This window comes from Pseudomonas sp. UBA1879, from assembly GCF_002338065.1.
GTDB lineage: Bacteria > Pseudomonadota > Gammaproteobacteria > Pseudomonadales > Pseudomonadaceae > Aquipseudomonas.
In genome coordinates this window covers 193,873-248,540 of the sequence record NZ_DDHJ01000018.1, presented here as the reverse complement: position 1 = coordinate 248,540, position 54,668 = coordinate 193,873, and the positions used below count along the sequence as shown (strand labels likewise).

Below are 54,668 nucleotides of genomic sequence, written 5' to 3'. Positions count from 1 at the left end.
CTTGAACGATTTGAGGAAGCGGGTGTTCGGCACGTGCGGACCGCGGCACATGTCGACGTATTCCTCGTGGTAGTAGAGACCCATGGCCTTTTCATTGGGCATGTCCTCAACCAGGCGCAGCTTGTAATCCTCGCCGCGGGCCTTGAAGACTTCAATGACTTCAGCACGCGGGGTGACTTTCTTGATGACGTCGTAATCCTTCTCGATCAGCTGTTGCATGCGCTGCTCAATGGCGGCGAGATCGTCAGGGGTGAATGGCCGCTCGTAGGCGATATCGTAATAGAAACCATCATCGATGACCGGACCGATGACCATCTTCGCGGTCGGGTACAACTGCTTGACAGCGTGACCAACGAGGTGTGCGCAGGAGTGGCGAATGATCTCGACGCCTTCCTGATCCTTGGGGGTGATGATTTGCAGGCTCGCGTCGGCGTCGATCAGATCGCTGGCATCGACCAACTGACCGTTGACCTTGCCGGCAACGGTGGCTTTGGCCAGGCCTGCGCCAATGGACGCGGCGACTTCGGCTACGGAAACCGGGTGATCGAAAGAACGTTGACTGCCGTCGGGAAGAGTAATAGTTGGCATGGCGCCTCCTCTCCTAGTGGTGACCCCTACCAAAGGTCACGTGGGTTGGGATAGAGCCAGTACGCGATTCGGCGGTGTACCTGCCTCACAGTGGCAGGAGCCCAAGGGCCAACCATTCAACCGAACCAGAGTGACTGGAATGTACAAAATGACAGGTCCGCAACGGACGAAACCTGACCCGCGAGACGCGAGCGAATCTGCAGGACGCGCATGCTATCACAGCCCACCCGCTCTACGTCAGGCCGACCGCGACGGATTATGGCGAAAACACGTCCACTGACAGAGTGGGAATCGTCCGAACTGAACTGCGATATCCCGCTGTCGTCAGATAATTTGACACCCCCGTTAAAGGCCCTTGGCAATGGGGCCGATAGACAAGAAGGAAACCATCATGACATTTCTACGTGTTGCCGCCCTCCTCGCACCCATGGCGCTGGCTCTCCCGTTCAGCGCTCATGCCGCCATGGATGCGAACACCAAGACCACCTATATGAATGAATGCGCTGCCGCAGCAACTCAAAACAATCCCGGCATGGATACCAATGCAGTCAAGGCGCACTGCGAGTGTGGCGCACAGCAGATCAACAAGAATTTTTCGGACAAGGAAATTGCATCGCTGAATGACACAACGACGCCTCCGAGTACCGAAATGACCGCTCGACTGCAAAAAGCCGTGAGTGAGAACTGCCTCAAGGGCAAAAAATAAAAAATTTACATTCGGCAGCCATGGGTCAGAGGCATCGGGTGGACGATGCCATGCGCAACCTTCTGAAGCCCTCGTCGTTCGCGGGCTTCAGCCACTTCGAAGGCATGGGGAGACTCCGATTGAGCGCCGATGAACCGGCTGATCCCACGCGAATTCTTCCTATATATTTGCGGCATTGACGCAAAGTTCTAACCGAAAAAGTCCAGCATCCACACAATTCGACTATGATAGCCCCCGTGTGCCCAGTTGGCCTGAGCAGCACAGCACTACTGAATATTATGTTTCTGGAGATACACCATGTCTAATCGCCAAACCGGCACCGTAAAATGGTTCAACGATGAAAAAGGCTTCGGCTTTATCACTCCACAGGGTGGCGGTGACGACCTGTTCGTACACTTCAAGGCTATCGAATCCGACGGTTTCAAAAGCCTGAAAGAAGGCCAGACTGTCTCTTTCGTGGCTGAGAAAGGCCAAAAGGGCATGCAAGCCGCTCAGGTTCGCCCGGAGTAATCCGAGCGCGCTGAAAAAACCCGTCGCTGACGGGTTTTTTTATGCCTGCGAATAACGCGATCAGCCGCAGTTCACGCGGGTGACGATGGCGGCTTGATCAGTAGTGAGGTTCAGGCGATCCGATCGGTACTCGAGTGTCACCATGTCGTTGGGGCCGAGGACCCTGGCCGTCTGCGCGCCGGCCTTGACCCGTGCTTGGTCCAGCAAGGCAGGTGAAGCGGGCTTGCCTAGCGCGAATTGAGCCCCAGCAGCATCACAACGGGATTGGCTCGTGTCAGCGGTCGTCGCACCCTGTACAGGTGAAGACGGCTCGGAGGTACTGCTGCATCCCGCCAGCAGCGCGGCTGCCAGAATCAGTCCCGACGATGCATATTTCCAGCGCATAACAGCTCCTTACGTTTAACGAAAAATCACCCCTCTGCGACAGCGTCCGTACTGCTTGGTTTCCCAAACGTGGTGTGTGAGACGCCATAAGCCGATGCCAGGATGCGCTGGAGTCTGCCCGAGCCCGAGGCGTTGTGGTCAAACAAATCGTGACAAAACGTTAGGCTTTTGTAGGTCATTCATTGCGCCGACCCAGCGTCCGGCCGGCGTTGCAGGTCGCATGACCTCTCGCGAGAGTCACTGCGAGGGCGCCGCGCGCTGAGCCAGGAGGTGATGTGACCAGCGCTGATGATTGCGACCATCGCACTCGATAGCAGCGAACACTGGGCACCGGTAGCTGCCCAGGGCGTTGGGAAACGGACACTCTTGCGCTACCCCACCAGGCTGCGGTGCAGCGCGTAGGCCGGATTATTGAAGCCGCGCGAGACGCTGCGTCAGGAGGTCGAAAAAGCCTTGTGCATCACCGTTTTCAACCCAAAAGACGTTTTTAGGTTGTTGCAGCGTGTCGTACCAGTCGGCGACGGTCTGGCCGAAGCCAGGCCCCTCCCGGCTGTCAATCGACACATTGATCTGCCTGCCGCTGAACAGCTCTGGCTTCAACAACCATGCAATCACGCTGGCGTCGTGTACCGGGCCGCCTGGCAAACCGTAGTGCACCATGTCAGCTTTGACGTATTCATTGAGGATGTTGCTGACCAGTTTGCCCGCCAGATTGTGAAGCCCCTCTAGGCGTTGGATTCGCTCGTCGCTGGTAAGGATCTTATGCGTGACGTCCAGAGGCAGATAGGTCAACTTGACGCCGCTGGCCAGCACGACTTTGGCAGCGTCTGGGTCGGCATAAAGATTGAATTCGGCCACTGGGGTGATATTGCCGCCGTTGAAGTGCGCGCCCCCCATGACCACCACTTCCTTGATGCCTTGGGTGATGTCGGGCGCCTGAATCAACGCCAATGCCAGGTTGGTCTGTGGCCCCAACATGGCAATGGTGATGCTGTGGGGTGCAGCCTTGCTCAGGGTCTCGATCAAATACTGCACCGCATTGCCGTCGGCCAGGCCTTTCTTCGGCTCGTGGACTTCAACCCCCTGCAGCCCTTCCTTGCCATGGATGTTTTCGGCATAGATCGGCGGTCGCACCAGCGGCCGGCCTGCCCCGGCATACACCGGCACCTCTTCGCGCCCTGCCCACTCGCGGGCCAGACGCGCGTTGCGCGAGGTCTTGTCGATTCGTACGTTGCCCGCGACGGTCGTGATCGCACGGATGTGCAGCTCATCCGGCGAGGCGAGCGCTAGCAGCAATGCCACCACGTCGTCTGCCCCGGGATCGGTGTCGATGATGAGGTCGCGCTTTTCAGCGGCCTGTGCCGCAGCTGAGAAAATGGCCAACAGTGCGGTACTCCTGATCAATCGGAGGAGAAAGTGACGGCAAAAGTGCATAGGAAACTCCCTGTTTCATGGATGCGACGCAATCCGGGCGATCAGAAGACCACGCCCGCGATCAACGCTACGTTGGTGTAAGGCTGACATTCACCGGTGCGCACGATGGCCCGCGCGCTACGGCTTAACTGTTTCAATGCTTCGTGGGTCATAAGACGCTGCTCGCCCAAGCTGCCAGCGGCATTGAGCTGATCCAGGACCAGGAGAGCTGGCGGCTGTTTTTCACGTATTTCGTGGGCGATGATGTGGCTTTCGACCTGCATTTCCGCCAGCACGGTGTTCAACACGCTGACAAAATCCGGAACGCCGTGGGTCACCGCCAGATCGATGAGTTCGACCCCGGCAGGGACGGGCATGCCGGCATCGACGATCATCAGCACATCCCCATGCCCCAAGGATGCAACCACGCGGGACAAGGCAATGTTGAGCAGAGGTGTTTTTTTCATGGCTGATAACCCAGAACGTCTTGGACCGTGGGGATGGACGGTTGAGCGCCGGAGCGCGTGACGGACAACGCCGCAGCGGTCTGTCCGAAAAGGATTGCATCGGATTCGGATTTTCCGCCTGCTAGCGCAGCTGCGAACCCCCCAACGAACGTGTCGCCAGCCGCCGTAGTGTCGACGGGACTCACCTTCGGCGCCGGGAAGTGCTGGGAGCGGGCTTGGGTGGCAAACAGCGCGCCCTGCTCGCCCAAGGTGACGATGACCTTGCCAACACCCGCTTTCATCAGTGCCGAGGCAGCGGCATCGGCGGTGGCGACGCTCTCCACCGGCAACCCGGTCAGCGCGCTCGCTTCGCTTTCATTCGGGATGAGGTAGTCGATCCAGCCGTACCATTCGGCAGGCAGGGGTCCACTTGCAGGCGCCGGGTTGAGGATGACCGTCTTGCCCAGCTCTCGACCGCGCCTGAGCACGTGCCCCACTGTCGCCATCGGAATTTCCAGCTGACAGATGATGACGTCGGCCTGGCGCAACAAGGCGTCGAAGCCGTCGACCACTGCTGACGTCACATGACCATTGCCACCGGCGACGATGACGATCGCATTCTGACTGCTGTCATCGACCACAATCAGCGCGACGCCGCTGGACTCGCGCTCGATGCGACTCACAGCCTGACAGTCAATACCTTCAGCCAGCAGCGCTCCACGCAGCTGCTCGCCATACGCGTCGTCACCCACGCAACCGATCATGGCGACGCTGGCACCGAGGCGCGCCGCCGCCACGGCCTGATTCGCACCTTTGCCACCTGGCACCGTGACAAAAGAGCGCCCAGTCAGGGTTTCGCCCGCTTTCGGCAGGCGTGGCGCGCGGGTGACCAGGTCCATGTTGAGACTGCCCACTATCACTATTTTTGCTTGCATGACGTTTGTACTCTTCCATCCGGACCCATCGGGTGCGGCTCAGCGAAACTCGTTGAATGCGGTTGCGGGCGGTGCGGTGGATTCGCGTAGCACGAGGCTGGGCGCGACGATCATCCGCTGCACTGGGCTGTCGCTGCGCGTTGAAATCCGTCGCAGCAGCACTTCGGCCGCCTGCTCGCCCAATTGCAGAATCGATTGTCCGACCGTGGTCAGCGCCGGGTAAACGTACTGGCTCATCTGAATGTCGTCGAAGCCCATGATCGACAAATCCGCCGGAACGCGCACATTACGCTCGGCCGCCGCGCGCAATGCGCCAATGCCGACCATATCGTTGGCGGCGAAAATCGCTGTGGGTCGATCACCGTCCAGCAATTGACTGGCCGCCTGATAACCGCTGGGGGCGGTGAAATCACTTTCTACTACCCAGGCGTCGGGCACCGCGACGCCGACTTCCAGCATCGCACGGTGATACCCGGCCAGACGCATCTTCGCTACGCTGGTTTGCACCGGACCGCAGATACACGCGATATGACGGTGTCCCAGTTGCAGCAGATGCGAAGTGGCAAGGTAAGCACCCAGCTCATGATCAATCCGCACCAGATCAGCGTTGACGTGCTCAAGATCACGGTCGACGATCACCATGGGCGTCCGTACCGAAGACAGACTATCGACGAGGCTGTCGCCCCCACCGACAGACGACACAATCAAGCCGTCCACGCGCTTTTCGAGCAACACACGGAGGTAATTGCGTTGCTTTTCGAGGTTGTCATCGGAGTTGCAAAGGATGACGCAAAAGCCATTGCGCTCACAGTAGTCCTCGATCCCTCTCGCCAACTCCGCAAAATAGGGGTTGATGCCATTGGGAATCAGCAGCCCGATGGTCGCCGTGGACTTGGCTTTTAGCGAACGCGCGACGGCACTGGGCACGTAGTCCAGCTGCGCAATCGCAGCCTCGACTTTCTTGCGCACTTCGTCACTGACTGGTCGCGTTCGGTTTACGACATGGGACACGGTCGTGTAGGAAATGCCTGCGATGGCAGCGACATCTTTGATGGTGGCCATATCAGCCGCGCCGCTGAGCGCGATGGCTGCGATAGGTGTCGAGCACCACCGCCACGACAATCACCGCGCCGGTAATGATTCGTTTGGTGGGCTCGGTGGCGCCTATTTGCGCCAGGCCTGCAGCGAGTACCGAGATGATCAGCACACCGAAAAACGTGCTGATTACCGATCCCCGCCCGCCCATGAGGCTCGTACCGCCTATGACCACTGCGGCGATGACCTGAAGCTCCAGGCCTGACCCGGCATTCGGATCAGCCGCTTCAAGACGGGAGATCTGGAACAAAGCAGCGACGCCCGCCAACAACCCCATGAGGGAGAAGACCAGAATCTTGTAGGGCTTTGGATTGATCCCTGCCAGACGCACGGCTTCTTCGTTGGTGCCAATGCCGATCAGGTAGCGGCCGAATACTGTCCGGGTCAGCACGGCCTGGGCCGCAAAGATCACGATCAACGCGATGACGAAGGATGGAGAAATGCCAAACGCAAATGGATTCGACAGCCAGGCATAGGAATCCCCGATGTATGCCGTTCGGGAATCCGTCAACTGGTACGCCACACCCCGGGCCATCTCGAGCACACCCAGCGAAACAATGAACGATGGAATGCGCCAGGCCACGGTAATCGAGCCAGTCAGAGTACCGGCCACCGTCGCGCAGGCCATGCCCAACAACGCCGACGGCAACACGCTCCAGCCCCAGCCGAGCATGGCCACACTCACCGCTGATGCAGCCAGTGCCAACACGGAGCCCACGGACAAGTCGATGCCGCCAATGATCAGAATGAACGTCATGCCAACGGCCAGCACCATCAGGTCCGGAATCTGGTTCGCCAGCGTGCTGAAGGTTTCGTAGGACAGGAAGTGATCGCTGAGCAATGAGAACAGCACGATCATCGCCAGCAAGGCGCCCGCCAGACCGAGGTAGGTCCCGAGGCCGAAATAGTTGCCAGTGCGCTTGCCCGGCGAAGGCAGCGCGGCAGAGGTAGTCGAGGTTTTCATCAGTCGTTCCTGGGCGCGGCTTCGGACAGCAGCGCATCACGTTTTTGATAGCCAGCAAAGGCTGCGGCGAGCAGTTCGTCCTGGGTCCAGCTGTTCCTGTCGAAGGTATCGATCAACCGACCGGCAGACAGCACGCCGATACGGTCACAGATCAGCATCAGCTCGCGCAGGTCGCTGGACACCACCACCAGCGCTCTGCCCTGACGGGTCAATTCGCCAAGCAGCGCGTAGATGTCGAACTTGGCGCCGACGTCAATACCGCGCGTGGGCTCATCGAACAGCATCACCTGACAGTCACGTTCCAGCCAGCGACCGATGACGACCTTCTGCTGATTGCCGCCCGACAACTCCGACACCAACTGCGTGGGGCTCGAGCTGCGAATGCGCATAGCCTCAACCTGACGCCTGGCGAGCGCCATTTCCGCGTTGCCGTTGACCACGCCTGCGGCGGAAATCGCCTCCATGTTCCCCAGCGCGATGTTGGCGCTGATGGACTGCGACAGCAGCAGGCCTTCGCCTTTACGGTCCTCGGTGATCAGCGCAATGCCATGGCTGACGGCATCCACTGGCGAGCTGACCCGCACCGTTTGCAGCGGGCTACCCACCTGGATACTGCCGCTGTCAGCCGTGTCGGCGCCGTAGATCAGGCGCAGCAGTTCGGTTCGCCCGGCGCCGATCAATCCGGAGATGCCGAAGATTTCCCCCGCCCGCACGTCAAAGGACACGTCCCGTACTTTGTCGGCGCGAGTCAAGCCTTTCACCGACAAAGCCACGCTGCCAATCTTGCGCTCGCCAAGGTCGATGTGCTCGCCCAATTCACGGCCCACCATCAGCGTGACCAACTGCTCACTGTTGTAATTGGCCATGGCGTCAACACACACCAGCTTGCCGTCGCGCAACACTGCAATGCGTTGAGCAACACGCGCCAGCTCTTCCAGGCGGTGAGAGATGTAAATGATGGAAACGCCGCGATCCTGCAGCCGCGTGATCTGTTCGAACAGCATTTCCACTTCGCGGGCCGTCAGCATGGCGGTCGGTTCGTCGAGGATCAGCACATGACAATCGCCGATCAAGTTGCGCGCGATTTCGACCATCTGCTGGTGACCGATGCCCAGCTCGCCCACCAGCGTATCGGGGTCAATGGCTTCGAGCCCCACTTGAGCCATGGCCTGGATGGCAGCCTCACGCAGCTTTTTGCGGTGGATGAAACCGGCGCGGCTGGGCAGGTTATCGAGAAACAGGTTTTCGGCGACTGACAGGGTCGGCAGCAGATTCAGTTCTTGCATGACCATGCGTACGCCCAGCTTTTCAGCCTGAGTACGACTGGCGGGCGCATACGGCCGGCCTTGGAACAGCATGTCGCCGGTGGTTGGGGTGACCAGTCCACCGATGATTTTTGACAGGGTACTTTTGCCCGCACCATTTTCACCGGTCAGCGCCAGCACTTCGCCGCGCATGAGCGTCAGGTCAATGTCACCGAGGACAGGTTGGGCGTAGGTTTTGCCGATGTTACTGACGGACAGAACAGCGGCCTGAGCAGACGCTGACATAACGCTCTCCACGCGCCTGCTCCCGTAGGAAGCAGGCGGTATGTACGGACGATTGAGGAACGGGGCTTATTGCGGCTTGGTAACCAGCTCGACCGGGGTCTCGATCACACCGTCTTTAATGTCGAGTTTGTCGCCCTTGATCATCTTCAGCGCGGTATCGATGCCGAACACTGCCTGACGGGCCGCGAACTGGTCAGCGGTTGCGAGCACACGACCGTCCTTGAGCATCGGTTTGATGGCATTGATGTTGTCGTAACCCACGACCTGGACTTTGCCCGCCTTGCCCGCCGCGCGAACGGCCGACACGGCTCCCAGCGCCATGCTGTCATTACCGGCCAGCAGTGCTTTCAGGTTCGGGTATTCGTTGAGCATGGCCGAGGCGACGGCGTTGCCTTTGTCGATTTCCCAGTTACCGGACTGTGTCGAGACGATTTTCATCTGCGCGGCGTCCATTGCATCCTTGAAACCGGCGGTGCGTTGCTGCGCGTTGGTGGTGGTCGGCACGCCCTCAATGATGCCGACCTGGTCACCCGCGGTCAGCTGTTTGGCGAGGTAGTCCCCCACCAGCTTGGCACCTTTGCGGTTGTTCGGGCCCACGAATGGCACTTCGATGCCTTTGCTTTTCAAAACGTCGGCATCAAGCTGGTTGTCGATGTTGACGACCTTGATGCCTGCTTTCATCGCCTTGTCGATCACCGAGGCCAACGCCTTGGAGTCAGCAGGGGCGATGACGAGCGCGTCAACTTTCTTGACGATCATCTGGTTGACGATATCGATCTGCGCGGCGGTATCGGACTCGTTTTTGATGCCGTTGGAGATCAGGTCGAAGTCACTGGAATGCTGTTTCTGGTATTGCTTCGCCCCGTCCTCCATGGTCAGAAAGAATTCGTTGGCGAGGGATTTCATCACCAGCGCGACCGTGGGCTTTTTGGCGTCGTCGGCGTAGGCGGATGAGAGAGGTAGGATTACCGCACTGGCGGTGAGCATGGCAACAGCGAGAAGACGTGCAGCGAATGGCAGCTTCATGGAATCACTCCGACATTATGATTATTTTATCGGCACCGCTTGCAGACTCAGGCCAGAATTAACCCTTAGCAAACGTTTGCGTGGATGAAACTATGGGAATACCTGCGGAATTTGTCAACAGCTACACACTCACCTTTCATCTTTTCGGAAGCATCCTACGTCCAAGGGGTGCGCTATACCCGCATGCTCGGCGTATGTCGGACAGCACGAACGTGCTCTACGCCGTACTAAATGATGATTTTAGTCAGCTTCGACGCGCGACCCTGCGCTAAGATAGCGGCGATCTGACATCGGAGGCCGTGCCCCCCCGAGGGCAGTAATACCGAACAATTGATGGAGCGCAAATGACAGACCCGGCCACACAGAACATCCCTGCGGAGGACGGAAACGACCCTGCTTCGGAATTCATTCAGTCGATGATTTCAGCATTACCTGGTGCGAGTGCCGTGGGCAAAAGTCGCGCAGCACATCTGCAGTGGTATGAATCGCTATCTGAAGAGAACCAAATGCACGTCCGCGACAAGCTTCGGGAGGAGATTGCCAAGGTGCGGGAACAATTCGGCAAACGCTCGAATGTGTTCTCCGCACAGTCTGTACGCCTCCGGGATCACGGCTGAGCCGCGACCCTCTGAGCGGTTTTAGACTGATCGTCTACAACCTCAACGCGTGCCGTACAGGCTTATTCGACCTAGATCAGTCCTCCTTTTTCACCGTCGCCACTTCGTCCGCGCGCACCTTTACCGTCTTGCCCGAGATGTCTTTGAATTCATAGAACCCGTCTGCGGTCTTGGTCTTGGGTGCGTCTTGGGTGATGTATTGCGTACCGTTTTGCAGCGTGACCACGGTGGCCGTCGAACACCCGGCCAATATCGCACAACACACGATTGCCATGGGCAGGCCGAAGCTTCTGATCTTCATGGAGATTCCTCTTTCTTCCTGTCATCGCGAACTGATTCGCCGATAGAGAATCTGATCGACGCGATAGCTTTTGGTTCGCAAGACGGAAACTGATAGGACAAATCAATCCGCGCGGTCATAGCAGAGATTCTTCTTACCGCGAGTTGCGAAACGTCCCACAGTGAAATACTGTATGCACATACAGCTAACAAGGGATCAAGTCCGTGTCTACCACCGTCGCTTCAGCACCCGCCCCTTACGAACGCCTGGCCATACGCGTACAGAAAATCATCAACTCGCCTACTGCGCAAAAGTCCCGCGCTGCGTTGATCTTTCGAATGGCTGACGAACTCGAAGAGGACTGGAATCAATTGCTAGAGGAGATTGCCGAAAACGATAACGTGACCCTTGCCTGGCGCGATGACGGTGGCGTGCAGATTTTCTGGACCGTGCCCAAGGAAGATTGATCCACCCGCAGATATACGTCGCGAAAAAATACTAGCCGCTTCGCCAGGCGAGCCACGACCGTGCCTCGTTTTCCGTCTTTTCATTTCGTAGTTGGATTCAATGCTTAGAGTTTTCCTGTTAGCCCTGTTGGCTGCTATCTCCCTGCAAAACGCATTTGCCGACATCAACATCGGCACCTGGAATCTGGAACACCTGAGCGTGCGTCCCAACAAGGATTTCCAGAGCATCGCGAAAGTCGCCAAAAACGTTGATTTCCTTGCTGTGCAGGAACTCATGAGTGAAGAGGCATTGAACACGCTTGCCACGGAACTGACCCGGCAGACAGGCAAGCACTGGAGCTTCATGGCTTCGCATGCGGTAGGTCGATCAACCTACAAGGAAATGTACGGTTTCGTGTGGCGTGATGACCTCGTGGCCTATGAAGACGGCGCCGTGACCTACCTTGATCGCGGCGACACGTTCGAACGCGAGCCGTATTCCGCCCGCTTCAGGTCGCTCAAGGACGACACGACTTTTGTGGTGGCCACGGTGCATGTCCTATATGGCAAGAATCAAGCGGACCGTGCTTCTGAAATTAACGCGCTCTCCAGCTACTGGACCTGGCTGAAAGACACGTACCCGGGCAACAACCAGATCATGCTGATGGGCGACTTCAACACCCCGCCAAATGCTCCGGCGTGGAGCCTTCTGGACGCAACCGCGCGACCACTGGTGCTGAACGATGCGTCGACGTTGTCCACCACGGACGGCAAGTTCGCCAACCTGTACGACAACGTGTTCGTGAGCAAGCAATCTGCAATCAAGGCGAACGACGTTAAGGTCTTCAAATACCCGGCCTATTTGGGAATGACCAATACCAAAGCACGTAACAGCGTTTCGGACCATGCACCGATCTTCTTCCGGGCGAGTTTTGCCGAGGGTCGCCTAGCGGTGGCGTCAGCATCGCGAGCCTCGCCAGCCTCGGCTGTGCCTAACCCGATGCGGCCTGCAACGACAGCAGGGCCCAGCGGTAAAAACCTGACGGTCGCGATCCGCGGGAACAGAAAGACGATGATCTATCACCGCCCGGACTGCCCGTCGTACAACACGGTGTCCGAAAAGAACCGCGTTGAATTTGCCAACGCCGCTGCGGCGGAAGCGCAGCACTATCGCCTGGCTGCCAATTGCCACTGACTCAATACGCTGTATTCGGGACGCCGCAACTGACAACTCGGCGTCCCACCTTTGTCATTTACGAGCCAGATCGTGCTGAATGCAGCCCTCGTAGTAAGTTTGCTTGACCGCGGCAGGTTTCAATCTGGAGGGACTCTTGTACGTTTGCTCGGTAATGCCCAGCGCCATCTTGCGCATCCATGGCTGCGAAAACGTCTGCGCCTGAAGCTCTTTACGCTGGCTGTACAAGGTTTTCCCGGACAGCTTCGATTGCTGCGCGGTGCTGGCTATACCCGCGCCCCATTTGCACACTTGGACGTCCTGCTTACTGACGTTACGGGCCATTGCAGGATGTGCCGCCACCAGTAAAACAAACGCTGCAACACCCAATCCCATCTTTCGCATACACGTTGTCCCGCACTCGCTTGAAAGAACTGAATTTTTTCAGAAATTGGCCTGAATGCGGGCCATCAGATTGCCTTTTTTAGAAGAAAGCTGTCAGCGAGATCGCCGACCTGTCGGCTTGATGATGAAGCCCGCCCTGCCCCATCTGGCGGACGTTTGAAATCGATAGTTGGCGTCGAGGGGATGCCGCCATCCAAACAGATGTGGCACATGGCCGCTTATCGGCGAGCGATTCAAAATGACATGAATCGGTGCAATTCTCTCTCGGTCGGTAGCCCATTGTCGCTGCGCCGGGCTACCCGTCTCAGGCAGAGAACAGGCAATACGGTCCGGCCGACAGCTTGTGAATGTGCAGCCTGTATTGATCTCGAAATGAAGTGACAGCACCGCCGAAGCAATCAGCGGCCACCCTGTCAGGTACATAAGGAAGAACATATTTCAGACCGGCGTTTGACGCCCAACAGGCCCATGACGATGAATGATTCCAGGGATTTTGAAATTCATTACCGTTTCCGAGGCGAACCTCGACACTTCTGCCACCATGCCAGCCACTTGTGTGAAAGCGAGGCGCTGCATTTCGCTACGCTGCATGCGGGCGTGGGCAATCTTGATGGCAGCGTCGTCGCAGGGCCCTTGCGCCTGGCGATGCTGCACGCTGAAGGGCTGGGAGTCACGCAGGTTCAGTGGAAGCGAGCCTGAGGATTGTGCAAACAAACCGGAAATCAGGTGGTCGGTATTTACTAGCAGTGCTCATCAAACCAGCAACGCGAGGTAACTATGTCCATCGATAACGCGCTCAAAAACGAGGTTCTAACACGTCTACTGCACGCTCATCCCGCGGGTTTGGGGAAGGAAGTTCTGGACAATTATCGAGGGGAGAACGCCGTTGCGGACACCCTCGAACATCTGCAGAAAGCCGGGCTGATTCACGATGGCTGCGTCGATAACTCATCCAAAGGCGAGCGTACGCTCAAATACCCGGTCAAGCTGAGTTCGGCCGGGGTGGAAGCAGCCAAGCAGCTTTGATCTGAAAACTACCCCTGAGGGGAAAAGACTGGTGTTCTCCCCAAGTGCTGCACGCTCGATCATCCATGAGCCGGTCGAGCAGCAGCACTACAGGGGAACGGGAAGAAGCCTACAAGCTCAGTCTGCTTTTCGTCACTCGGACAATTGTGACTTTATTCGTCATAGGCACGGACCCTAACCCCCATTCCCGCTTTATACCGCTGGGTAATCACCGGTCCCATCCGGCCACGGCGTCAGCAATTCGAAGCCGTTCTCAGTCACCGCAACCATATGCTCCCACTGCGCAGACAGAGACTGATCCCGTGTCAAGACCGTCCAGCCGTCACTCAATGTGTATGTCCCCGCTTTACCGGCATTGATCATCGGCTCGACCGTAAAGACCATGCCCGGTTTCAGCCTGAGGCCCTTGCCGGCTGCGCCGTAGTGCAGCACCTGAGGTTCTTCGTGGTACTTGCGGCCAATGCCGTGCCCGCAATATTCGCGCACCACGCTAAATCCTTCACGGTGCGCGACGGTCTGAATGGCATGGCCGATGTCGCCCAACGTGGCACCTGGTTTTACCGCGTTGATACCCGCCAACGTTGCTTCATATGTCGTTTCCACCAGACGCTTCGCCAGCGGGCTGACTTCGCCCACGAAATACATGCGGCTGGTATCGCCGTACCAACCATCCTTGATCACAGCCACATCGATGTTGACGATATCCCCGTCCTTAAGGATGTCTTTCGGCGAAGGGATGCCATGGCAGACCACCGAGTTCGGGGAGATACAGGTGGTTTTGGTGAAGCCGTGGTAGCCGACATTGGCCGGAATCACCTTCAATTCGTTGACGATGTAGTCGTTGCAGATATCGTCGAGCGCTTCCGTACTGACACCGGGTTTTACGTGCTGCCCAATCATCGCCAATACATCCGCAGCGAGACGGCCAGCGATACGCAATCCGATCAGGTCGGCTTCAGTCTTGATGCTGACGCTCATTGCGACACCCCCCGGACGTGCGTGTCTCCGGCGGCCGGCGCTTCAGGCAGTGCGCCTGAAAGTGTGTGACCTGACGCTTCCGCGCGGATAAGCCGCTGGCAGATATCTGAATAATTCAACCCTGGATTCAACTCAGCGAGCATGCCAACCCGCATCCAGTGTTCCGCCTGGGCGTTGATGGAGCGACTCAGCGCGGCGCTCGCCGAGCGAATGTTGGCGTGCATCTGTTCTGAAATTTTGACCAGTCCCATGAGTACCTCGCGTTTGATATACGAAGCATATACGTTTCGTATATTTTGTCGCAACCCATGGATCTGGTTGTGCCGTCAGGCTGATTGCTCGACGACAGACCCCATCGCACATTCCGAGAGGGACGTTGCCAACTGTGAAATGGCCTCCTGATCGTCTTCGCTCAATGCACGGTAGTGGGTGATGATCGCCCGCTCGGCATCGTTCAGGGAATCGGCGGCCATTGGGGTGCGCTTACCGGAGAGCACGTACAGCACGTCAACCCCTTTCTTACCCAGCGCCGCCAGGTAATCGGAACGTGGAATGCGTTCGCCACTTTCATATTTCCCTTGGGCATTGGCTTCAACACCGCCGATGGCACCGAATTCCTGTTGCGAAAGTCCGAGGCTTTTACGTTCTTCTTTCAGGCGTGATCCAAGATCTTTCATGTGCGCGGCCCCGAATCTGACTATGTTTAAACCAAGACCCCATTGGTCGTAGGGAGTTGCGGATCATTCGACAATTGTTCAAGCTGCGCGCTTTTCGGCTCAAGGAAACGCTCGACCCGGCCGATAACCCGGATGGACAGCTTGTCATTGACGTGGCAACCCGATTCCTGCAGTTCGGAGTACCAGACGTGATTACATTTTTGCTGAGTTGGTGTGCGGTGTCGGTGGTCGGAACGGTGATCGCCGTGGGCCTCATCAAAGCGGGCAAGAAGCGCCAGCCTGAAGCTGACGATGGTTCAGCCATTGAAACGGTTCCTGTGACCGCCCCCGCCTCATACGATCACTAAGCCTGACCTAACGGACCCGTAGCGAGCCTGCGGGCAATCATTCCGGGGTGGACTGCACCGCGTCGCTCGAATACGAGCGCCCGGCGGGCACAAAACCCATTTGCGCAAGACCGACGCTGAACTGGCGAACCCCTGCCGCCAAGGCCAGGAAATCCTCGCGCTGCATCTCATTGCCCCACACGCTACTAAAGGACTGTTCCGAGGCCTGGGCCGGGAACGACAGGGTGGTTTCGGCTTGATTCATGTGCATGGTCAATCCCTCTTCACTCGATACTGTTTGGATATACAGTATTTTCATGAACGACCAAACGCAAGCCTTGAGTCGACGAGCGGTCGTTGGCGCGACTCGACCGCTCCGGAGGGGGCTGCTCGCCTAAGCGCCCGCCAAGCCCTTGAGCCGCAAGAGATCGTCTGTCTTCAGCACGATACCGTGTGAAAGGGATTTTTCTCGCTGCTGATAACGTCGATCCCCTGGCATGCGCTGTTGGCCGACGCCGTGCATCTGCTGCACAAGCTCTTCACTGCGTTGCGCAAAAGCCTGACCGCTGCCCTTGTCGGGATCGATGACTATAATTGTCTGGCCTGTCCAAGGTGTCTGAGCGCCGGGTTTGCTAGACATGTCGAACTCGAACGAGAAATGCCCTCCCGTAAGGGCCGCTGACAGCAGTTCCACCATCATCGACAGCGCCGAACCCTTATAGCCCCCAAAGGGCAGCAGCGCACCTCCGTCGAGAATCGCCTTCGGGTCTTCAGTCGGCTCACCGTCCCGGTCGACGCCCATGCCGGGCGGCAGAAGACGCCCTTCCCGCGCTGCGATCTGCACGTCGCCGTGGGCCATGGCGCTGGTGGCCATGTCGAATACAATCGGCTGTCCACCGGCGCGTGGTGCCGCAAAGGCTATCGGGTTGGTGCCAAACAGCGGTTTTTGCGCGTCATGAGGGACCACGCAGGTCATGCTGTTGACCACACTCAACGCGACAAGCCCTTCCTGCGCAAAAGGTTCGACGTCCGGCCAGAGCGCCGCGAAATGGTGAGAATTGCGAATGGCCAGAATGGCAATCCCGGCGCTGCGCGCCTTCTCGATCAACAATCCTTTAGCGGCCTGCAGCGCGGGCTGCGCGAAGCCTCCGGCGGCATCCACCCTCACGAAACCGGTGCCCACGTCCTCAACCGTTGGCACGGCGCGGCCATTGACCCACTCCGAAGCCAATGACGACAGGTAGCCTTTGATGCGGAAGATACCGTGGCTGTGCGAGCCGTCGCGCTCGGCACTGGCGCAGTTTTCCGCCAGCACCCCGGCGACTTCTGCCGATGTGCCGTGGCGCAAAAAGATTTGGCGCAGGAGGTCGGTCAAGTCGCTGTAGGAAATCGTCTGAGTGTCAGCAGGATCTCGGGATGAAGACATCTGAAGCTCCGGTTTGATGAGGGGAAGAAGAGGCCGAACAGCGCGTGAATCAGGGCCTCAGCGTACTGTGGCCGAACACAGGGGTAAACTGCGCACCGTTACTGCACTTCGCGCGTATTGCCGGGTCGGGGATCAGGCCACCGATTGTCAGACGCTCACTCTCGGCGCAGACACCCCCGGCCTGCGTTACATTCGGCCTGCAAGCCTCACGCCAGCGCATCAATGTACCGTTCGCAGTGGGCAAGCACGTTTTCAGTCAAGGATCAGCTCAGTCGCTTCTGGAAGAACAGACGCCGGTGCCCGGGCGGATAATCATCGAGTTCGCCGAATGACTGATAGCCGTGTTTGCGATAAAACTCGGGGGCCTGAAAATCGAACGTGTCGAGCCAGACGCCGACGCATTGGCGTTCACGGGCATAATCCTCGGCCATTTCCATCAATTGACTGCCTATCCGTTGGCCGCGGGCGTGTTCAGGTACCACCAGCAATTCGATGAACAGCCAGCGGAACAGCATGCGCCCATGCAAGCCGCCGATGACGGCGTCAGTGACGTCATCCCTGACAAACAAGGCGAATTTTTCCGACAGCCCATCCCCCGCTTTCGCCGCGTTATAGGCCCTTAGCGGCTCGAGAATCTGAAGACGTTCGTCCTCGGTGGGGTCGCTTTTGAATTCAATCCGCACGCTCATGCTGCGCTTCCTGCTTTGGGAAAAAGAGGCGCAAGGGTGTGGGATTTGGCGGGGTGAGTAAAGTGGGGAGAAGCGGATGGGAGCCGCCGAATGGGGCTCCCGGTTGACTGGATCAGTCTTTCTGATCGCGGAGGATATTGCCGGAGGTGCCATCGATACGGAATTCGTACGTCAGGCTATCAGCCTTGCGGCCTTCGCCCTCCCAGTAGCCGTTGTCATCGGCTTCGATCTTGTAGATCTCCGTATAACCGGACGCCTTCGCTTTTTCGATGGCCTTCTCGATGGTAATCCAGCCTGCTCCGGGCTTGTCCGCGAGGGCGAACGGGGCGGTGGCCAGAGCAGCGGTGGCGAGGACGGCAGCGGTAAGTGTCTTGATCATGTAGAACTCCATTTCCCTTTTAGGGCTATTAACGTGCGCAGTTTTGGAGTTCACCCGCAAAGCGATAGTTCAGCCGGGGTTTTGTAACGGCGTGCTGCATGTTCACCGGCGAAGTGTCAGCAGACGTTACGGCCGGTAGGCCTCGAGTGCACAGACGGTGCAGCCGGGTCAGCGCTTGACCTTGCGTCGCAGAATGCCGTTCAACACCACGACCACCACGGCCACGAAGATCGCGATGTACTGAAATGTCTTCTCGTCGAGCACGCCGCTGGCTTGCAGGTGCGACAGGCCAAGCATGATCACCAGCACGCTCAGGGCAATGAGGATCGAATACATCAGACGCTGTTTGTTGGTCATTACAAAGGTTCCTGAAAACGGGTCTAGATCGTCTGCGCTGCCGCAAACAAGCCCGACATCTTACGCTGTCACCCCTGGGTTGGCACCCCACGCCCGCACGCTCAAGGCTGCGGCGATGTGTCTCGATGACTGAACCCTGTGGCTTGGCCGTGGTTTAATACCCGCACTTTACGTTCGCTTTACGCATTTACCCGTCGTTCAAAGGAGTCCCCAATGCCCCATGAAGGCAGCCTTTTGCAGGCCGCAGTCGTGTTTCTGCTTGCCGCCGTTCTGACCGTTCCCCTGGCCAAGCGCCTGCAATTGGGCGCTGTCATCGGCTACTTGATCGCTGGCGTAATCATTGGCCCTTCAGGCCTGGGCCTGATCGGCAACCCGCAAAGCGTGGCGCATATTTCCGAGTTGGGCGTGGTTCTGCTGCTGTTCATCATCGGTCTGGAGCTGTCGCCCAAACGCTTGTGGGTCATGCGCAAGTCGGTGTTTGGCGTCGGTCTGGCGCAAGTGCTGCTTACAGGGCTGGTGATCGGCACCGTGGCGCTTCTGGGCTTCGGCCAGCCGCTGAACAGCGCCGTGGTGCTGGGCCTGGGCCTGGCGCTGTCGTCCACGGCGTTTGGCCTGCAAAGCCTGGCCGAACGCAAAGAGCTGAACGCACCCCACGGTCGCCTGGCCTTCGCGATTCTGCTGTTTCAAGACATCGCGGCGATCCCGTTGATCGCGCTGGTGCCAATGCTCGCGGGCGGCGCTCACGATGCGTCCTCCAGCGATTCCCTGCGTCATGGTTTGCAGGTGCTGGGCAGCATCGCCGTGGTCGTGGTCGGCGGGCGCTATTTGCTGCGACCCGTGTTCCGCATCGTCGCCAAGACCAAGCTGCAGGAAGTGTCCACGGCCACCGCGCTGCTGGTGGTGATCGGCACTGCGTATTTGATGGATCTGGTGGGTGTGTCGATGGCGTTGGGCGCGTTTCTCGCCGGGCTGCTGCTGGCCGATTCCGAATACCGCCACGAGCTGGAATCGCAGATCGAGCCGTTCAAGGGTCTGCTGCTGGGGCTGTTCTTCATCAGCGTCGGGATGGGTGCCAACCTCGGCTTGCTGGTCAATTCCCCGGTCACTGTGTTGGCCCTGACCGTTCTGCTGATCGCCCTGAAGCTGCCGCTGCTGTTTTTCGTCGGCCGATTCGCCGGGGGCCTGACCAAACAGAGCGCCCTGCGCCTGGGGCTGGTGTTGGCGGCGGGCGGCGAATTTGCCTTCGTGGTGTTCAAGATTGGCCGCGATCAGGGGCTTTTCGATGCCACGCTGTACGACACGCTGGTGCTGACCATTACCTTGTCCATGGCCCTGACCCCGCCGCTGTTGCTGGTGATGTCGCGCTGGATGAAGCCCAAACCGGTGGTGAAGGAGGTGCCGGAAGAATACAAGGACATCGATTCCGACAACCCCCGCGTGGTCATCGCAGGCATGGGCCGGATGGGGCAAATCGTGGCGCGTATCCTGCGCGCGCAACAGATCCCGTTCATTGCGTTGGACACTTCGGTGGAAACCATCGAATTCACCCGCAGTTTCGGCAACGTGCCGGTGTTCTACGGCGATCCGTTACGGCCGGAAATCCTGCGCGCCGCCAAGGTCGATCAAGCGGAATTCTTCGTTATTGCGACCGACGATCCAGACACCAACATCAAGACCGCCGAGTTGGTGCGCAAGCTGTACCCACACCTGAAAATCATCGCCCGGGCGCGTAACCGGCAGCACGTGCATCGCCTGCTGGACCTCGACGCACAAGCCGTGCGCGAGACGTTCTATTCCAGTCTCGAGATGACCCGCCGTACGCTGATCGGGCTGGGTTTGACCGAGGCTCAGGCCGCCGCGCGCATCGACCGCTTCAAGCGTCATGACGAGCAAGTGCTCAAGCGTCAGCACCTGATCTACGACGACGCGGCGAAGGTAATGCAAAGCGCGCTGGAAGCCCGTACTGAATTGGGCGAACTGTTCGAATCCGACCGGATGGACGAAGAAGCCGAACAGACAGCGACCAAAGGCTAACAGGCCTCACGCGTGCGTTTGACGGTTAAAAGCGGCATCAGGCGGAGAAATTTTCAGACCTCAGGGAATAACCCTGCCCCGGCTTCGTCATACGGGCTCAGAACGTTATCAAACCCCAAATGAGGAAGCCTCCATGAAAACCACACTGATCGCCGTGACCCTGACCCTGCTGAGCAGCGTTGCCCTGACCGCCCACGCTGACATGAAGAACATGCCGCAGGTGCAGGAATACACCTACGGTACGAAGCTCGACATCGCCGAAGTCACCAAGACCCCGAATCTGAATTTCTGCGGCGTGCGCCCGGTAGACCTCGGCTATGTCGATCACATGGGCAAGGCCCACACCCTGCGTTACGAAACCAGCGGCAACACCTGCCTGGGCGACAATTGATAGGTTGACCGCTCGATCACTGCGCGGCGAGGCGCCACACTCGCGCCAGGTCCCGTGCCCGGTCGTGCAACAGGGAGGCGGCGTTGTCGCAAGCCTGCTCCAGTGTCATTGGTCCGCTGGCCAGGGCGAACGCCGCGCTGATCCCGTGTTCGTAGAGGTCCGCGTAGCCCTCGCCCAGGGTGCCCGCGAGTACGATCACCGGCACGCCGTGGCGCTGGGCAATTTTCGCCACACCGAACGGCGTCTTGCCGCGCAGGGTCTGAGCATCGAAGCGGCCCTCCCCTGTGATGACCAGATCGGCGCCCTTCAGCGCGTCGGACAAGCCGGTCAGGCCGGCGACCACTTCCACCCCCGGACGGAACGACGCATTCAGGTACGCCTTGGCGGCGAACCCCATTCCGCCTGCCGCCCCACTGCCGGGGTGTGTGCGCTCGTCCTTGCCCAAGACGCGGGCAGAGACCTCGGCGAAGTGCCCCAATGCCGCGTCCAGTGCCAGCACTTGTTCAGGCGAAGCACCTTTCTGTGGGCCGAAAATATGTGATGCGCCGTTCGGGCCGCAGAGCGGGTTGTCGACATCGGCGGCCACCTCGAACTGCACATCCTTGAGGCGCGCATCCAGTCCATCCAAATCAATCTGTGCGACTTGACTCAGCGCCAGACCGCCGGGGGGCAGCGGATTGCCCTCTCTGTCCAGAAAGCGCGCACCCAGGGCGGACAGCATGCCGGTGCCCGCATCATTGGTGGCACTGCCGCCAATGGCCAGAATGACCCGCAGTGCTCCGGCGTCCAGGGCGGCAGCGATCAGTTGGCCGGTGCCGTAGGTGGTGGTGACCGTCGCATCGCGCTGTTTCAGGGTCAGCATCTGCAAGCCGCTGGCCATGGCCATTTCAATGATCGCGGTACAGGTATCCGGCAGCCACCCCCACTGCGCCTGGGTCGGTGCGCCCAGCGGGCCTGTGACATCCGTGGTTCTCCATTCGCCCCCGCAGGCCGCCAACACCGCTTCGATGGTGCCTTCGCCGCCGTCCGCCATGGGACATTCCACCAGCCGCGCGTCAGGCCACACCTCGCGCAAACCGCTGGCGATGGCTTGTGCGACGCCTTGGGCGCTGAGGCTGTCCTTGAAGGAATCCGGGGCGATGACGATGTTCATGGTGTTCTCCTTATCAATGGTCGCGATCTTCGCACGAGTGGCAGCCATTTCCGCCTGCGCTTCGCACAATCCGCTCAGGGCAGTGTTGTTCATCTGAACAAAACGTCCGGAGACGTCGACGGTTGGCGGGTTGTTCTCTATAACGTCACAGGCGTCGATGACATTTCGGCCTCGCCCCACCGCGAATATGACACTATATAGCCACTATTCTTCTACGGGTTAGGCCCTGTCATGTCCGACCGGCCCGTTCAGATTTCCTCAAGATGAAAGCCGCACCCCTATGCTTCTGAACGATCCCGTCACTCTGCTGTTCATCATCATTCCCTTCGGACTCATGACCACGCTGATGCTGTGCCTGTCTTACGTGGGCACCAGCCGCCATCGCGCGCCGCTGCATTGGTGGATTGCAGGGGATCTGTTGCTGGCGGCCTATCGAGCGGTCGATCTGTTGCAACCCGGCGTCATCCCGAGCGGGCCTGACTGGCTGGGCGTCCTCATGCCAGACAGCGCATTCATCGCCAACACCGCCGGCCTGCTGCTGGCCATCGGGTGCCACACCCTGGCCCTGCATCATCTGGCCGAACGCACCTCAGGCATTGCCTGGCACTTGCGCGTGCTGCTGATGCCAGTGCTGCTGTACGGCATCGGCGCCACTGTGCTGCTGCACAACAGCTATATGTTGTCGTGGTTTTTCCTGTTCTGCGTGCTGACCATCGGCGTGCAGTGCTACGTGACCTGGCCATTGCGGAAACGTTTTCGAGGTGCGTGGGCGCTGCTGGCAGGACATGTCGCGCTGCTGATCTTTCATGGCCACTCGACGATTACCTTGGCCCTCGACCCGCCACCGCCGCTGACCTTCGATGAGCCGGACATGTTCTCGCTGCCCGCGCTGGCGATGGATTTCATGGTCTCGTTCCTGTTCACCCTGAGCTTCGCGCTGATGTTGCAGGAGCAACTGCGCCAGCAAGTGGTGCAATTGAGCATCACCGACACCCTGACCGGCGCCCTGAATCGACGCGGCGCGGTGGCGAGTATCCTTCATCAGGAGCGCCGCCAGAACGGGCCGCAACGTTATCCGCTGGCCGTGGCGATGATCGATCTGGACAATTTCAAGCGCATCAACGATCAGCACGGCCATGCCATGGGCGACTCGGCCCTGCAAATGTTCGCCAACACCGTGACCCGGTTGATGCGCAAGGAGGACGTGTTCGTGCGTTGGGGCGGTGAGGAGTTTTTGTTGGTGTTCCCTGGCACTGACGTGCATCTGGCGCAGATGTTCATGAAACGCTTGCGCGAGGCGCTGGACAGACCGACGGCGGAACCGAGGCTGCCGTTTCCGATCGGCTTCAGCGCGGGGCTGGCGCAGACACCGTCCTTGAACAGCCGGGAAGATTTCGAAGCCTTGCTGCGCTCGGTGGACAAAGCGCTGTACCGGGCCAAGCAGGTGCGCGGGCGGGTCGAGGTGGTTGAGGCAATGGATGTGTGAAGCCTCGTATTCGCGGCGGACGCTGACACCGTCGGAGTGTGAGCGTGCTCACGACTGGGACAGCCCTGTCATCTCGTCGTGACCGACCGGGCATATTGGCGAGTAAGCGAAGGCCCACAGACTGGTGTACGAACCATCTTTGGTCATGCACAGGTGCCCGCTGCGACCACTAGCGCGGCACCATCTGCATCCCCAGGTACAACCGCAGCAGCTCGTCGGTCCGGTACGGATCGCAGCCGCTGACATCGGCAATCTTTTCCAACCGATACCGCAGGCTGTTGCGGTGGATCCCCAAGGCGTCGGCGCAGGCCTGGCTTTCGCCGCTATAGTCGAACCAGGCGCGCAAGGTGTCGAGCAGTTGCCCGTGGCCTTGCAAGCGCATCACTGGCTCAGCGACGGCTTCGGCCAGCCAGTCATGGCGATTGCGCCAGAACAGCAAGGCCAGTCGATGGTTCGCCAACCTCACCAGCCGGTGCTGTGGCTGAACGTGGCGCGCATAATCGAGCAGGTCCCGGGCCGCGGTGCAGGCGCTGCGTAACGACGTCAGGTCTGACGATGGCTCGATCGTGGCCATCCGCAGCACCGGCCAGCCTTGCTCGTCGAACTGCTCCAGCAGCAAGGCGTCATCGCGGTCCTTGCCCGCCGCCCGACACCAATAGACGCGGCTCGGCTCGCAGGACACGCACCAACTGTTGGTGTAACGCCCGTTGAGCCAGGCCGCCAGCTGCCCGGCATAACTCGCGTCAGCAGGCAGTTCGAGCAACACCGCCTGACGCGGCAATTGCGGCTGCAGACCCAGTTGTTCGGCCTCATCGAGCAAATGTTCGGCGTTGTCCCCCAATAACAGCCGGGCCAGCAAATCCTCACTGCGCTGATGCCGCCACTGCTGATCGGCCTGCTGACGACGATGCTCCAACAGCATTTCCGCCGTCATCTTCACCAGCTCGGCATAGACCCGCACCTGATCCGGCTCCCCGGTGATGCCCAACACACCCACCAGCTTCTGGTCCAGCATCAACGGCAGGTTCACCCCCGGCCGCACACCGTCCAACTGTTTGGCCGTGTGGGCGTCGATCTCTACCACCCGCCGATTGGCCAACACCAACTGTGCCCCTTCATGCCGGGTGTACAACCGCCCGGCCTCGCCGCTGCCGATGATGATCCCAAGGTAATCCATCACGTTGACATTGCACGGCAAAATCGCCATTGCCCGATCCACGATGTCTTGGGCCAGGGCGTGATCAAGGGCGAACATGGGGCATTTCCGGGGAGCTAGGCGTTAAACGGGTCATACGGGTCACATCTTGTTTTTAGGGGTCTGCGGAGTCTGCCCTATTTTTGCGGGGAGTTCCCGCATGACAATTGCCGACCACGGATTCCCAAGGCCCCTACTGCATGGCAAAGTGCCGAGCATCCTTGATGCTTGCGAGGTCACGCCGCTTTGTCTTCGTGGCGAAGCGCGGGATGCAGTTGGTACATGGCTTGGGGGATTCGCCGTGGTCGTTCAACGATGTCGGGCAGACGCTGGCCGATCAGGGGTTCTTGGTGCGGCGTCTTCGCCCGACTGAAGCATGAGGCACGACCACGCCGTTCTGTTGCAGCCAGAACCTGCGCGATCAGAGGCATAAACAGTCGCCACCCTTCAACATCACTCCCCTGGCGCCAACCGCTCTCGGCTATTGCTCAAGTGGGTCCACATGGCCGCGCGGGCCGCGTCGGGGTCTTGGCGGCGGATGGCGGTGAGGATGGCTTCGTGTTCCAGGTTGGCCAGGTAGGCGTGGTTCGTCAGGCTGGTTCCGGCCCGTTCGCTGGCGGCGATGCGGCTACGGGGGATGACGGCGTGACCGAGGCCTTGCAGGACTTCGACGAAATACGGGTTACCCGTCGCCTCGGCAATCAGCAAATGAAAGCGCCGGTCGGCCTCCACGCAGCTGTCTTCCTTGGCCAGCAGATCCTGGTAGTCATCCAGCGCCCGGCGCATCGCTGACAATTGTTCCTGCGTCCGTCGCTGGGCAGCCAACGCCACGGCCTGGGTTTCGAGGCCCATGCGTAATTCGATGATGTGGCGCACGCTGAACGCCGTTTCGACGTTCAAGCGCATGCCACTCTGCTCAGTGCGCTGCAGCACAAACGTGCCCTTGCCCTGATGGGTTTCCACCAACCCCGACGCTTGCAGCTTGGAAATCGCCTCACGCACCACGGTCCGGCTGACGCCGTGCTGACGCACGATCTCGCTTTCCGACGGCAATTTTTCCCCCGGGGCGATGCTGCCCATGAGAATGCGTTGACTCAGGTCTGTCACAAGGTCCGTGGCCAGGTTGTGCTGTCGGCGATTTGGAAGCGTGTTAATCGGTGATTGCATAGAGGTTGTCCGAACAGTGGCGTCAATCGACGGAAATCCTGCCCCGCCGCACTTGTCTTTTTTCAGTTGAAGGGCGCTGGACCGGTCATTGCCGCACGCTCCGCGTCCCACTCCAATATCGGCTTCAGCCCATGGAAAACCTGACGTTCGAGCGTTTCTGCAGACTCGTTCAACTTGTCAGACAAGCAAGCCTAGGCCGTCGAAATATTTCATGCAAGCCTGCAAAACCGCTTGCGGAGATGACGCCCACTTGTATGATGACTAACAACAAGGCGCACACACCTTGTCACACACCTTGAAAGTACCCGCATAAAAATAATCAGTGGGAGTCAACAGAGTGAACACACCCTCATCACGCGTGGATGACGTCGACGGTTCCGTCCTGCAGTCAGCGGTCTCCAAAGTCAAACGTCATATCCTGCCGCTGTTCGTCATCATGTTCATCGTCAACTACATCGACCGGGTCAACATCGGGTTCGTGCGCAGTCACATGGAACACGATCTGGGCATCGGCGCAGCCGCCTACGGTTTCGGCGCCGGCCTGTTCTTCATTGCCTACGCGCTGTTTGAAGTGCCTTCCAACATACTCATGCAGAAAGTCGGCGCTCGCCTCTGGCTGACCCGCATCATGTTCACGTGGGGCCTGGTCGCGGCGGGGATGGCGTTCATCCAGACCGAAACCCATTTCTACATCCTGCGTTTTCTGCTGGGCGTGGCTGAAGCCGGGTTCTTTCCAGGGGTGATCTACTACTTCACCCGCTGGTTGCCCGGCGTGGAGCGCGGCAAAGCGATCGCGATTTTCCTCAGCGGCTCGGCATTCGCGTCGCTGATCTCCGGCCCGCTGTCCGGCATGCTCCTGCAAATAGAGGGCCTGGGCTTCCACGGCTGGCAGTGGATGTACTTCATCGAAGGCATGTTCTCGGTGGGTCTGTGCGTGTTTGTCTGGTTCTGGCTCGACTCCAAACCCCACGACGCCAAATGGCTGAGCGCCGCCGAGAAGGATGCGCTGGTCGAGACTATCGATGCCGAACAACGCGCTCGTGAGGCCGCGAGCCCGGTGAAACTGTCCATTGGCCAATTGCTGAAAGACCCGCAGATCATCCTGTTTTGCCTGATGTATTTCTTCATTCAACTGACGATTTACGCCGCGACATTCTGGCTGCCGAGCATCATCAAGAAAATGGGCGACCTTTCTGACTTTCAGGTGGGGCTGTTCAACTCGATCCCGTGGTTCATTGCCATCGTCTGCATGTACGGCTTCGCCAGCCTGTCGGCGAAGTGGAAGCATCAGCAGGCGTGGGTAGCGGCGGCGTTGTTGATCGCAGCAGCCGGGATGTTCATGTCCACCACGGGCGGTCCGGTGTTCGCCTTCGTCGCCATCTGTTTCGCCGCGATGGGCTTCAAATCGGCGTCGTCGCTGTTCTGGCCGATCCCGCAAGGCTATCTGGACGCCCGCATCGCGGCCGGTGTGATTGCCTTGATCAACTCGGTCGGCAACCTGGGCGGCTTCGTGGCGCCGACCGCCTTCGGCATCCTCGAACAGCAGACCGGCTCGATTCAGGGCGGCCTCTACGGCTTGACCGCCACCTCGATCATCGCTGCGATTCTGGTGTTCAGCGTGCGCACGACGCCGAAACCCGGCGCCACGCCGGTTGCAAAAGTCGATGCCAGGCCCAGCCATTCGTAACCCCGTGAACCTCGATTCAACGGCGCCCGCGCGGCGCCTCGTACAACCAAGGATTTCGCCATGACTTCACAGACTTCCGGCAGCACCCCAGTCATCACCGAGATGCAGGTCATTCCGGTCGCCGGCCACGACGACATGCTGCTCAACCTGAGCGGCGCCCACGGCCCGTACTTCACCCGCAACATCGTGATCCTGAAAGACAACGCGGGTCACACCGGCGTCGGCGAAATCCCCGGCGGCGAAAAAATCCGTCAGACCCTGGAAGACGCCCGCGCGCTGGTGGTCGGCAGCAGCATCGGCCATTACCAGAAGATACTCAACGACGTGCGCCGCACCTTCGCCGAGCGGGATTCGGGGGGACGCGGCCTGCAGACCTTCGACCTGCGCATCACCATTCACGCGGTCACCGGCATCGAAGCGGCGGTCCTGGACTTGCTGGGTCAACACTTGGAAGTGCCGGTCGCGGCCCTGCTCGGCGAAGGCCAGCAGCGTGACGAAGTGAAGATGCTCGGCTACCTGTTCTACGTCGGCGATCAGAAAAAAACCAACCTGCCGTACCGCACTGAAGAAGACGCCGACAACGACTGGTTCCGCGTGCGTCACGAAGAAGCGCTGACCCCGGAGCGGGTGGTGCGTCTGGCCGAAGCCGCATTCGAGCGGTATGGCTTCGAAGATTTCAAACTCAAGGGCGGCGCACTGAGCGGTGATGCGGAAATCGAAGCCGTCACCGCGCTGGCCGAGCGTTTCCCTAAAGCGCGCATCACCCTTGACCCCAACGGCGCCTGGTCGCTGAAAGAAGCCATTCGCCTGTGCCGCGATCAGCACAAGGTGTTGGCCTACGCTGAAGACCCCTGCGGCGCCGAGAACGGCTACTCGGGCCGTGAGGTGATGGCTGAGTTTCGCCGCGCCACCGGCCTGCGCACCGCCACCAACATGATCGCCACCGACTGGCGTGAAATGGGCCACGCAATCCAGCTGCAATCGGTGGACATCCCACTGGCCGATCCGCACTTCTGGACCCTGCAGGGTTCGGTGCGGGTGGCGCAGATGTGCCACGAGTGGGGGCTGACCTGGGGCTCGCATTCCAACAACCATTTCGATATTTCCCTGGCGATGTTCACCCACGCCGCCGCGGCGGCACCGGGCAACATCACGGCCATCGACACGCACTGGATCTGGCAGGACGGCCAGCGTCTGACCAAAGCGCCGCTGCAGATTATCGGCGGCAACGTGCAGGTCCCGAAAAAGCCGGGGCTGGGCGTCGAGATCGACATGGATCAAGTCGCTAAAGCGCACGAGCTTTATAAAGGCATGGGCCTCGGCGCGCGGGACGACAGCGTCGCGATGCAGTTCCTGATTCCGAACTGGACGTTCAATAACAAGCAGCCTTGCCTGGTCCGCTAAGGGTCTCCACGTAAAGTGGCTGCGCTCGGCCATGCTGCGTTGAAAACAGGCTCGGAATGCTGATTCAGGCCCCTGAAGTCGTGCGCGACCCCGGCCGTTCCTTGCCTGTTTTTGCCTTGCCTGGCCTTCGCTCGCCGACTTTTCGTGAAGACCCTGATTGATTGAAACAGCACCACGTTAACTGCCAAATGGCGACCGGCGCGTAACCCCTTGCGCGCCGTTTTTCTTCATCTGCCCCCTGTTCATGGCGTGATAAGGTTTCCGCATCTCACTGCCGTGAACTCGCCCCATGCCGCGTTTGACCCAAACCCACCCTCGCCTCTCGATCGCCATCGGACTCGGTGTTGTCGCCGGCATCATTGCCGCTGTCGTCGCGCCCAGCATCACCCTTACCAGCAAATGCCTGATCGCCTGGAACGTGGCAGGCTGGGTCTACATGGTGTTGATCATGATCCGCACCTTCAGGTCCAACGCCGAAGACGTGCGGCGCATCGCCGAGATCGAGGATGAGAATGCCGGGCTGGTGCTGATGGTGGTGTGCGTGGCAGCGATCGCCAGCCTGGCGGCCATCGTGTTGGAACTGGCAGGGATCAAGGACATGCCCGCCAGCGACAAGGCGCTGCACTATGCGTTTACCGGCTTCACCATCATCGGATCCTGGCTGCTGACAGGGGTGATCTTCAGCCTGCACTACGCGCGCATGTTCTACACCTGGAACGGCGAAGACGCGGCGTTGCGCTTTGCCGACGGCGAGCAAAACCCGGATTACTGGGACTTTCTGTATTTCTCGTTCACCCTCAGTGTGGCGGTCCAGACCTCAGACGTCGGGGTCGCGACCCGCAGTTTGCGCAAGGTGGTGCTGGCGCAGTCGCTGATCGGGTTTCTGTTCAACACCTCGATTCTGGGGTTCTCGATCAACATAGCGGCGGGGTTGTTCAACTGATGTGAAGGACGGACACAGATGCCCAGTGGAGGCCGGCTTGCTGGCTCCCACAATGACCGTGCGCATCTCAGGGTTTCCCTCCGATTGCCGCAGGCGTATGTTGGCCCCCACACATCCAATGCGCTTGAACGAGGCCTAACTCAAATGACTCAGGGTTCCACGCTGAGAATTGCTGTGATCGACGACTGGCAGTCCGTTGCCCAAGATGTAGTGGACTGGACCGTGCTCAACCCCGTTGGCAACGTCAGCTTCCTCCACGACTACCCCGCTGACACCGCCACCCTCGCCGCCCGCCTCAAAGACTTCGACGTGATCTGCGTGATGCGCGAGCGCACGATGTTCGACGATGCCCTGCTCAGTCAACTGCCCAACCTCAGGCTGCTGGTCACCGGCGGCATGCGCAACGCCGCTCTGGACCTCAAGGCCGCCGCGCGTCTGGGCATCACCGTGGTCGGCACTGACAGCTATAAATACGCCGCACCCGAGCTGACGTGGGCGTTAATCATGGGCGTCACCCGCAACCTCGTCGACGAGGCCAACTCTCTGCGCGCAGGCAACTGGCAAATCGGGATCGGCAGCGACCTGTACGGCAAAACCCTGGGCATCGTCGGCCTCGGCAGCATTGGCCAGAAGATCGCCCGCTACGCCCAGGCCTTCGATATGAACGTCATCGCCTGGAGCGAAAACCTCACCGCCGAGCGCGCTGCCGAGCATGGCGTCACTTATGTCAGCAAAGAGGCGCTGTTCGAGCAGTCGGACATCATCTCGGTCAACCTGGTGCTGAGTGATCGCAGCCGGGGGCTGGTGGATGCGGCATCGCTGAATCGCATGAAGCCGACGGCCTATCTGGTCAACACCGCACGCGGGCCGATCGTCGATGAGAACGCGCTGATCGAGGTGCTCAAGCAGAAGAAGATCGCCGGTGCGGCACTGGACGTGTACAGCATCGAGCCGCTGCCAGCTGATCACCCATTCCGCAGCCTGCCGAATCTGCTGGCGACGCCGCACGTGGGCTATGTCACGGAGAACAACTACCGAATGTTCTTCAGTCAGATGATCGAAGACATTCAGGCCTGGCATGCCGGTGCGCTGATTCGGGTGTTTGGCCCATGACAGTCCCACTCTCAGGCATCGCTGCAGACCCGCGCGCGGCGCTGCTGGTCATCGACATGCAATACGATTTCATGCCCGGTGGCGCGCTGGCGGTGGCCGAGGGCGATGCGCTGGTGCCGCTGATCAATCAATTGGCGGCGCAGTTCCGCAACGTGGTGATCACTCAGGACTGGCACCCTGCCGCGCACATTTCCTTTGCCTCGAGCCATGCCGGGCGCGCGCCGTTCGACAGCATCGCCCTGCCCTACGGCTCACAGACGTTGTGGCCGGATCATTGCGTTCAGGCCACCCGCGGTGCCGAATTGCATGGCGATCTGGACATTCCCCATGCGCAGTTGATCCTGCGCAAGGGCTGTAACGCCGGGATCGACAGCTATTCGGCGTTCGTGGAAGCGGACCGCACGACCCAGACCGGCCTGGCGGGGTATTTGAAAGAGCGTGGGATCGACAGCGTGTTCGTGGTCGGTCTGGCGCTGGACTTCTGCGTGGCCTGGTCGGCGCTCGATGCACGGGCGGCAGGCTTCAATACCTGGGTGATCGCCGATGCGTGCAAGGCGATCGATCTCGCTGGGTCGCTGGAAAAGGCGTGGCGGGATCTGACTGCGGCGGGTGTGGTGCGAATCGACAGCGCTGATTTGACGGGCTGAACCCGACCTCGCTGAGCAATACGCGATCACCCAAATCACGAACTACCTGTAGGAGTGAGCTTGCTCGCGATATCGGAGTGTCAGGCTATGCAACTGGCACAGGGACTTCGCTATCGCGAGCAAGCTCACTCCTACAAGGTCTGAGTTCAACTGCCTCGTCAACCCTGCCCCAGCGCGAACCGCTTCAAACCTTCCCCCTCCATCCGATAGCGCACCCACTCGTCCTGCGGCTCGGCGCCAATCGATTTGTAGAAGTCGATCGCAGGCTGATTCCAGTCCAACACGCTCCATTCGAACCGACCACAGCCGGTGTCATGGGCGATTTTCGCGAGATGCCGCAGCAGGTGCTTGCCTGCGCCGATGCCGCGCTGGCTGGCGGAGACGAACAGGTCTTCGAGGTACAGCCCCTTACGGCCCTGCCATGTCGAGTAGCTGAGGAAATACACCGCGAAGCCGATGGGCTGGTCGTCCAGCAGGCAAATAAGCGCTTTGGCCGGTGACGGCTCGTCGAACAGGCTGCGCTCGATATCGGCGACGCTGGCCTTGACCTCGTGCTCGGCTTTTTCGTAGATCGCAAGCTCGGTGATAAAGCCCAGAATCACGGCGGCATCGGCGCGGGTGGCGTCTCGAATATGAAGGGTCACGTTGGGGTCTCCCGAATCAATCAAAAGGCCGCCGCACAAGGTCGAACGACGGGGAGCGGATTGTGTCTCAACCAGCAGCACGGCGCAGCTTGTAGAGCTGAAAAATCGCCTCGCCCACCCTGAACACCCCGAATATCCCAGCACACCCCAGAGAAACAGCATGGACACTGAACAAGACGGCAAAACCCCGGGCCTTACCCCTGAAGAAGAACGCGACATCGACGAGAACCAGCCCCCGCGCGCCGCCGTGTTGCACGAGACGATTCGCATGCAGGGCGATCAGGAGCTGGAGCGCAACGTGGCCGCGCTGTTCTGGTCGGCACTGGCGGCGGGCCTGACTATGGGGCTGTCGCTGATGGCCATGGGGCTGCTCAATTCGCGGCTCCCCGACGGCGAAGCCTTCAAGGTGATCGCCAGCGTCGGCTACAGCGCTGGCTTTCTCGCGGTGATCCTTGCCCGCCAGCAACTGTTCACCGAGAACACCCTGACCGCCGTATTGCCGGTCATGAGCAAACCGACGCTGAACAACTTCGGCCGTTTGTTGAGGCTCTGGAGCGTAGTGCTGGTGGGCAACTTGTGCGGCACGCTGCTGGTAGCGTACGTGATGCTGGAACTGCCGATTTTCGACACCAAGACCGACGCCGCCTTTCTGGAAATCGGCCGCAAGGTCATGGAAAACGGCACCACGCAGATGTTCGCCAAGGGCATTGTGTCTGGCTGGATGATCGCGACCATGGTGTGGATGATCCCGTCCATGGAAAACGCCAAAATGTGGATCATCCTGATGATCACCTACCTGATGGCGCTGGGGGACTTCACCCACATCGTGGTCGGTTCGGCGGAAGTCTCCTACCTGGTGTTCGCCGGGGAGCTGTCGTGGAAAGAGTTCTGGCTGGTCTTCGCTGGGCCGACCCTGGCAGGCAACATCATTGGCGGCAGCTTTATTTTCGCCTTGATCAGCCATGCTCAGATTCGCAGTGAGAGTGGTGCGCCGAAGCAGGAAAAGCGCTCCGCCCAGTCTGTCGAGGCAAAAGCCAAACCCAAAAGCGCGTAAGAACCTGTGTAGGCGTGAGCGTGCTCGCGATTGCAGTCTCCCGGTACCCATCAGGTGGCCTGACACTCCTCGATCGCGAGCAAGCTCACGCCTACAGGCCTCCGTTCAAGAGGGCAGATCGGTGTACTTAAATTATTTTTAAGAAATACCGGCTACGTTTAAAGGCAAAATGCAAGCCTCCAGTCGCAACGTGGTTCAGGCCCTCCAATGACCCGAATTCTGACAATCGAAGACGATGCCGTCACCGCCAGGGAAATCGTCGCCGAGCTAAGCAGCCATGGCCTCCAGGTGGATTGGGTCGACAATGGCCGTGAAGGCCTGGTGCGTGCCGTCAGTGGTGATTACGATCTCATCACCCTCGACCGTATGCTGCCCGAGGTGGACGGTCTGGCGATTGTCACCACCATGCGCGCCCTCGGGATCGCCACGCCGATTCTGATGATCAGCGCCCTGTCCGATGTCGACGAGCGCGTTCGCGGCTTGCGCGCCGGGGGTGATGATTACCTGTCCAAACCCTTCGCCTCGGATGAAATGGCCGCGCGCGTCGAGGTGCTGCTGCGCCGCAGCAACCCGGTCACCCAAGCTGAAACCATGCTCAAGGTGGGTGATCTGGAGCTGAACCTGATCACCCGTGAAGCCAGCCGTGCCGGGCAGCCGCTGAACCTGCTGCCGACCGAATACAAACTGCTGGAATTTCTGATGCGCAACAGCGGGCAAATCATCACCCGCATGATGATTTTCGAAGAAGTCTGGGGCTATCACTTCGACCCCGGCACCAACCTCATCGATGTGCACATCGGTCGCTTGCGCAAGAAAATCGATCCCCCTACCCTGACGCCGCTGATACGTACCGTTCGAGGCTCAGGTTATGTCATTGCCGAACCCGTCTAAGGGCTGGCGCTCCTCCAGCAGCCGGCTGCTGGCGCTTTACAGTTTTCTGTTCGTGGCCTGGAGCAGCATCCTCATGGGGGTGCTGTACTGGGAAGTCACCAGTTACCTGAATAACCTTGCCCGCCACTCGCTTATGCAGCGCCAGCAACTGTTTTCGCGCTTCGAAGGCGCCCAGCTGGACGACGCGTTGCACACCAGCGAGCGATTCGACATTCGTACCGTCGATGCCTACGGGCTCTTCGACAAAGACCTCAAGCCGATTGCGGGGCCGATTCGCGAGATTCCCGACGGCCTCAAGCTGACCGGGGAAATCCAGGAGCTGGACACCTGCATCGACTCCGATGACCCCAATTTGCCTCGCGCCAGCTGCGATGCCGTGGCCATTCATACGATGGACGATCGCTGGCTGGTGCTGGTGCGCGACAACGGCTCGCTGTTCGCCGTGACCACGCTCATCCTTCGCGCGCTGCTCTGGGGCGTGTCGCTGACCATCATTCCCGGCGCCTTCGGCTGGCACCTGCTGCGTCGTCGCCCGCTGCGGCGCATCGGCGCGATCCAGGCCAGCGCCGAAGCCATCGTCATCGGTGACCTGACCAAGCGCCTGCCGGTGTCGGACCGCCGGGACGAAATCGACATGCTGGCGGATATCGTCAACGCCATGCTCGACCGTATCGAGCGCCTGATGAACGAGGTCAAAGGCGTGTGCGACAACATCGCCCACGACCTGCGCACCCCGCTGACCCGCCTGCGGGCGCAGCTTTACCGTATTCAACAGCAATCCCCGGAACACTCGCCTCAAGGCGAGCAGATGGCGCAAGTGATTGCCGACGCGGATACCTTGATGGCCCGTTTCCGTGGCTTGTTGCGCATTTCCGAACTGGAAGACCACCAACGCCGCGCGGCCTTCGGCCCACTCGACCCGGTGCCGCTGCTGCACGAGCTGTTCGACTTTTACCTGCCGCTGGCCGAGGAAGGCGGCGTGTCACTGCACCTGAAAGTGCCTGAACACTTGCCGCCGCTGATAGGCGACCGGGCACTGCTGTTCGAAGCGCTGTCGAACCTGCTCAGCAACTCACTCAAATTCACCCCGGCGGGCGGCCAGGTGCTGCTGATTGCACGGCCCGAGGGCGACACCACCTTCATCGAAGTGCAGGACACCGGCCCTGGCATCCCCGACGCCGAACGCGAAGCGGTGTTCAAACGCTTCTACCGCAGCGAAACCGGCAACCCCAGCAGCGGCTTCGGTCTCGGTCTGTCCATCGTCGCCGCCATCGTCAACCTCCACGGCTTCAAACTGCGCATCGGCAACAGCCCCTCCGGCGGCGCAAGCCTGGTGCTGGAGTGTCGACAGGTGATGGCGTTGGGGTGAATCAGGAGGCGGGTGCCAGGCGTGCAAACCTCATCGCGGCCGTCGTGCCTCCGGCGGCACCTACGGGTTTTTTTTTGGGTGTTTCGCAGATGCGTGTTTGGCACGAAACCGCGACGGCGCTCGACGCTACCTGGAGAGACTGATTCAACCCAGTTTTTGTAGGAGACGCCGGAGGCACGACGGCAGCGACAGCGGTGCATCATCAAGTGACTGACCACCCGAAAGATCGCCATCGCGGCCGTCGTGCCTCCGGCGGCTCCTACAGATTCAGGGGCGATTCGCAGGTAGGTGTTTGGCACGACCGCGACGGCGCTCGACGCTACCTAGAAAGACTGATTCAACCCAGTTTTTTGTAGGAGACGCCGGAGGCACGACGGCAGCGACAGCGGTGCATCATCGAGTGACTGACCACCTGAAAGATCGCCATCGCGGCCGTCGTGCCTCCGGCGGCTCCTACAGATTCAGGCGCGATTCGCAGATGCGTGTTTCGCACGAAACCGCGACGGCGCTGGACACCACACGGTGGAATGATTCAACACACACCTTGTAGGAGACGCCGGAGGCACGACGGCAGCGACAGCGGAATGCCAAACAACGTAGCGTTTACTGTGCTGTCGCTATAGCCGCTGTTATCGCTCAGGCTTCTACTTCCGCAAAATTGAACAACAGCCGCGGCGCTTCGATCAGCAGCGAGCGCATCACCTGCGGCGAGCAGTCCAATGATTGCAGCTGTTCGACCACGGTGGCGTAGCTGATCTGCTGTTCATGCTGGGTGTGGGGCCAGTCGCTGCCCCACACCAGCCGCTGCGGACCGAAGCTCTGCACCAGCAGCGGCAAGGCTTTTCGGGCGAAGTCGAGGTTTTCCTGCGGGTTACCCTCGAGGCGATAGACGCCCGAGACCTTCATCCACACCTGACCGCCAAGCCCTAGCTCAAGCAGCTCACGAAAGCCCGGCTGATCGAGGCCCAGACGCGCGTCGGGACGGCCAAAGTGATCAATGACGATCTTCACCCCGAACGGCATCAAGGCCCGGACCAACCCCGGCAGGTCCGGTACATGGCGGTGCAGCTCGACGTGCCAGTCCAGTTCGGCCACATGCCCGAACAACACCTTCCATGCCGGATCGGAAAAATCCGGCAGCGCCTTGCCCATCAGGTTCAGGCGAATGCCGACCACGCCCCGCCGGTCCATGTCATCCAGCTCGGCGCGGGGGATGTCGCGCTCGACCACCGCAACGCCGCGCAACTGGTTCGGCGCCTGCTTCAGGGCGTCCAGCAGGTAGCGATTGTCGGTGCCGAGAAAGCTCGGCTGCACCAGCACGCCGTGGCTCAGGCCGTGGGCGTGCAAGGTGCGTTGATACATCGCCAATGTGGCGTCGTAGTCGGGTGAATAGCGTCGTGCCGATGTCAGATCCAGCTCCCTGCTGAATACGTGTGCGTGACCGTCGATGCCAAGCATCGGCGCGGGAAAGGTATCGGACATGGGTCTCATCTATCGAAGTGAAAAACGGTGCCGAGCGTTTGAAACCCGGTCACCGCTCAGGAACAAACGTCAGGCGCGGGCGGCGTCGTTGCGGGGTGCCGAACCCTGCGCAGCGGCGGCGCTGGCTTCGAGGGAGCGGCCTCGGGTTTCCGGCAGGCACAGCGCCGCCACGACCGCGACGCCGTAGGCAATACCGGCGTCGATCCCGATGGCCGAACCCAGGGACATCGACTCGCTCATGTGGCCGACCAGAAACGGAAACACGGACGACAGGACGCGCCCGAAGTTGTAGCAGAAGCCTACCCCGGCCCCTCGCACGTCAGCCGGGTACAACTCGTTGAACAGCGCGCCGAGGCTGGCCGGAATACCGGCGGCGAAGAAGCCCAGCGGGAAGCCCAGGAACAGCATTTCGGTATTGGTCAGCGGCAGAAACACGTAGCACTGCACAGTGATCACGCAGCACAGTGCAAACAGCACGATGTTCATGCGCCGGCCAATGCGGTCGATCAGGAAACCGCTGGCCACGCAGCCGCACCAGAAGGCGACGATGATCACGGCCAGGTAGCCGCCGGAGTTCAGCACTGAAAGGTTGCGCTCGGTTTTGAGGAAGGTCGGCAGCCAGGTCATGACCGCGTGGTAACCGCCGTGGGCGCCAAGGCCGAGCAGACCACCGAGCAGGGTCACGCGAATCAGCTCGGGACGAAAAATCCCCGCCAGGGACTTGAAAAAACTCTGTGGAATGGCGTTTTCTTTCTGCAGACGCTGGAAGCTGTCGGGCTCTTCGACATTGCGACGGACCCAGATGATCAGCAGCGACGGCAGCAGGCCCACCAGAAACATCACGCGCCAGGCGATATCGGCCGGCACGAACGAATAAATCAGCGCGAACACGCCCACGGCCAAACCCCAGCCCACGGCCCATGCGCTCTGCACTGTGCCCATGACCTTGCCACGGTATTTCGGGTTGATGGTTTCGGCCATCAGCACCGCGCCTGCGGCCCACTCGCCACCGATGCCGAAACCTTGCAAGGCCTTCACTACCAGCAGCGAACTGAACCCGGTGACGAACGCCGAAAGAAAGGTGAAGAACGAAAACCAGAGGATCATCCATTGCAGGGTACGCACCCGACCGTAACGGTCCGACAGCGTGCCGCCGACCCAGCCGCCCAGCGCCGAGGTCACCAGGGTCACGCCGCTGATCAGGCCCGCGTCGCCTTTGCTCAGGGCGAAGGCCGCGATCAATGCCGGGATGGCCAGACCGAACATCTGCACTTCGAGGGCATCCAGCGACCATCCGCCAAAACAGGCCCAGAATGTTTTGCGCTCCCGAGGAGTGACGTGGCGATACCAGTTGAACATGGTTCTTGTCCTTATGAAGGTGAAGCGGCAGTGGTTATAAAGCCCGCTCTCGTTGGCGGGCTTGATGCGTGCTCCTATGGGAGCGCGCGGGCCCGCGATGGCGTTCGTCCAGACGCGACAGCGGTGTCTGGCAAGGCCTGATCGCGGGCAAGCGCGCTCCTACAGGCGGGGTGGAATCATCAGCGGATATCAACGCTGTAACGAAAATGGCTGGCGTGCCCCCGTGAACGGCGCCATTCCAGCGGTTGCCCTGCGTAATTGCGGGCCAGGCGCTCGATGACCACCACCGGACTGCCGGCCGGCACTTGCAGCATTCGGCCATGCACGTCGCCGACAGCCTCGGCGGTCAGGGTTTCTTCGGCATAGGCCACGACTTGCCCGCACAACGCTTCATAGATCGGGTACAGCAAAGGGCCGTGACGGCTGATATCGGTGTCGAGCAACACTTGGAACTGCACTTGCGGCAGCCAGATTTCTTCAGCGAGCACCGGTTGCGCGTCCAGCAAGCGCAGGCGAATCATGCGGATCACCGGAGCGTCCAGTGGCAGGCCCAACGCTTGCGACACGGCGGACGGCGCGTTCACCGGTTCGATGGAGAGGATGCGGCTCTCTGGCACCTGACGCTCGCCGGACACGCTCTGGAAGCGGAAGAACCGGAACAGCGACGATTGGAACTGCGGGCGCCGAATGAACGTGCCCCGCCCCTGTTGGCGTTCAAGAATGTTTTCGCTGACGAGCATGTCGATGGCCTTGCGCACCGTGCCGGTGGACAGGCAATACTCGCTCGACAGGGCCGCTTCGGTGGGAATTGCCTCCCCGGGACGCCAGCGGTTATTGGCGATCTGCTCAGCCAATTGATCACGCAGACGTTGGTAAAGCGGCAGGCGGACATCGCTGGAAAGACGGTTCATGGCGGCGCTTCGCTGTTGTAGTTATGTAGTCATCTATATGAATACGGGCGAAGTATTATTCCGTTACATGTGCTCGTCAAGGGTGAGTGGCGAGGATGCCAGATGAGCGGCGTCTGGATCACGACGTGACGACTATTACCGATCGCTGTAGGAGTGAGCTTGCTCGCGATGCATTTGCCGAGACAACCTCAGGGCGTCTGATAAAACGCCTCGCGAGCAAGCTCACTCCTACCCATTATCTGGCGCTACCTACCGCGCGGCGTCTCGCAGCCTGAACGGCGTCGAGAATAGGCGTCAGCCCCTATACCTCATCACGCGCTGACCGGGGAAACGGCTTGGCCCCAGCTGTACAGCCACGGCAATCCGAGGAAATACAGCCCTGGCTGCGCAGTCACTCACGCACAACAACATGCAGGCCGCACTAAAGGCAGTACAAGGCAATTCGTTCAGCAACGGCGGCGCGGCAGAATGGCCGGGAGCGAAGCCAATGACGCTGGCGTCGAGGTTGAAGCGGTTGGATATCGAAGTGGCGTAGCGGCCATCCCAAACGCCCAAGAGCGCCCTGAGGCGCTCTTGGTGATGCGGTATGACTGCTTCCTTAAAACCCGCCCGTGGCGGCACGAAGGCGACCGTCGATCAACCCGGCGGAATCGTTGCCAGCAAGCCGATGGAAAGGGTCAGCGCCAGGAAGCCCAGCAAAAACAGCGTCATCTTGCCCATGGGTATCACCTCTCGATGTGTGCGATACAGGCGATCAACCTTCGCTTGACCGCTTACACCAGCCTGAATGGAGTGGCTGGGAATGGTGAGCAGTTTGAGCCGAGCAACTGTTTCAGTACAGCGTCAGTTATTGGAGAAAAATACGGATCAGATGCAGCTGCTGGCGGAAGGGCCAGAGGCCTGGCTTGCTTGCGCTTGCGCCTTCGTTTAGCGGATCGGTGCTTATCCGGACGACCAACACAAAACCTGTAGGAGCAGCCGGAGGCACGACGGCCGCGATCGCGGTGGGGCAGTTGGAGCTGAGATATCTGATCCACCGCTTCGCGGCCGTCGTTCCTCCGGCGTCTCCTACGAGTCATGTGTTGTGGATCGGGATCGGCTCAGATTCGCTAGAACCTGCGTCGACCCGATAACCGGCGGCCAACACAAAACCGGTAGGAGCAGCCGGAGGCACGACGGCCGCGATCGCGGTGGGTCAGTTCGAGCTGAAATATCTGATCCACCGCTTCGCAGCCGTCGTGCCTCCGGCGTCTCCTACAGAGGATTAGCGTTGAGCTCGAAAGACGTGATCAGCCCCGAATCGCCGGACATGCGTCGATCCAACAACCTGCGATCCAAGTCTTCACAACTCCGGACGCGACATGAAAACGCCCCCATGAAGGAGGCGTTGTCGAGTGAATGGAAGACCGATCAGACGAGGTCGAAACGGTCCAGATTGGTCACTTTGGTCCACGCCGCCACGAAGTCCTTGACGAACTTTTCATGGGCATCGGCGCTGCCATAGACCTCGGCAATGGCCCGCAGCTGCGCATGGGAGCCAAACACCAGATCGACTCGCGTGCCGGTCCACTTCACCTCGCCGGTCTTGCGGTCTCGGGCCTCGAACGTCTCGTTGCTGCCCGAGGTGGGTTTCCATTCCACGCTCATGTCCAGCAGGTTTTTGAAGAAGTCGTTGGTCAGCACGCCTGGACGGCTCGTGAACACGCCATGCGAACTCTCGCCGACGTTATTGCCCAACACCCTCAAGCCGCCCAGCAACACGGTCATTTCCGGCGCGGTCAGGGTCAGCAGTTGCGCCTTGTCTACCAGCAGTTTCTCGGCGGACACCTTGTATGGCTGCTTGAGGTAATTGCGGAAGCCGTCGGCGATCGGTTCGAGGAAACCGAACGACTCGACGTCCGTCTGTTCTTGCGACGCATCGACGCGGCCTGGCGCGAAGGGCACGGTCACCGTTTGCCCGGCGTCTTGCGCTGCTTTTTCGACCCCCGCGTTCCCGGCGATGATGATCAGGTCGGCCAGCGACACCTTGCTGGTTGACGCGCCGCCGTTGAACTGGCCCTGAATCTGCTCAAGCACCTGCAACACCTTGGCCAGTTGTTGCGGCTGATTGGCAGCCCAGTCCTTCTGCGGTGCCAGACGCAGACGCCCGCCGTTAGCCCCGCCGCGCTTGTCGGAACCCCGGAAGGTCGAGGCCGCCGCCCATGCGGTGGACACCAGTTGCGAGACGCTCAGCCCCGAGTCGAGGATTTTGCTTTTCAGGGCCGTCACGTCATCAGCACTGATCAGCGGATGGCTGACGTCGGGCAGCGGATCCTGCCACAGCAGTTCTTCGGTCGGGGTTTCCGGGCCGAGATAACGGGCCAGCGGGCCCATGTCGCGGTGGGTCAGTTTGAACCAGGCGCGGGCAAAGGCGTCGGCGAGCTGGTCGGGGTTTTCCTTGAAGCGCCGGGCAATTTTTTCGTACTCAGGGTCGAAGCGCAGGGCCAGGTCCGAGGTCAGCATGCGCGGTTCCTGACGCTTGCTCGGGTCGTGGGCGTGAGGAATGGTGTTCGCGCCAGCGCCTCCCGCGGGCCTCCACTGGTGGGCGCCCGCCGGGCTTTTGGTCAGTTCCCATTCGAAGTTGAACAGGTTTTCCAGGTACTCGTTGCTCCACTTTGTCGGGGTCGAAGTCCAGGTCACCTCCAGGCCGCTGGTGATGGTGTCGCCGCCTTTACCGGTGCCGAATGTATTGCGCCAGCCCAGGCCCTGCTCTTCCAGGCCCGCCGCTTCAGGCTCCGGACCAACATTGTCGGCAGGCCCGGCGCCGTGGGTCTTGCCGAACGCATGACCGCCCGCGATCAACGCCACGGTTTCTTCATCGTTCATGGCCATGCGGCCGAAGGTTTCGCGTATGTCTTTCGCAGAGGCCGCAGGATCCGGGTTACCGTCCGGGCCTTCCGGGTTGACGTAGATCAGGCCCATTTGCACAGCCGCCAACGGGTTCTCCAGGTTGCGTTCGCCTTGAGCCGTACGGCTTTTTTCTTCGCCGTGTTTGGCCGGTTCGGCCACCAGATCGCCCTGCCCCGGTTGCTCCATCGCCTTGTGCGCGCCGTAGCGTTCTTCACCGCCCAGCCAAGTAGTTTCAGCCCCCCAGTACACGTCCTCATCCGGTTCCCAGACGTCTGGCCGCCCCCCGGAGAAACCGAAGGTCTTGAAGCCCATGGATTCCAGCGCCACGTTGCCGGTGAGCACGATCAGGTCGGCCCAGGAAATCTTGCGTCCGTACTTCTGTTTTACCGGCCAGATCAAACGCCGCGCCTTGTCCAGGCTGACGTTATCCGGCCAGCTGTTGAGGGGGGCGAAACGTTGTTGCCCGGCCCCTGCGCCGCCTCGGCCGTCTGCGGTGCGGTAGGTGCCCGCGCTGTGCCAGGCCATGCGCACGAACAGCGGACCGTAGTGACCGAAGTCGGCAGGCCACCAGTCCTGAGAATTCGTCATCACCGCGAGCAGGTCTTGTTTGACGGCGTCGAAGTCCAGGCTCTTGAATTCTTTGGCGTAGTCGAACCCCTCGCCCATAGGGTCTGACAGGGACGAATGTTGGTGAAGGATCTTGAGGTTCAGCTGGTTGGGCCACCAGTCGCGGTTCGTGGTGCCGCCACCGGCCGCATGGTTAAAGGGGCATTTCGATTCGGTTGCCATGGTTGATCTACCTTTGATCGTGGTCATCCTGCCATACGGTCCGTGTCGGCCTGGCAGCGATGAGTGAACTCAGCAGCACCGGGGTGCTTTTTCTTATCGCCTTATCAGGGTGAGCGCCGAACGCGTGCCGACGCCAGATCAAAGATAGCTCTGTTCTGTGAGAGTTCTAATAGCCGCAACATTCGTTGCTGATAGAAATTCTCTGTCAACGCCCCGACGCGTGTCACAGCGAGGTGGCGCCGGTCTGCTACCCTGCCCGGTTTCCACCGCAGACAGCCCTGCCCATGATCACGATCCGTGTAATGACGATGGACGATTACGATGCCGTCCTGGCCCTGATGAATGCCACCCCAGGCATTTCGATCCGCGATGCCGACTCCCGCGAAGCGACCGCCCGCTACCTGCAGCGCAACTCCGGCATGAGCTTCGTCGCGCAAGCGGATGGCAAGCTGATCGGCTGCGTCATGTGCGGGCACGACGGGCGACGCGGCTATTTGCAGCACCTGCTGGTGTTGCCCGAATATCGCCGCCAAGGCATTGCCCAATCGCTGGTGCAGCGTTGCCTGTCCTGCCTCGAGGCATTGGGCATCGGCAAATGCCATCTGGACGTGCTGAAAACCAACGACGCCGCTGCCCGCTACTGGCACGGCCAGGGCTGGCAGCGGCGTGAGGACATTGATCGGTTTTCGTTTACCCGACCGGGCAACGAGAACGCCTGAACACTGCGCGGATCAAGGGTGCGACAGCGATTCGCTGAGGGCCACGGCATCGGCGCCCGCCGCAAGGCGCATCGGCGCGGCAGGATCGGTCACGGCCTGCCAGACGGCCTCGGCGACGTCCCGCGCGTGAGTCAGCGGTGAGTCGGTGGCGCCCACGCTGGCAAACACCTGATCGCGAAAATCGACATAGGCCTGCGGAATGGGCGCGGCCATCAGGCGCCGCGCGTTGTCGCCGAACGCGGTGTCCGGTGCCCGGCCCGGCAACACCAGACGCACACGCACATCGAACGGTTCCAGCTCCAGCGCCAACGATTCGGTGAAGGCGTTCACCGCTGCCTTGCTCGCGGTGTAGACCGACAGCAGCGGCAGGGATTTCAGCGTCACAGTGGACGTCACGTTGACCACCACACCGCCCCTCCGCTCGCGAAACTGAGGCAGCACGGCCTGGGTCATGGCGATGGTGCCGAGGGTGTTGGTCTCAAAGATCTCGCGCGCACTGGCCAGATCCAGGCCTTCTACAGGCGCCAGCAAACCGATGCCGGCGTTGTTGACCAGCGCATCGATCGGCCCGGCCGCCTCGATGCAGCGGGCGATGCTGTCGGCGTCGGTCACGTCGAGGGCCAGTACGTGCAGGTTATCCGAGGTCGGCAGCTGATCCGTACGCGGGGTGCGCATGGTCGCAATCACCTTCCAGCCTTTTTCGAGAAAGAAATGTGCGGTGTCCAGGCCGAAGCCCGACGAGCAGCCAGTGATCAACACAGTAGGCAGGTCAGCCATGTGAAATTCCTCCGAGTGAATGACCACCCAACGATAGAGCCCTGATGCCAGACGAACTACACTCCGTTGTCCTTTAATTTGTCGCGAGCGTCCGGAATGGTCGATCCACTGGCTGAAGTCGTCAGCTTGCTGCACCCCACAGCGCCTTTCTCTAAACACGTCATCGCATCGGCGCCCTGGGCCGTCAGGCGCGCCGACACCGGTCAACCGTTTTATTTCGTGGTACTCGAAGGTGCCTGCCGGCTGGCCATCGATGGCCCGAATGGCAGCGAAGGGCTGGTCCTGCGCGAAGGCGACTTCGTGCTGATCCCCGCCGCTCAGTGCTTCGCTGCCTCCAGCATGGACCGCGAACCGGCCCTCGATCACGACATCCGCGACACGATGGTCGCGCCGATCACCGGCGGCGTCCGGCTCGGCGATCCGAACGCTGAGGTAAGCACTCGGCTGATGGTGGGCCATTGCGTGTTCGGCTCGCCGGACGCAGCCTTGCTGGTCTCGTTGTTGCCGCGATGGGTGCATGTGCGTGGCGAGCAGCGGCTGGCGATGCTGGTGCAGTTAGTGGGCGATGAGTCCCGTACCCAGCGACCGGCCCGCGAGATGGTCATGGCGCGCCTGCTGGAGGTGCTGTTGATCGAAGCGCTGCGTTCGAACGGTTCGACAGCGGCATCGCCAGGACTGCTACGCGGGTTGTCCGACCCCAAATTGTCCCAGGCTCTGCGTCGCATTCATGAGCGCCCTGCTGCGTCCTGGTCCGTCGCGCAACTGGCGGGTGCGGCAGGCATGTCGCGCTCGACGTTTTTCGAGGGTTTCGGTCGCGCGGTGGGCGTGCCGCCCATGGAATACCTGCTGAACTGGCGCATGGCGCTGGCCAAACAGATGCTGCGCCAGCGAGATCTGGCAATCAGCGAAATCGCCGAGCGGGTCGGTTACAGCTCGGTCAGTTCGTTTGGCGTCGCGTTCACCCGCCATGTCGGCCTGCCACCAGGGCGCTATGCCACAGCTCAGGTCGACGCCACCCCACCCATCGACGACGCGGATCAGCAACTGGGCTGATCCAGCTTCACCCCCGGCACCTGATGCCGCCGCGCCGACCAGAGCACTCCGCCCACCAGCAGAACGATCGAGGCCAGTTCGACCACCCCGGGAAAGTGCCGGGTATAGATGAAGCCATAGAGGCAGGCGAACACCGTTTCAAAAACGATCATCTGGCCGCTGAGCGACGCAGCCATGCGCCGGGAACACGCGTTCCACAGGCCGTTGGCGAGCCACGACCCACACAACGCCAGGAACAGGCTGACCCAGAAAAACGTCATCCAGCGACCGGGCTCGATGCCGCTGGGAATCAGGTTAGGGAACAGCAACAACGCTGCCGCCCCGAACACCACGGCCACGCCCCCCGTCATGATGCCCAGCAGCGTCGACCATTCGTGGCTGTTGAACGCGCTTTGCTTGAGGTAACGGCTGTTATGCGTCGCGAACCACGACCAACTCACCACGCCGCACAGCCCACAGGCGATGCCGAGCAACTGCGAGGTCAGTGGCACGTCCGAGGCCGTCTGCACGGCGCGTTCGATGCAGATCGATACGATACCGAGGAATACCATCAGCAGCGGCAACTTGAGTTTGTTGATCGGCAACGAGCCGGTGTCGTTGCGCCCTTGAAAGGTGATCGCGATGGGGAGCATGCCGTTGATTAACGCAGCGGCCGTGACCCCACTGAGCTGGATCGCGGCGCCCAGCAACGCGTAGTTCAACACGTTGCCGGTCAGTGACAGGCGCAGCAACAGCAGCGTGTCGCTACGGCTAAGCCGGGCGAACAGCCGGCGGGCGAATGGCAAGGCCACCAGCAGGGAAAACAGGCCGTACAGGGCAAAGCGTGCGCTGCTGATCAACACCGCATTGAACTCGGGCAACAGCGATGGCCCAACGATGACCCCGGCCCAGATGGCCCCGGCCAGCAGCGCGTAGACGATTCCACTGTTCATCATTCCGACTCGGCAGGCAGTTTGGCGAAATTCTATCGAGGGACGATACTGCGCACATGCGATAAAAAATCGGCGATGCATTCCCCAGCGGAATGTCATGCCCTGAACAAGCCTTGAGGACAACCGCCATCAACCGCTACCTGCGCAACCTTCCGCCGCTGGAAACGCTGATCACCTTCGAAGCCGTGGGGCGACACGCCAGCTTCACCCATGCGGCGTTCGAGCTGTTCCTGACGCAAAGCGCCGTGAGCAAACAGATGCGCCAATTGGAAGTCTGCATCGGCGTGCCAGTGTTCGAGCGCAAACCTCGGGGTGTGGCACTGACTCGCGCGGGGGAGGAACTGCTGATGACGGTCAACGTGATGCTGGCAAGCCTGTACCAGAGCGTCACGCGCATTCGTAACGTCCACCAGACCAACGCTGTGTCAGTGCTGGCGACCCATGCGCTGGCGCAGTTCTGGCTGTTTCCCAAACTCATCGAATTCAACAAGGCCTATCCCGACATCGCCGTGCACGTTCACGCGATCAACGAAATCGACGACGCCAGCCTCAACGACTTCGACCTGGGCATCCTCTACGGCGACGGCGAGTGGGCCTCGCTCGACAGCGACTTCCTGCTCCCGGAAATCGTCTACCCGGTCGCTCACGCTGCCTACGATGTGTCCGGCATCGACACGCTGGAAGACCTCGCCCGGGCCAACCTTGTGCAGATCGACACTTCCGCCTGGCGTTGCATGGACTGGCAGCAATGGTTTCAGTTGCTCGACCATGACTACACCCCGCCTGACAACGCGCCGGTGTTCAACCAACTGACCCTGGCCTTCCGCGCCGTGCAGCAGGGCATGGGCATCGGCCTGGCGTGGAGCTTCATGGGGGATGAGGCGGTCGCCAAAGGTGAATTGCAGCGGGTGACGGATTTGCAATGCGTCACCCGCTTTGGCGAGTTTTTGGCCTCTGTGAAACACCGCACGCTGTCACCGTGCGCAGAGGTGTTTCGCCAGTGGTTGTTGGGCTCGGCGCAGCAGGACATCGCCACATCCGGTCACGCTCGCGATCATTGAACCGTCCGCGTCGGCCGCACCACGATTTCGTTGACATCAACGTCATCCGGCTGCTCGATAACGTAGCGCACCGCCCTACCGATCGCTTCGGGCTGCAAGGCAATGGCCCGATAAGTCTCCATCGCGGACTTGGCGGTGTCATCGGTGACGGTCGACGCCAGTTCACTTTCCACGACACCGGGGTGGATGCAGGTGACCCGAATATCCGGACTTTCCTGACGCAAGCCGTCAGAAATGGCACGCACAGCGTATTTGGTCGCGCAGTACACCGCCGCCGTGGGCACGACGCTCAGCGCGCCGACCGACGCAATGTTGATGACATGGCCGGAGCCGCGCCGGGTGAATTCGGGCAACACCGCCGCAATGCCATGCAACACGCCCTTGATGTTGACGTCGACCATGCGATCCCACTCCTCGGTTTTCATCGAAGCCATGGGCGACAGCGGCATGATCCCGGCGTTGTTGATGATGACGTCGACCCTGCCCCAACGCGTCCGGGCCTCCTGGGCGAACGCCGTGACATCCGTTGCGTCCGTCACGTCAAGCCGACGGCACTCGGCCTTCCCGCCCGCCGCGTTAATCTCGTCAACGAGGGTTTGCAAGCGATCGAGGCGTCGCGCGCCCAGCATCAGGGTGGCGCCGGCGGCACCCAGCACGCGGGCAATGCCTTCGCCGATACCGCTGGAGGCGCCCGTGATCAGTACGACTTTGTCGATGTTCGTATTCATATTCAGGGTCTCGTGTGAGTGAGGTTGACGCCTACCCTACCTCTCACGCATTGTCGCGATAACTCCCCTTCTCCTGACTGAACACGTTAGCGCCACTTACCAATGGACATTGATCTCAACCTTCTGAAGGTCTTCGCCGCTGTCGCGCACTGGCACAATTTTCGAGCAGCGGCGGATCACCTGGGTGTCACTCGCTCGGCGGTGAGCCAAAGCATTCGCAGGCTCGAGGACAGCCTCGGGGTCTCTCTGGTCCACCGCTCTACCCGCCATGTGCGACTGACCGACGCGGGTGAAACCCTGCATCGGCAGACTGCAGACGCGCTGTCAGCGATGGCCGTGGCACTCGACAGCGCAGCATTGCAAGGCCCGCCGCGCGGCGTGTTGAGGGTGGCCGTGACGTCAATCGCCGAACGGTTTCTCGACGGCCCATTGATTGCCAGCTTCGTCGAGGCGTTTCCTCAGGTAACCCTGGACGTGACGGTCACCGATGAGGAATTTGATATTGTCGAACGCGGGTTCGACGCTGGCGTGCGTTTGGGCGAAGTGATCGAGCAGGACATGATCGCCATTCCGGTAACCGGTGAGCAGCGCGAAGTCGCTGTCGCCAGCCCGGCGTACCTTGCGCGGCACGGGAGGCCGCAGCATCCCCGTGACCTCGCTGTCCATCGTTGCATCGGCTGGCGCCCCGCCCCGGAGGTCGCGCCGTGGCGCTGGGAATTCACCGAGCAAGGCCGCGGGTTCGCTGTGGCGGTTGCGCCACAGGTCACCACCAACGACATGCTGTTGATGGTGCGCACGGCATTGGCGGGTGGCGGAATTACCTTCGGCATCGAAGACACGTTCCGGCCGTATATCGAGCGCGGGGAGTTGGTGACAGTGCTGGATGAGTATTTGACGCCCTTTCCCGGTTTTCACCTCTACTACCCGAATCGGCACAACCTGGCGCCGAAATTGAGGGCGTTGATCGATCATGTCAGGGCGTTTAAAAAGCAGCAGGACATGCAGCGGGCACGCTGATCCGGATTGATCGAGTTGCTCGATTTCGCTGCCTGTCACCCTGGCAAAGCAGGTAGGGTGATCGACACCGGGCGACATGATGACCAGCCCCTTGGAGGTTCAATGAGTACCGATGCAACGCCGCTGGACGAAGCAGGATCGCCGCCGCAGGACGGCTGGTTGTCCCATGAACACCGGGCGCGGATCGATGCGTTGATCATCAGGCTGAAAACCAGCGACACCCGCGAAAGCGTGTCGCGGTATCACGGTATGGCAGAGGGGTATCTGCTGGGCCTGCTGGACAGTTATCACGTCAGCACTGAGCACCACGATGCCGTGCGGCAATACCTGCACACCCTCGCGATTGCGCGCTTGAAGATCGTGAAACCCAACGCGCGGCGGTAACCGGTCGGCCTGCCCCGGCCTGGCCTGCCAGGATTGCAGGGTGGCGGCATTTCTGCTGGGATGCCTCATCGGAAATTGACAGCGAGCCCCCTCATGACCTCATACCAGGACCTTTTTGGCATCGGTGAAGCCTTCGAAACCTTCGTCGCCCGCGGCCTGCCCGCAGAAGTCGACACGGTTCGGCGCATTCAGCGGCAGCTCGCGGACACGGATGCCATCAGCTCTGCCACCCTTGAGCGGCTGCGTGCCGTGCGAGGCCGCTTTCATCTGCTGGCGGCAGGCGAAATGTGGTGCCCGGACTGCCAGATCAACCTCACCGTCACGGATTACCTGCGGCGCACACAGCCGACCATCGAGCTGTCGGTGATTACCAAAAGTCGTGCGGAGCATGCACTCAAGGATCGGCTGGGCCTGGAGCGCATTTCAATCCCGTTCGTGCTGGTGCTCGATGAAGCATTTCAGCCGCTGGGCCGCTTCGTGGAAAGCCCGCAGAGTGTGGTGAAGGGCGGCGATGCCGTAAAGGCGGACTATCGGGCGGGTCGTTATCTGGAAAGTACCGTCCTGGACATGCTCGCGATTTTCGAGGACGCACACACTCCGATGGCTTGATGGCCTTACTCGAGCAGCCCGGTTGGCCGAGGATGGTAGCTGTAAATCGCGCTAACCAAGGCGACGTCGAAGGCACGTAGGTGGTAAACCAGCGAAAGACGCGTTGCCTGACACACCGCTTCGCGGCCGTCGTACCTCCGGCGGCTCCTACAGAAACTGCGCTGAATCAGCCACACCGGGTGGTGCCGAGCGCCATCGCGGTTTTGTGCCAAACACCCACCTGCGAACCGCCCCGAACGCTGTAGGAGCCGCCGGAGCCTGCGACGGCCGCGAACGCGATCTTTCAGGCGGTTAATCACTCGCTGAGGCACCGCTTCGCGGCCGTCGTACCTCCGGCGGCTCCTACAGGGACTGTTTTGAATCGGCCAGACCGTGTGGTGCCGACGCCATCACGGTTTTGTGCCAAACACTCGCCCCCGAACGTTTTGTAATCGTGCACGCGCCCTATCGCCCGGGGGTTTGTTGGGCTGACTTGTATTTTCCGGCCAGTGAGCTCAACTCTTAGTGTGCGAATCCAGATCGCGATCAACGTCGTGATCATCCAAGCATTCAGGAGAGTTGGACATGGCCATTGCAAGTTCACTGGCCCCGCTGTTCCGCCAATCGGTGGGATTCGATCGTTTCAACGATGTCTTCGAGTCAACCCTTCACAGCGAAACAGCCTCGGGCTACCCGCCTCACAATGTCGAGCGCTACGGCGACGATCATTACCGGATCGTCATTGCCGCCGCCGGGCTGTGCGCCGACGACCTCGACCTTCAACTGGAAAAAAGCGTGCTCACGGTCTGCGGCGGCGAGCGCTACATGGATGCGGGCGCCTCGTATTTACATCAAGGCATTGCCCACGGTGCGTTTCGCATGGTGTTTCACCTCGCGGACCACATCGAGGTCCAGGGCGCGACGTTCGAAAACGGGCTGTTGATCGTCTTCCTGCTGCACCACATGCCGGACCCGGCCAAGGCTCGGCAGATCCGGATTGACAGCTCGGACGGCGCCTCCGGTCAGCACCGGATCAATCGTTATTGAACGCGGAGCATTCGGTCGCCCCATCTCCGACGGTGCCTGACCGCCCCTCCTCAACAAAAGCCGCCCGTTTCGCCGCCGTGGTGTCCCGCAGCGCCTCGTAATAATCGGGCGACTGCCGCAACTTGTCAGTCGCCGGCAGCTGGCGCGCTCGGCCATCGACGATGCCGCCGACGGTGTTGAGCGTGCTCAAGGCCTGCACGGTGTCGCTGTTGTCGCCAAACGGATCGACCGCAAAACTCAACACCTTGCCGGTGGCATCACGCAGGTTGGCGCTGCCGAACAGCGGCAACTCGACGATGGGGCCGTCGGCGATGTTCCACACGCCAAAGGTCTGCCCGAAATCCGCCTTGTGCCGCTCGATACCCAGCTTGCCCGTCACATCGACCAGCCCGACCACCCCCACGGTGGTGTTGATCAGGAAGCGTCCGAGGGTGTTGAGCGAGCGTCGACCGTTGCCTTGGAGCAGGTCATTGATGAAGACCTTCGGCTCACCGAAGTTGGCGATGAAGTTGTGCACGCCGCTCTGGAAAACCTCTGGCAGGTGACGATAACCGCGAGCCACCGGCGCCACGGCATAGTCATCGACCGTGCGGTTAAAGGCGAAGATGCCCCGATTGAGCGATTGCGCCGGGTCATGAATCCGGTACTCGACCGGCTCACAGGCGGTCGGCCGAGTGGACGGGGACGTCGCACAACCGCTGGCAAGCAAAGCCATCACGCTGACGGCAACAAATCGATTACACGGCACAGCAGGTTTGAGAATGGGCATGCGGAGCATCTCGACAGGGAATGCCAGCGATGCTGCATGGGCTTTTTTGCGCGAAGATTGCCGATTTTTTGCCAGTCAGTCGCTTTGTTGCCGGATTGAAATATATGACGCGGCGCGCCGAATGATTTTAGATAGGCGTCTATTTTGCAGCCTGACAGCGTGCCGAACGTGAGCCATCTCATCCTGGTGGACGACGACCTCGAAGTCCTCGCCCTCCTGCAGAAATTTCTCCAGCAACACGGCTACAGCGTCGAGGTCGCCATCGACGGAACTTCACTGTGGCAAGCCGTCGAGCGGCGTGCGCCGGATTTGATCATCCTCGACGTAATGCTTCCGGGAGACAGCGGGCTGGTGCTGTGCCAGCGCTTGCGCGCAGAACACAACGTCGCGGTGATCATGCTGACCGCGCTGGGTGAGCCGAGTGATCGCATCGTCGGCCTGGAGCTGGGCGCCGACGACTACCTGATCAAACCCTTCGACGCCCGGGAGTTGCTAGCCCGCGTGCGCGCCGTGCTGAGACGCACCGGAGAGCCCCGCAGCCTGGCAAATGAAGCGCCCCGGCCTGTTCTGATGTTCGCCGACTGGCAACTGGACGTGGCGCGTCGGGAATTGCGTTCTCCGGAAAAAGTCATGATTCCGCTGTCCGCCGGGGAGTTCGAGCTGCTATTGGTGTTTGCCGAACACCCCCGCCGCGTGCTCACCCGCCAGCAATTGCTGGACATGGCGCGGGGCGAAACCCATGACGCGTTCGATCGCAGCATCGATGTGCAGGTCAGCCGCCTGCGTCGCAAGCTGGAGTCTGAAATCACCGCCATGCCCATGATCCGCACCGTCCGCAACGTCGGGTATTTGTTCACCCCCGCAGTGGTCAGTCGATGAACGTCCTGCGCGCCGTGCAGGCAACACTGGAGCTGCCCCGCGACACCGTGGCGCGCTGGATCGCGCTGACGACCGTGGCCGCAATGCTCACGTCGCTGGCGCTGAACGGGGCGTTCAGCCTGCTCGGCGGGGTGTGGGCCCGGCCGCCGCTGACGGAAGTCGGCCTGCTGGAAAAGGCCGCAGCGGTGACCCGGATCATCGACTCGGTACCGACAGCGCAACGGTCCGGGATCGCCAGCGCGGCCAGCGACAAGGCCTTCACCAGTCAGTGGTTGATGCGCCATGAAGATGCCCGGATGCCCGCAGTCGTCAACCCGGATTTCAGTGCTGGCGGCCGGTTGTTGCGCACGCTGCTGGAGCGGCCCGACGCCAGGGTCGAGGCCTATGAGCCGTCGGATTGGGTGCCGCAATTGGCCGAAAGTCGGTACAGCCTGTTGATCGAACTGCGGGACCACAGCTGGGTGCTGTTTTCGGTGCCGAACCGCAGTTGGGGGCTGTCGGAGGTGCCACGCAACCTGATCATTCTTCTGTTGATTCTGTCCTCAACCTTGGTGGTGGCGCTGATCGCCACACGCCATTTGGCGACGCCGTTGGAGCGCTTCGCCAAGGGCGCGCGGCGTTTTGGTGTGGATTTCAAGGCACCGCCGATTGCCGTTGAAGGGCCTCGGGAAATCCGTGACGCGATCCTGGCGTTCAATGGAATGCAGGCGCAGATCCAGCATTTTCTTCACGACCGCACGCAAATGCTCGCGGCCATTTCCCACGACCTGCGCGCGCCGCTGACACGCATGCGTTTGCGCGGGGAGTTCATCGAGGATCGGGAGCAGCAACTGCGGCTATTCCGGGACGTGGACGAAATGCAGGCGATGGTCAATTCGGCGCTGGAATTCTTTCGCGACGATGCGCGGCTGGAGCAGGCCACGGCGTTCGATCTGGCCGAACTTCTGCACACACTCGTCGATGATTACAAGGATGCCGGGATCGACGTCACCCTCGACAGTCCGCCGCGCTTCGTTTACGTCGGGCGCCCCATCGGCATCAAACGCGTGTTGGTCAATCTGCTGGACAACGCCATCAAATACGGCGTGGAACCGGGGATGACCCTGCGCGCCCTGACCGGCGGCGTCGACATCCGTGTCAGCGATCGAGGCCCTGGCATTGCGCCGGAATATCAGGAAAAGGTCTTCGCTCCGTTCTTCCGCATTGAGGGCTCGCGTAACAAACACACCGGCGGCGTGGGGCTGGGGCTGCCTGCGGCACGGGCCATCGTGCTCGAACATGGCGGCAGCCTGACGCTCCGGGCGCGACGCGGGGGCGGGCTGGAAGTGAGGGTGCGGCTGCCTGTGTCTGCGTAAGTCATGAGACCGCCATCGCGGCCGTCGTGCCTCCGGCGGCTCCTACGGGGATCGGGGCGGGGCGAAAAATCAGGCATGACGCCGAATGTGGGGCGGCGCACCGATGACTTGGGCTTGACGCAGGATCTGTAGGAGCAGCCGGAGGGACGACGGCCGCGAAAGCGCTGTACCTGACGACGCATCTGCAACGGACCTGACGCCATCGCGGCCGTCGTGCCTCCGGCGGCTCCTACGGGGATCGGGGCGTGTCGAAAGACCAGGCGTGTCGCAGAACGTGGGGCGGCGCGCCGATGACTTGGACTTGACGCAGGATTTGTAGGAGCAGCCGGAGGTACGACGGCCGCGAAAGCGCTG

59 protein-coding genes (1 of these 59 running past the window's edge) are annotated in these 54,668 nt (G+C 60.7%); 28 read left to right on the top strand and 31 right to left on the bottom strand.

Annotated elements, in window-relative coordinates:
• Positions 1–588, bottom strand: the 5' portion of a protein-coding gene (gene thrS, locus B3N48_RS21395) for a threonine--tRNA ligase (RefSeq protein WP_296187216.1). It extends 1,335 nt beyond the left edge of the window; the window shows 588 of its 1,923 coding nt (coding positions 1–588); its start codon is at positions 586–588; its stop codon lies off the left edge, out of view.
• A gap of 391 nt (positions 589–979) precedes the next feature.
• On the opposite strand from thrS, the gene B3N48_RS21390 reads away from it, so the two are divergent.
• Entirely contained in the window at positions 980–1,294 is a 315-nt protein-coding gene (locus B3N48_RS21390) for a hypothetical protein (protein WP_296187215.1), read from the top strand.
• 297 nt (positions 1,295–1,591) lie between these two features.
• Positions 1,592–1,804, top strand: a complete 213-nt coding sequence (locus B3N48_RS21385) for a cold-shock protein (RefSeq protein ID WP_003179963.1) — start codon at positions 1,592–1,594, stop codon at positions 1,802–1,804.
• A gap of 60 nt (positions 1,805–1,864) precedes the next feature.
• Here the strand turns inward: B3N48_RS21385 and B3N48_RS21380 are convergent, their stop codons facing one another.
• From B3N48_RS21380 to B3N48_RS21345, 8 genes are all read right to left on the bottom strand, one after another.
• Entirely contained in the window at positions 1,865–2,188 is a 324-nt protein-coding gene (locus B3N48_RS21380; RefSeq protein WP_296187185.1) for an I78 family peptidase inhibitor, read from the bottom strand.
• Between the two features lie 408 nt (positions 2,189–2,596).
• Complete coding sequence (locus tag B3N48_RS21375; RefSeq protein ID WP_296187184.1) at positions 2,597–3,622, bottom strand: nucleoside hydrolase; 1,026 nt, start codon at positions 3,620–3,622, stop codon at positions 2,597–2,599.
• A gap of 41 nt (positions 3,623–3,663) precedes the next feature.
• A complete protein-coding gene (gene rbsD, locus B3N48_RS21370; protein ID WP_296187183.1) occupies positions 3,664–4,068 on the bottom strand; it encodes a D-ribose pyranase in 405 nt (134 codons plus the stop codon).
• Complete coding sequence (gene rbsK, locus B3N48_RS21365; RefSeq protein WP_296187182.1) at positions 4,065–4,982, bottom strand: ribokinase; 918 nt, start codon at positions 4,980–4,982, stop codon at positions 4,065–4,067. The genes rbsD and rbsK overlap by 4 nt, the downstream gene beginning before the upstream one ends.
• Before the next feature lie 39 nt (positions 4,983–5,021).
• Positions 5,022–6,044, bottom strand: a complete 1,023-nt coding sequence (locus B3N48_RS21360; RefSeq protein ID WP_296187181.1) for a LacI family DNA-binding transcriptional regulator — start codon at positions 6,042–6,044, stop codon at positions 5,022–5,024.
• 1 nt (position 6,045) lies between these two features.
• On the bottom strand, positions 6,046–7,041 hold the full coding sequence (locus B3N48_RS21355; protein WP_296187180.1) for an ABC transporter permease: 996 nt from the start codon (positions 7,039–7,041) through the stop codon (positions 6,046–6,048).
• Entirely contained in the window at positions 7,041–8,591 is a 1,551-nt protein-coding gene (locus B3N48_RS21350) for a sugar ABC transporter ATP-binding protein (protein ID WP_296187179.1), read from the bottom strand. Before B3N48_RS21350 ends, B3N48_RS21355 begins: the two co-directional genes overlap by 1 nt.
• Before the next feature lie 66 nt (positions 8,592–8,657).
• The gene (locus tag B3N48_RS21345; protein WP_296187178.1) at positions 8,658–9,617 is read right to left on the bottom strand and encodes a sugar ABC transporter substrate-binding protein; all 960 of its coding nucleotides are present in this window, start codon (positions 9,615–9,617) and stop codon (positions 8,658–8,660) included.
• 344 nt (positions 9,618–9,961) lie between these two features.
• Between B3N48_RS21345 and B3N48_RS21340 the strand changes: the two genes are divergently transcribed.
• Complete coding sequence (locus tag B3N48_RS21340; RefSeq protein ID WP_296187177.1) at positions 9,962–10,234, top strand: hypothetical protein; 273 nt, start codon at positions 9,962–9,964, stop codon at positions 10,232–10,234.
• Positions 10,235–10,310: 76 nt separating this feature from the next.
• Here B3N48_RS21340 and B3N48_RS21335 read toward each other — a convergent pair whose 3' ends face one another.
• Complete coding sequence (locus tag B3N48_RS21335) at positions 10,311–10,535, bottom strand: YgdI/YgdR family lipoprotein (protein ID WP_296187176.1); 225 nt, start codon at positions 10,533–10,535, stop codon at positions 10,311–10,313.
• A 203-nt stretch (positions 10,536–10,738) separates the two neighbouring features.
• On the opposite strand from B3N48_RS21335, the gene B3N48_RS21330 reads away from it, so the two are divergent.
• Positions 10,739–10,981 (top strand): DUF1654 domain-containing protein, encoded by a 243-nt coding sequence (locus B3N48_RS21330; protein WP_296187175.1) that lies wholly within the window; start codon positions 10,739–10,741, stop codon positions 10,979–10,981.
• A 100-nt stretch (positions 10,982–11,081) separates the two neighbouring features.
• Positions 11,082–12,155: an endonuclease/exonuclease/phosphatase family protein gene (locus B3N48_RS21325; RefSeq protein WP_349677036.1), complete on the top strand. Its 1,074-nt coding sequence runs from the start codon at positions 11,082–11,084 to the stop codon at positions 12,153–12,155.
• A 54-nt stretch (positions 12,156–12,209) separates the two neighbouring features.
• Here the strand turns inward: B3N48_RS21325 and B3N48_RS21320 are convergent, their stop codons facing one another.
• Positions 12,210–12,539: a hypothetical protein gene (locus B3N48_RS21320; RefSeq protein WP_296187173.1), complete on the bottom strand. Its 330-nt coding sequence runs from the start codon at positions 12,537–12,539 to the stop codon at positions 12,210–12,212.
• A 474-nt stretch (positions 12,540–13,013) separates the two neighbouring features.
• On the opposite strand from B3N48_RS21320, the gene B3N48_RS21315 reads away from it, so the two are divergent.
• Both B3N48_RS21315 and B3N48_RS21310 read left to right on the top strand, forming a co-directional pair.
• Complete coding sequence (locus B3N48_RS21315; RefSeq protein WP_296187172.1) at positions 13,014–13,238, top strand: DUF6555 family protein; 225 nt, start codon at positions 13,014–13,016, stop codon at positions 13,236–13,238.
• Positions 13,239–13,316: 78 nt separating this feature from the next.
• Complete coding sequence (locus B3N48_RS21310) at positions 13,317–13,565, top strand: hypothetical protein (RefSeq protein ID WP_296187171.1); 249 nt, start codon at positions 13,317–13,319, stop codon at positions 13,563–13,565.
• A gap of 192 nt (positions 13,566–13,757) precedes the next feature.
• Here the strand turns inward: B3N48_RS21310 and map are convergent, their stop codons facing one another.
• From map to B3N48_RS21295, 3 genes are all read right to left on the bottom strand, one after another.
• Positions 13,758–14,543 carry a type I methionyl aminopeptidase gene (map, locus tag B3N48_RS21305; RefSeq protein ID WP_296187170.1) on the bottom strand — a complete coding sequence of 262 codons (786 nt, stop codon included), beginning with the start codon at positions 14,541–14,543 and terminating at the stop codon, positions 13,758–13,760.
• Positions 14,540–14,794: a ParD-like family protein gene (locus B3N48_RS21300; RefSeq protein WP_296187168.1), complete on the bottom strand. Its 255-nt coding sequence runs from the start codon at positions 14,792–14,794 to the stop codon at positions 14,540–14,542. Before B3N48_RS21300 ends, map begins: the two co-directional genes overlap by 4 nt.
• Before the next feature lie 75 nt (positions 14,795–14,869).
• Positions 14,870–15,220 (bottom strand): helix-turn-helix domain-containing protein, encoded by a 351-nt coding sequence (locus B3N48_RS21295; protein ID WP_296187167.1) that lies wholly within the window; start codon positions 15,218–15,220, stop codon positions 14,870–14,872.
• Positions 15,221–15,294: 74 nt separating this feature from the next.
• Between B3N48_RS21295 and B3N48_RS21290 the strand changes: the two genes are divergently transcribed.
• Positions 15,295–15,567: a hypothetical protein gene (locus B3N48_RS21290; RefSeq protein ID WP_296187166.1), complete on the top strand. Its 273-nt coding sequence runs from the start codon at positions 15,295–15,297 to the stop codon at positions 15,565–15,567.
• A gap of 37 nt (positions 15,568–15,604) precedes the next feature.
• Here the strand turns inward: B3N48_RS21290 and B3N48_RS21285 are convergent, their stop codons facing one another.
• The 5 genes from B3N48_RS21285 to B3N48_RS21265 form a co-directional block, all read right to left on the bottom strand.
• Positions 15,605–15,817, bottom strand: coding sequence for a hypothetical protein (locus B3N48_RS21285; protein WP_296187165.1), 213 nt, complete (start codon positions 15,815–15,817; stop codon positions 15,605–15,607).
• Between the two features lie 123 nt (positions 15,818–15,940).
• Complete coding sequence (locus tag B3N48_RS21280; protein ID WP_296187164.1) at positions 15,941–16,972, bottom strand: Ldh family oxidoreductase; 1,032 nt, start codon at positions 16,970–16,972, stop codon at positions 15,941–15,943.
• A gap of 263 nt (positions 16,973–17,235) precedes the next feature.
• Positions 17,236–17,661 (bottom strand): GNAT family N-acetyltransferase, encoded by a 426-nt coding sequence (locus B3N48_RS21275; RefSeq protein ID WP_296187163.1) that lies wholly within the window; start codon positions 17,659–17,661, stop codon positions 17,236–17,238.
• A gap of 112 nt (positions 17,662–17,773) precedes the next feature.
• Positions 17,774–18,040 (bottom strand): PepSY domain-containing protein, encoded by a 267-nt coding sequence (locus B3N48_RS21270; RefSeq protein ID WP_296187162.1) that lies wholly within the window; start codon positions 18,038–18,040, stop codon positions 17,774–17,776.
• 168 nt (positions 18,041–18,208) lie between these two features.
• On the bottom strand, positions 18,209–18,397 hold the full coding sequence (locus B3N48_RS21265; RefSeq protein WP_296187160.1) for a hypothetical protein: 189 nt from the start codon (positions 18,395–18,397) through the stop codon (positions 18,209–18,211).
• A gap of 213 nt (positions 18,398–18,610) precedes the next feature.
• Between B3N48_RS21265 and B3N48_RS21260 the strand changes: the two genes are divergently transcribed.
• A complete protein-coding gene (locus B3N48_RS21260) occupies positions 18,611–20,431 on the top strand; it encodes a monovalent cation:proton antiporter-2 (CPA2) family protein (RefSeq protein WP_296187159.1) in 1,821 nt (606 codons plus the stop codon).
• Positions 20,432–20,564: 133 nt separating this feature from the next.
• Positions 20,565–20,822 (top strand): DUF2790 domain-containing protein, encoded by a 258-nt coding sequence (locus B3N48_RS21255; RefSeq protein ID WP_296187157.1) that lies wholly within the window; start codon positions 20,565–20,567, stop codon positions 20,820–20,822.
• A gap of 16 nt (positions 20,823–20,838) precedes the next feature.
• Here B3N48_RS21255 and B3N48_RS21250 read toward each other — a convergent pair whose 3' ends face one another.
• On the bottom strand, positions 20,839–21,975 hold the full coding sequence (locus B3N48_RS21250) for a glycerate kinase (protein ID WP_296187575.1): 1,137 nt from the start codon (positions 21,973–21,975) through the stop codon (positions 20,839–20,841).
• A gap of 280 nt (positions 21,976–22,255) precedes the next feature.
• On the opposite strand from B3N48_RS21250, the gene B3N48_RS21245 reads away from it, so the two are divergent.
• Entirely contained in the window at positions 22,256–23,461 is a 1,206-nt protein-coding gene (locus B3N48_RS21245) for a GGDEF domain-containing protein (protein ID WP_296187156.1), read from the top strand.
• A 169-nt stretch (positions 23,462–23,630) separates the two neighbouring features.
• Here B3N48_RS21245 and B3N48_RS21240 read toward each other — a convergent pair whose 3' ends face one another.
• A complete protein-coding gene (locus B3N48_RS21240) occupies positions 23,631–24,716 on the bottom strand; it encodes a CdaR family transcriptional regulator (protein WP_296187155.1) in 1,086 nt (361 codons plus the stop codon).
• Between the two features lie 393 nt (positions 24,717–25,109).
• Complete coding sequence (locus B3N48_RS21235) at positions 25,110–25,823, bottom strand: FadR/GntR family transcriptional regulator (RefSeq protein ID WP_296187153.1); 714 nt, start codon at positions 25,821–25,823, stop codon at positions 25,110–25,112.
• A gap of 436 nt (positions 25,824–26,259) precedes the next feature.
• Here B3N48_RS21235 and B3N48_RS21230 point away from each other — a divergent pair, with 436 nt between their 5' ends.
• The 5 genes from B3N48_RS21230 (at position 26,260) to pncA (ending at position 31,617) form a co-directional block, all read left to right on the top strand.
• Entirely contained in the window at positions 26,260–27,510 is a 1,251-nt protein-coding gene (locus B3N48_RS21230) for an MFS transporter (RefSeq protein WP_296187574.1), read from the top strand.
• A 60-nt stretch (positions 27,511–27,570) separates the two neighbouring features.
• Positions 27,571–28,914 (top strand): glucarate dehydratase, encoded by a 1,344-nt coding sequence (gudD, locus tag B3N48_RS21225; RefSeq protein ID WP_296187152.1) that lies wholly within the window; start codon positions 27,571–27,573, stop codon positions 28,912–28,914.
• Between the two features lie 289 nt (positions 28,915–29,203).
• On the top strand, positions 29,204–29,857 hold the full coding sequence (locus tag B3N48_RS21220) for a DUF1345 domain-containing protein (RefSeq protein WP_296187150.1): 654 nt from the start codon (positions 29,204–29,206) through the stop codon (positions 29,855–29,857).
• A 144-nt stretch (positions 29,858–30,001) separates the two neighbouring features.
• Positions 30,002–30,970 (top strand): D-2-hydroxyacid dehydrogenase family protein, encoded by a 969-nt coding sequence (locus B3N48_RS21215; RefSeq protein WP_296187148.1) that lies wholly within the window; start codon positions 30,002–30,004, stop codon positions 30,968–30,970.
• The gene (pncA, locus tag B3N48_RS21210) at positions 30,967–31,617 is read left to right on the top strand and encodes a bifunctional nicotinamidase/pyrazinamidase (protein WP_296187147.1); all 651 of its coding nucleotides are present in this window, start codon (positions 30,967–30,969) and stop codon (positions 31,615–31,617) included. Before B3N48_RS21215 ends, pncA begins: the two co-directional genes overlap by 4 nt.
• 158 nt (positions 31,618–31,775) lie before the next feature.
• On the opposite strand, the gene B3N48_RS21205 is transcribed toward pncA, so the two are convergent.
• The gene (locus tag B3N48_RS21205; RefSeq protein ID WP_296187145.1) at positions 31,776–32,261 is read right to left on the bottom strand and encodes a GNAT family N-acetyltransferase; all 486 of its coding nucleotides are present in this window, start codon (positions 32,259–32,261) and stop codon (positions 31,776–31,778) included.
• 160 nt (positions 32,262–32,421) lie between these two features.
• Here B3N48_RS21205 and B3N48_RS21200 point away from each other — a divergent pair, with 160 nt between their 5' ends.
• From B3N48_RS21200 to B3N48_RS21190, 3 genes are all read left to right on the top strand, one after another.
• Positions 32,422–33,315 carry a formate/nitrite transporter family protein gene (locus B3N48_RS21200; protein WP_296187143.1) on the top strand — a complete coding sequence of 298 codons (894 nt, stop codon included), beginning with the start codon at positions 32,422–32,424 and terminating at the stop codon, positions 33,313–33,315.
• A gap of 207 nt (positions 33,316–33,522) precedes the next feature.
• Positions 33,523–34,206, top strand: coding sequence for a response regulator transcription factor (locus B3N48_RS21195; protein ID WP_296187141.1), 684 nt, complete (start codon positions 33,523–33,525; stop codon positions 34,204–34,206).
• On the top strand, positions 34,184–35,575 hold the full coding sequence (locus B3N48_RS21190; RefSeq protein ID WP_296187140.1) for a sensor histidine kinase: 1,392 nt from the start codon (positions 34,184–34,186) through the stop codon (positions 35,573–35,575). Before B3N48_RS21195 ends, B3N48_RS21190 begins: the two co-directional genes overlap by 23 nt.
• A 636-nt stretch (positions 35,576–36,211) precedes the next feature.
• On the opposite strand, the gene B3N48_RS21185 is transcribed toward B3N48_RS21190, so the two are convergent.
• The 4 genes from B3N48_RS21185 to katG form a co-directional block, all read right to left on the bottom strand.
• On the bottom strand, positions 36,212–37,057 hold the full coding sequence (locus B3N48_RS21185; protein ID WP_296187139.1) for an amidohydrolase family protein: 846 nt from the start codon (positions 37,055–37,057) through the stop codon (positions 36,212–36,214).
• 69 nt (positions 37,058–37,126) lie between these two features.
• The gene (locus tag B3N48_RS21180) at positions 37,127–38,416 is read right to left on the bottom strand and encodes an MFS transporter (protein ID WP_349677035.1); all 1,290 of its coding nucleotides are present in this window, start codon (positions 38,414–38,416) and stop codon (positions 37,127–37,129) included.
• Between the two features lie 179 nt (positions 38,417–38,595).
• Entirely contained in the window at positions 38,596–39,327 is a 732-nt protein-coding gene (locus B3N48_RS21175; protein WP_296187138.1) for a GntR family transcriptional regulator, read from the bottom strand.
• Between the two features lie 1,410 nt (positions 39,328–40,737).
• On the bottom strand, positions 40,738–43,005 hold the full coding sequence (gene katG / locus B3N48_RS21170) for a catalase/peroxidase HPI (RefSeq protein WP_296187136.1): 2,268 nt from the start codon (positions 43,003–43,005) through the stop codon (positions 40,738–40,740).
• Between the two features lie 284 nt (positions 43,006–43,289).
• On the opposite strand from katG, the gene B3N48_RS21165 reads away from it, so the two are divergent.
• The gene (locus tag B3N48_RS21165; protein WP_296187134.1) at positions 43,290–43,724 is read left to right on the top strand and encodes a GNAT family N-acetyltransferase; all 435 of its coding nucleotides are present in this window, start codon (positions 43,290–43,292) and stop codon (positions 43,722–43,724) included.
• Positions 43,725–43,736: 12 nt separating this feature from the next.
• Here the strand turns inward: B3N48_RS21165 and B3N48_RS21160 are convergent, their stop codons facing one another.
• The gene (locus B3N48_RS21160) at positions 43,737–44,501 is read right to left on the bottom strand and encodes an SDR family oxidoreductase (protein WP_296187132.1); all 765 of its coding nucleotides are present in this window, start codon (positions 44,499–44,501) and stop codon (positions 43,737–43,739) included.
• A gap of 96 nt (positions 44,502–44,597) precedes the next feature.
• Here B3N48_RS21160 and B3N48_RS21155 point away from each other — a divergent pair, with 96 nt between their 5' ends.
• Entirely contained in the window at positions 44,598–45,554 is a 957-nt protein-coding gene (locus B3N48_RS21155; RefSeq protein WP_296187131.1) for an AraC family transcriptional regulator, read from the top strand.
• On the opposite strand, the gene B3N48_RS21150 is transcribed toward B3N48_RS21155, so the two are convergent.
• Positions 45,539–46,489, bottom strand: coding sequence for a DMT family transporter (locus B3N48_RS21150; protein WP_296187129.1), 951 nt, complete (start codon positions 46,487–46,489; stop codon positions 45,539–45,541). The two genes, B3N48_RS21155 and B3N48_RS21150, sit on opposite strands and share 16 nt — an antisense overlap.
• Positions 46,490–46,578: 89 nt before the next feature.
• Between B3N48_RS21150 and B3N48_RS21145 the strand changes: the two genes are divergently transcribed.
• Positions 46,579–47,547, top strand: coding sequence for a LysR substrate-binding domain-containing protein (locus B3N48_RS21145; protein ID WP_296187128.1), 969 nt, complete (start codon positions 46,579–46,581; stop codon positions 47,545–47,547).
• Here B3N48_RS21145 and B3N48_RS21140 read toward each other — a convergent pair.
• A complete protein-coding gene (locus B3N48_RS21140; RefSeq protein ID WP_296187126.1) occupies positions 47,541–48,275 on the bottom strand; it encodes an SDR family oxidoreductase in 735 nt (244 codons plus the stop codon). The genes B3N48_RS21145 and B3N48_RS21140 overlap by 7 nt on opposite strands.
• Positions 48,276–48,377: 102 nt before the next feature.
• Here B3N48_RS21140 and B3N48_RS21135 point away from each other — a divergent pair, with 102 nt between their 5' ends.
• From B3N48_RS21135 to B3N48_RS21120, 4 genes are all read left to right on the top strand, one after another.
• Positions 48,378–49,292, top strand: a complete 915-nt coding sequence (locus B3N48_RS21135; RefSeq protein ID WP_296187125.1) for a LysR family transcriptional regulator — start codon at positions 48,378–48,380, stop codon at positions 49,290–49,292.
• A gap of 102 nt (positions 49,293–49,394) precedes the next feature.
• Positions 49,395–49,676, top strand: a complete 282-nt coding sequence (locus B3N48_RS21130) for a hypothetical protein (protein ID WP_296187124.1) — start codon at positions 49,395–49,397, stop codon at positions 49,674–49,676.
• 93 nt (positions 49,677–49,769) lie between these two features.
• A complete protein-coding gene (locus B3N48_RS21125; RefSeq protein WP_296187123.1) occupies positions 49,770–50,285 on the top strand; it encodes a thioredoxin family protein in 516 nt (171 codons plus the stop codon).
• 564 nt (positions 50,286–50,849) lie between these two features.
• Positions 50,850–51,311, top strand: a complete 462-nt coding sequence (locus B3N48_RS21120; RefSeq protein WP_296187122.1) for an Hsp20 family protein — start codon at positions 50,850–50,852, stop codon at positions 51,309–51,311.
• Here B3N48_RS21120 and B3N48_RS21115 read toward each other — a convergent pair.
• Positions 51,298–52,080, bottom strand: coding sequence for an MlaA family lipoprotein (locus tag B3N48_RS21115; protein ID WP_414704266.1), 783 nt, complete (start codon positions 52,078–52,080; stop codon positions 51,298–51,300). The genes B3N48_RS21120 and B3N48_RS21115 overlap by 14 nt on opposite strands.
• Positions 52,081–52,248: 168 nt before the next feature.
• Between B3N48_RS21115 and B3N48_RS21110 the strand changes: the two genes are divergently transcribed.
• The gene (locus B3N48_RS21110; protein WP_296187121.1) at positions 52,249–52,959 is read left to right on the top strand and encodes a response regulator; all 711 of its coding nucleotides are present in this window, start codon (positions 52,249–52,251) and stop codon (positions 52,957–52,959) included.
• On the top strand, positions 52,956–54,314 hold the full coding sequence (locus B3N48_RS21105) for an ATP-binding protein (RefSeq protein WP_296187120.1): 1,359 nt from the start codon (positions 52,956–52,958) through the stop codon (positions 54,312–54,314). The genes B3N48_RS21110 and B3N48_RS21105 overlap by 4 nt, the downstream gene beginning before the upstream one ends.
• Positions 54,315–54,668 lie beyond the last annotated feature (354 nt).

Coding starts and splice junctions, on each gene's coding strand:
- B3N48_RS21390 (WP_296187215.1), top strand. CDS start 980: ATGACATTTCTACGTGTTGCCGCCCTCCTCGCACCCATGGCGCTGGCT.
- B3N48_RS21385 (WP_003179963.1), top strand. CDS start 1,592: ATGTCTAATCGCCAAACCGGCACCGTAAAATGGTTCAACGATGAAAAA.
- B3N48_RS21380 (WP_296187185.1), bottom strand. CDS start 2,188: ATGCGCTGGAAATATGCATCGTCGGGACTGATTCTGGCAGCCGCGCTG.
- B3N48_RS21375 (WP_296187184.1), bottom strand. CDS start 3,622: ATGCACTTTTGCCGTCACTTTCTCCTCCGATTGATCAGGAGTACCGCA.
- rbsD (WP_296187183.1), bottom strand. CDS start 4,068: ATGAAAAAAACACCTCTGCTCAACATTGCCTTGTCCCGCGTGGTTGCA.
- rbsK (WP_296187182.1), bottom strand. CDS start 4,982: ATGCAAGCAAAAATAGTGATAGTGGGCAGTCTCAACATGGACCTGGTC.
- B3N48_RS21360 (WP_296187181.1), bottom strand. CDS start 6,044: ATGGCCACCATCAAAGATGTCGCTGCCATCGCAGGCATTTCCTACACG.
- B3N48_RS21355 (WP_296187180.1), bottom strand. CDS start 7,041: ATGAAAACCTCGACTACCTCTGCCGCGCTGCCTTCGCCGGGCAAGCGC.
- B3N48_RS21350 (WP_296187179.1), bottom strand. CDS start 8,591: ATGTCAGCGTCTGCTCAGGCCGCTGTTCTGTCCGTCAGTAACATCGGC.
- B3N48_RS21345 (WP_296187178.1), bottom strand. CDS start 9,617: ATGAAGCTGCCATTCGCTGCACGTCTTCTCGCTGTTGCCATGCTCACC.
- B3N48_RS21340 (WP_296187177.1), top strand. CDS start 9,962: ATGACAGACCCGGCCACACAGAACATCCCTGCGGAGGACGGAAACGAC.
- B3N48_RS21335 (WP_296187176.1), bottom strand. CDS start 10,535: ATGAAGATCAGAAGCTTCGGCCTGCCCATGGCAATCGTGTGTTGTGCG.
- B3N48_RS21325 (WP_349677036.1), top strand. CDS start 11,082: ATGCTTAGAGTTTTCCTGTTAGCCCTGTTGGCTGCTATCTCCCTGCAA.
- B3N48_RS21320 (WP_296187173.1), bottom strand. CDS start 12,539: ATGCGAAAGATGGGATTGGGTGTTGCAGCGTTTGTTTTACTGGTGGCG.
- B3N48_RS21315 (WP_296187172.1), top strand. CDS start 13,014: ATGAATGATTCCAGGGATTTTGAAATTCATTACCGTTTCCGAGGCGAA.
- B3N48_RS21310 (WP_296187171.1), top strand. CDS start 13,317: ATGTCCATCGATAACGCGCTCAAAAACGAGGTTCTAACACGTCTACTG.
- map (WP_296187170.1), bottom strand. CDS start 14,543: ATGAGCGTCAGCATCAAGACTGAAGCCGACCTGATCGGATTGCGTATC.
- B3N48_RS21300 (WP_296187168.1), bottom strand. CDS start 14,794: ATGGGACTGGTCAAAATTTCAGAACAGATGCACGCCAACATTCGCTCG.
- B3N48_RS21295 (WP_296187167.1), bottom strand. CDS start 15,220: ATGAAAGATCTTGGATCACGCCTGAAAGAAGAACGTAAAAGCCTCGGA.
- B3N48_RS21285 (WP_296187165.1), bottom strand. CDS start 15,817: ATGCACATGAATCAAGCCGAAACCACCCTGTCGTTCCCGGCCCAGGCC.
- B3N48_RS21280 (WP_296187164.1), bottom strand. CDS start 16,972: ATGTCTTCATCCCGAGATCCTGCTGACACTCAGACGATTTCCTACAGC.
- B3N48_RS21275 (WP_296187163.1), bottom strand. CDS start 17,661: ATGAGCGTGCGGATTGAATTCAAAAGCGACCCCACCGAGGACGAACGT.
- B3N48_RS21270 (WP_296187162.1), bottom strand. CDS start 18,040: ATGATCAAGACACTTACCGCTGCCGTCCTCGCCACCGCTGCTCTGGCC.
- B3N48_RS21265 (WP_296187160.1), bottom strand. CDS start 18,397: ATGACCAACAAACAGCGTCTGATGTATTCGATCCTCATTGCCCTGAGC.
- B3N48_RS21260 (WP_296187159.1), top strand. CDS start 18,611: ATGCCCCATGAAGGCAGCCTTTTGCAGGCCGCAGTCGTGTTTCTGCTT.
- B3N48_RS21255 (WP_296187157.1), top strand. CDS start 20,565: ATGAAAACCACACTGATCGCCGTGACCCTGACCCTGCTGAGCAGCGTT.
- B3N48_RS21250 (WP_296187575.1), bottom strand. CDS start 21,975: ATGAACATCGTCATCGCCCCGGATTCCTTCAAGGACAGCCTCAGCGCC.
- B3N48_RS21245 (WP_296187156.1), top strand. CDS start 22,256: ATGCTTCTGAACGATCCCGTCACTCTGCTGTTCATCATCATTCCCTTC.
- B3N48_RS21240 (WP_296187155.1), bottom strand. CDS start 24,716: ATGTTCGCCCTTGATCACGCCCTGGCCCAAGACATCGTGGATCGGGCA.
- B3N48_RS21235 (WP_296187153.1), bottom strand. CDS start 25,823: ATGCAATCACCGATTAACACGCTTCCAAATCGCCGACAGCACAACCTG.
- B3N48_RS21230 (WP_296187574.1), top strand. CDS start 26,260: ATGTTCATCGTCAACTACATCGACCGGGTCAACATCGGGTTCGTGCGC.
- gudD (WP_296187152.1), top strand. CDS start 27,571: ATGACTTCACAGACTTCCGGCAGCACCCCAGTCATCACCGAGATGCAG.
- B3N48_RS21220 (WP_296187150.1), top strand. CDS start 29,204: ATGCCGCGTTTGACCCAAACCCACCCTCGCCTCTCGATCGCCATCGGA.
- B3N48_RS21215 (WP_296187148.1), top strand. CDS start 30,002: ATGACTCAGGGTTCCACGCTGAGAATTGCTGTGATCGACGACTGGCAG.
- pncA (WP_296187147.1), top strand. CDS start 30,967: ATGACAGTCCCACTCTCAGGCATCGCTGCAGACCCGCGCGCGGCGCTG.
- B3N48_RS21200 (WP_296187143.1), top strand. CDS start 32,422: ATGGACACTGAACAAGACGGCAAAACCCCGGGCCTTACCCCTGAAGAA.
- B3N48_RS21195 (WP_296187141.1), top strand. CDS start 33,523: ATGACCCGAATTCTGACAATCGAAGACGATGCCGTCACCGCCAGGGAA.
- B3N48_RS21190 (WP_296187140.1), top strand. CDS start 34,184: ATGTCATTGCCGAACCCGTCTAAGGGCTGGCGCTCCTCCAGCAGCCGG.
- B3N48_RS21185 (WP_296187139.1), bottom strand. CDS start 37,057: ATGTCCGATACCTTTCCCGCGCCGATGCTTGGCATCGACGGTCACGCA.
- B3N48_RS21180 (WP_349677035.1), bottom strand. CDS start 38,416: ATGTTCAACTGGTATCGCCACGTCACTCCTCGGGAGCGCAAAACATTC.
- B3N48_RS21175 (WP_296187138.1), bottom strand. CDS start 39,327: ATGAACCGTCTTTCCAGCGATGTCCGCCTGCCGCTTTACCAACGTCTG.
- katG (WP_296187136.1), bottom strand. CDS start 43,005: ATGGCAACCGAATCGAAATGCCCCTTTAACCATGCGGCCGGTGGCGGC.
- B3N48_RS21165 (WP_296187134.1), top strand. CDS start 43,290: ATGATCACGATCCGTGTAATGACGATGGACGATTACGATGCCGTCCTG.
- B3N48_RS21160 (WP_296187132.1), bottom strand. CDS start 44,501: ATGGCTGACCTGCCTACTGTGTTGATCACTGGCTGCTCGTCGGGCTTC.
- B3N48_RS21155 (WP_296187131.1), top strand. CDS start 44,598: ATGGTCGATCCACTGGCTGAAGTCGTCAGCTTGCTGCACCCCACAGCG.
- B3N48_RS21150 (WP_296187129.1), bottom strand. CDS start 46,489: ATGATGAACAGTGGAATCGTCTACGCGCTGCTGGCCGGGGCCATCTGG.
- B3N48_RS21145 (WP_296187128.1), top strand. CDS start 46,579: ATGTCATGCCCTGAACAAGCCTTGAGGACAACCGCCATCAACCGCTAC.
- B3N48_RS21140 (WP_296187126.1), bottom strand. CDS start 48,275: ATGAATACGAACATCGACAAAGTCGTACTGATCACGGGCGCCTCCAGC.
- B3N48_RS21135 (WP_296187125.1), top strand. CDS start 48,378: ATGGACATTGATCTCAACCTTCTGAAGGTCTTCGCCGCTGTCGCGCAC.
- B3N48_RS21130 (WP_296187124.1), top strand. CDS start 49,395: ATGAGTACCGATGCAACGCCGCTGGACGAAGCAGGATCGCCGCCGCAG.
- B3N48_RS21125 (WP_296187123.1), top strand. CDS start 49,770: ATGACCTCATACCAGGACCTTTTTGGCATCGGTGAAGCCTTCGAAACC.
- B3N48_RS21120 (WP_296187122.1), top strand. CDS start 50,850: ATGGCCATTGCAAGTTCACTGGCCCCGCTGTTCCGCCAATCGGTGGGA.
- B3N48_RS21115 (WP_414704266.1), bottom strand. CDS start 52,080: ATGCCCATTCTCAAACCTGCTGTGCCGTGTAATCGATTTGTTGCCGTC.
- B3N48_RS21105 (WP_296187120.1), top strand. CDS start 52,956: ATGAACGTCCTGCGCGCCGTGCAGGCAACACTGGAGCTGCCCCGCGAC.